The following is a 42,341-nucleotide window of genomic DNA, read 5'->3' as shown; positions in this document are numbered from 1 at the left end:
TCAGGGAGGCGGGGCTGTCCCTCCCGGAATCGTCCAAATAGGTGTTGCCAATCCATCGCCGGGTTCGGCGGGGCGTGGGGGATCGCCCGCTCCGGGGCCGAGGGCCCGCGGGCCGAGGCCGCCGGGGAGGCCGCGGCCGCCTCCACCGCGCCCCCGCCGGCGCTCGTCGAGGCCGAGAACAGGCAGGTCAGGTTCCTGGCCGCCCGGATATCGGAGGCCCTCGACGAGGCCGGGGCCCTCGAGGCCGAGACGGCGGCGCTGCTCGAGGGCGACGAGACCTACGTGTGCCTGCTCACCGTGCCCGGCATCGGCCCGAGGACCGCGGCGCAGCTCGCGGTGTCGGTCGACATCGGGAGGTTCCCGGACCACGACCACCTGGCCTCGTACTGCGGCATAGCCCCGAGGGTGAGGAGCTCCGGCACGTCGGTGAGGTCGGTCAGGGCGTCCAGGCGCGGCGACGCGAGGCTCAAGTCCCTGCTGATCTTCTCGTGCAACAGCCTGGTGAGGTCCTCGGGGCGCTACGGCGAGTACTACCGGGCCTGCAGGGCGCGGGGCATGGGGCACGGGCGGGCGCTCAAGGCCGTCGCGAGGAAGCGGCTCAGGGCGATATACGCCGTGATGCGCGACCGGGTGCCCTACCGGGAGTAGCCCCGACGGTTGACAAAACTATAGGAACACCCAACGACTACATAAAGCGCCCTCAAGCGGATGTGCTTGAGGGCGCCTCTTGCTTGACTAGCTTTCGATGTAGTCCTTCAGCTTGCTCGAGCGGCTCGGGTGGCGGAGCTTGGCCAGGGTCTTGGACTCGATCTGGCGGATACGCTCGCGCGTGACGCCAAACTCGCGACCGACTTCCTCGAGCGTGCGGGGATGTCCGTCAACGAGACCAAAGCGCAGCTCGATAACCTTGCGCTCACGATCGGCAAGCGAATCGAGCACCTGGGTGAGCTGCTCCTGCAGCATGGAGAAGCTGGCGGCATCGGGCGGAACGATAGCCTGGGAGTCCTCGATGAAGTCGCCCAGCTGGGAATCCTCTTCCTCACCGATCGGGGTCTCGAGCGACACAGGCTCCTGCGAAATCTTCTGGATCTCGCGGACGCGGTCGGCGCTCATGTCCATCTCAGCACCGATCTCCTCAGGAGTCGGGTCGCGACCCAGATCCTGGAGGAGCTGGCGTTGCACGCGGACGAGCTTGTTGATGGTCTCGACCATGTGCACGGGAATACGGATGGTACGGGCCTGGTCGGCAATAGCGCGCGTAATGGCCTGACGGATCCACCACGTGGCGTACGTGGAGAACTTAAAGCCCTTCTGGTAGTCGAACTTCTCGACGGCGCGGATCAGACCGAGGTTGCCCTCCTGAATCAGATCCAGGAACAGCATGCCACGGCCGACATAGCGCTTGGCGATGGAGACGACCAGACGCAGGTTTGCGCTGATGAGCGCCTGCTTGGCCTCAAGACCAACATTCTCAATACGCGTAAGTCGACGCATCTCGGAGCGTGTGAGTTCAATCTCGCCTGCATCGGCAGCCTCGAGCTTCTCGGTAGCCTCGAGACCGGCCTCAATCTTCATGGCCAGATCGACCTCTTCAGATGCGGTCAGCAGGTCGACCTTACCGATCTCCTTGAGGTACATACGAACCGGGTCGCCGGTCAGCATCACCGTGGAGGCATCGATGCCGCGCACGCGCGAACGCGAACGGGACGTGCGCACGGTGCGCTTCTTCTTGCTCTTGGAAGAGCCCATCTCGGCATCGGCCTGGCGGGCCATCTTAAGCTCGTGATCGTCAAGCGAGCCGGAATCGTGCTTGTCATCATCGAAATCGTCGGTATCGTTATCGTCATCGTCGACGTCCATCGGGGCGTCGTCGTTTCCGCTCGCGGAGATAATCTGGATGCCGCTGTTGCGCAGCGCGGAATACACCGCGTTGAGCTGCTCATCAGTAACATCGATATCCTTCAGGGCGACCTGAATCTCGTCCTCGGTTACCGAAGTCCTGTTTGAGCCGTTGCCCATGAGCTTTGCAACGTAGGATTCCAGCCCAGTACCCGTGCTCTCAGTCTTTTTTGGCACAGATTCTCCCTTCGTAGTCCACAGGACTCAATACTTTAGCACACACGTAGACCTCTATACCCAAAATAAAGACATGATATAGGCGAGAATACGCTGGTTGACCACAACATCTAGGCCTGATCGGCACCTGCGGTCTCCAAACCGATCAAACGGAACGGGTCGGCCACGCCACCGATCGACTTTTGGAGCTCGCGCTGGCGCTGTGAATCTTGCACCGCCTGCATCGTCAGCACGCGACGAGCCTCATCGTCGAGTGAACGGTCCTGACGCAACTTGGCCTGCGCGGCTCGCATGCGACGTTTGATGGTGTAGAGCTCGAGCGTATCGAGCATAAAGACGATGTTCGTCTCGGTCGGGTGCTTGCTCGTCGCCGAGATGCGCCCGGCGCTGACAAGCGACGCCGCCTCGGGACACACCGCCCGCGCCGCATCCATACATGCCGCAGGATCGGTTCCCGGCGGCGTTGCCAGCACGGCCCACGCAATGGACTCGTGACGCGGGTCAACCCACTCGATAGAACAAATGCGATCGGCATACGTGCGGAACAGATCGGGGTAGCTCGTGAGCATCGTCAGCAGCTCGCGCTCCCCCGCCAGGGATTTCCGCTCCAGATCGGTCAAAACGATCGGCATCGACGGAGCTGCCGCCACGCTTGAGCTATCGGCAACGGGCGCAGCGCTTTCCATCCCCGCTGGCACATCGATTGGCGGCAGATCCTCGTCGACCTCCACCGGCGCGGCCCCATAGGCATCAAGCGGAACGTAGTCGTACGGGTCCTCCTCGACCGGTGCGGACACCGGCGGCGTCGCACCCGCGGCCCAGGCACCGCGAGACGTCCCCTGCGAACCAGACGCCCGACCGCCCGCGATGCCCGCGCGCTCAGCTTGCGCGCGTTGACGCTCGTAGTTCTGCTCACGCCGGCGCTCGGCATCCTCACGCTTGGCGACATCGCGAAACACGCGGCCCGAACTCGCGCGCACGGTCTCCAGGTCCAAACCCAACAGGTCGGCAATCTGGATAAAGTACGTGTCGATCATATAGCTGTCACGCAGCGGATAGATGAGCGTCAGCGCATCCTCGAGCGCCTTGGCACGACCGCCCGGTGTGGTAATGTCGCTCGACTCCTGCAGCGAACGGTAGACAAAGTCCATGAGGGGCTCGGCGGCATCGATGCGCGCCTGCAGCGCCTCGCCGCCATGCGCCGTGATGAACTCCATGGGGTCGTTGCCATCGGGCAGCACCACGCAGCGAAGATCCATCGAATCCTGCTCGATAAACTGAATCGCGCGGCGAGCGGCCTTTTGACCGGCGGCGTCGCCATCGAACATATATACAATGCGCTTGGCAAAACGGGTGAGCGTCTTAACGTGATGTTCCGTCAGCGCTGTGCCCAGCGTGGCGACGACGTTTTTGATCCCTGCCTCCCAGCAGGCGATGCAGTCGGTATAGCCCTCCACCACGATGGCGGTATCCTGCGCGACGATAAACTCCTTGGCCCAGTTAAAGCCATAGAGGTTTCGCTTTTTATGAAACACACTCGTCTCGGCCGTGTTGAGGTACTTGGGCTGACCATCGCCCATGATGCGCCCGCCAAAGGCGATATTGTGACCCTGCTCATCAAAGATGGGAAACATCACGCGGTCGTAAAAACGGTCGGCAAGCTGTCCACGTCCACGGCTCACGGCCACGTTGGCGTCGATCATCTCCTGCGGGGTAAAGCCCGCCTGCGACAGATGCGACACCAGCGCGTTGCGACCCGGCGCAAAGCCCAGGCAGTAGCGGCGACAGACATCTCCGCCCATGCCACGACTGGCAAAGTACTCGCGCGGACGGCTGTCCTTACCGCGCATAAGCATGGTGTGGTAGAACTGAGCCGTCTCGGCGCACAGGTCATAGATGCGGGCACGCTTGGTGCCGCGATCGCGCTGCGCACCGGTATCGTGCAGCTCAATGCCGGCACGGTCGGCCAAATAGCGGATCGACTCGGGAAAGCTCAGGTTCTCGCGCTTCATGATATAGGTGAAGACGTCGCCGCCCTCGCCGCAGCCAAAACAGTGCCACACCTGCGTAGCAGGGATAATGTGAAACGATGGGGTCTTTTCGCCATGAAACGGGCAGCAGCCCCAAAACTCATGGCCGCGGGGCTTGAGCTCAACCGTTTCCTGCACGATGGCAACCAAGTCCGACGCCGCGCGTACCTGATCTTTTTCCTCATCGCTAATCACGGATGCTCACCCCCTGCTCACCCAAGTTATGACGAATATCGTCGATATTACCCTCGACGGTCGCGATAAGCTCGTCCAGCGAATCGAACACGCGAGACGGACGCAGCCAGCGCGTAAACGCCAACGACACGGAGGCGCCATACAAGTCGCCCGCATAGCCAATCAAGTTGGCCTCGAGATGCGCCGAGGCGGCATCATCGGCATAGGTCGGCGGCAGGCCGACGTTAACGGCAGCAGGCCATACGGTATCGTCGACCAGCACCAGACCCTCATAGACGCCATCGGCAGGCACTTGGATGCCGTCGGGCACCTGGATGTTTGCCGTGGGAAAGCCCATATCGGAGCCCTCGTGACGGCCAGCCGCCACAACGCCGCGCAGCATATAGGGACGGCCGAGAAGCTCGGCAGCCAGCTCCACATGACCCTGACCCAGCTCATGGCGGATGCGCGTGGCGCAGATGGTCTGCCCGTTAACGCAGAGCAGGTCGTGACCGTAAACGTCAACCCCACGCTCAGTGCCCCAGGCGCGCATCTCGGCAACGCCCGAAGCGCCGCCGCAGCCGAGCCTAAAGTCGCTGCCTACACGAATGGAGCGAATATCGACAACGCGCGACAACAGCGCCAGAAACCCGACATGGTCGAGTGCCGCCACGGCGGGCGTAAAGGGAACGGCCACCACCGCATCGACCCCGGTTTGAGCCAGGGCATGCAGGCGGTCGGCCGTCGTCATCAATTTTTGGGCGGGCGACGGACTCACCACGACGTCCGGATCAGGATCGAAGGTGACCACGACCGCTTTGCTGCCGTGATCATGTGCATCGCGAATAACCGCTTCGATCAGCTCTTGGTGCCCACGATGCACGCCATCAAACACGCCAATAGCGATCGACGCGGCACCCAAGAACTCGCACCCATCAAAAGCATCGGCAGAAACGATACGGGCCTCATCCAACTCACCCGCGAAAAAGATACGCGCGAGCTCGTGGGGCGTCAGCATCATCGAACACCGCCGATCGCCTGCGGAAAAACGTGCTCCATCACAAAGCGGCCGCCCTCGATACGAGCAAGCGCCTTCAATCCCCCATCGAGTACGAGCGCGAACGGCGCCTTCGCCGTATCGAAGTCCGCAAGCGCGCGTTCAACGGGAACGCGGCGGCCACAAAGCAGGTCGTCTGCAAGATTACCCGGCAAATCGACACGCGTGGCACCTAGGGCGGCGATGGGATCCAGAGCGAAACCGGCAGCGGTCTCGGCAGAGAGCTCCTCTACCGCATGACAGGCGCCAATGGAAACCACGCCGGAGGCCGTACGGCGCAGCGCGGAAATATGTGCAGCACAATCGCAGGCACGACCCAGATCGCGAGCGAGCGCGCGAATGTAGGTGCCTTTGCTTACCGAAAACGCCACGGTCCAGACGCACGTATCGCCCTCGCCGCCCACGGCGATCAGGTCGGCGGCATAGACCTCGACGGGGCGCGGAGGTAGGTCCACCGCATTGCCCTCGCGAGCAGACTTGTAGGCGCGAACGCTATTGACCGAGATAGCAGAAAACGCCGGCGGCACCTGCATCTGCGGACCCAGCATGGCGACCAAGCGCTCACGCGCATAGGCAGGATCGCGGAGCTCGTCGGCAACAGCCACCGTGCGGACCGCCTCGCCCTCCGCATCATCGGTATTGGTCTCGACGCCAAACGAGATATCGGCAACGTAGCTTTTGGTATCAAGCGTAAGCATGCCCAGCAGACGTGTGGCCTGACCCACGCCCACCACCATGACGCCCGATGCCATGGGGTCGAGCGTTCCGGCATGACCGACGCGCCGCTCATGGAGGGCGCGTCGGCATTGCGAAACCACGTCGTGGGACGTGCAGCCCACCGGCTTATCGACGGCGAGCAGCATATTCAATTGAGAAGGCGTACGACGAGCCATGTACCATCCAAAATGTTAGAGCTCGACGGTCACCGAAGCGGGATCCTCCCCCACCAGCTCGGCCAGCATGGGAAGTGCCACGGCGAGCGTCTCGCGAATCGTTCCGTTGTTGGAAAAGCCGGCGGCGGCATGATGCCCGCCACCGCCAAAGTTGGCAGCGATCTCGGACACATCGAGGTCACCCTTGGAGCGCAGGTTGCCGCGCACCTTGGTATCGCCGTCGATGCCCTTTAAGAACAGGCAGACCTCGACGCCCATCACCGAACGCACCACATCGACCAGACCGTCACATTCATCCGAGGTGACGCCGCAGGCCTCAAGGTCGCTCTGGAAGGCATAGCTATACGCCACGCGCCCGTGCGCGACCGTCTTGATACGGCCCATGACAATGGACTTGAGGTGCAAAAACTCGACGCGCATGCTCTGATAGACCTCGAGTGCGACACGAGCCGGATTGGCGCCATGCGCCACCAGGCGCGAAGCAGCATGGAACGCGGCAGCATCGGCGTTCTGGTACTGGAAACGACCGGTGTCGGTCACCAAGCCACACAGCAGGCAGGTCGCAACGCCATCACGTGCGACAATGCCGCAATTGTCCAAAAAGCGGTCGATGATCATGGCGCAGGCTGCGGCGCCGACGCACCTCAGGCTCAGCTCGGCAAATTCCTCGCGCGCCGGATGGTGATCGAAGCACACCACATGCGACGAGCGGCGGAGCACCTCGGCTGAGTTGTTCAGACGCTCGACGACCGGCACGTCCACCGAGATGAACAGGTCCGGATTGCCGGTATACGCAGATGCCGGCACCAGACGGTCGGCACCCTCCATAAAGCGGTAGATGCGCGGAACCGGGTCATCGTCTGCCAGCAGCAGGGCAATGTCCTTGTTGGGGAAAAACTTCATAAGCGATAAGCCCAGACCCAGCACGGAGCCCAGGGCGTCACCATCGGGAGACGTATGTCCCGAAATCGCAATGGAGGACGCATCCTCGATGAGCTCGAGGATGCGTCGCTGAATATCTGCAGACTCGCACGATGCGAGGTCGGCGGAATTACTCATCTAAAGCTGCCTCCTGGGCGGCATCCGCTATGGGATAGCCGTCCTCGTCCTTTTCGATCGCAAGCGTGGCGGGAACGTTTTCCAGCGCACGCGTGATGCGCTCGGCCTCATCGGTCGAGCGATCGATGCGAAAATCGAGCTCGGGCGTGACGCGCCAATCGAGCGAGCGGGCCAACAGGCTACGAATGCGGCCCTTGGCGCTGGCGAGCGCCTCCATGACCTCATCGTAGCGGCTCGCGTCGCACGACACGTACACGCGCGCGAACGAACGGTCCACCGCGACCTCGACCGCGGTCAGAGTGACCAGGTCGAGACGCGGATCGGAAACCTCAAAGAGCAGGATATAACCGAGCTTCTCGCGAAGCTGCTCGCCCAAACGGCGGGTTGCCTGCGTTTGCTTCATAGCGCTACCCCCTACTCGGTACGGGCAACCTGGTCAATGCGGTAGCCCTCAATGGTGTCGCCAGGCTTGATGTCCTGGAAGTTCTCCAGGCCAATACCGCCCTCGGAGCCGCTCTTGAGGCTCTTGGCCTCGTCCTTGTAGTGGCGCATCGAGGCGATCTTGCCGTTGAAGACCACGATGCCGTCGCGCACCAGGCGTACGGAATCGGTCGCGGCGATCTCGCCCTCTTCGACGCGGACACCGGCGGCGATACCGACCTTGGGCACCTTGAAGGTGTCCAGAACGGTCGCAGTACCCGTGGAGACCTCGACCTCGGTGGGCTTGAGCATACCGATGCGGGCAGCGTCGAGGTCCTCGAGGCACTTGTAGATGACGTCGTAGCAACGGATCTCGACGCCCTCGCGCTCGGCAGCGGAGCGGGCCTTGCCGTCGGGACGGACGCCAAAGCCGATGATGATGGCGTTGGAGGCGTCGGCCAGGACGACGTCGGTCTCGTTGATGGCACCAACGGCGGAGTGGATCGTGTTGATGCGCACCTCAGACTGATCCATCTTGTCAAGAGAGTCCTGAAGGGCCTCGATGGAGCCCTGGACGTCGGCCTTGATGATCAGGTTGAGCTCCTTGACCTCGGCGTCGGCGATGGTCTCGAAGAGGTTCTCGAGCGTGACGTGCTTCACGCGGCTCTGCTCCTCGATACGGGCCTTGAGCGAACGCTCATCGGCCAGGGCGCGAGCCTCGCGCTCGTCCTCGAACACACGGAACTCGTCGCCGGCGTTGGGCACGGACTGCAGGCCCAGGATCTCGACGGCGTCGGAGGGGCCGGCCTCGGTGACGGCGTTGCCCTTGGGATCGAGCATGGCGCGGACGCGGCCGTAGGTAAGACCGGCGACCAGCGTATCGCCCACGTGCAGGGTACCGCGGGTCACGAGCACCGTGGCAACCGAGCCGCGGCCCTTGTCGAGCTTGGCCTCGAGGACGTTACCGGAGGCAAAGGTGTCGGGGTTGGCCTTGAGTTCGAGAACGTCGGCCTGGAGCAGCACGGTCTCGAGCAGGTCGTCGATACCGATCTTCTGCTTGGCCGAGATGTTGACGAACATGTTCTGTCCGCCCCACTCCTCGGGGATGATGCCGTACTCGGTGAGCTCCTGGCGCACGCGGTCGGGGTTGGCGCCCGGCTTATCGATCTTGTTGACGGCGACGACGATGGGTACGCCGGCGGCCTTGGCGTGGTTGATCGACTCGATGGTCTGAGGCATGACGCCGTCGTCGGCAGCAACGATCAGGATGACGATGTCGGTCACCTTGGCGCCACGGGCACGCATGGCCGTAAAGGTAGCGTGACCCGGGGTATCGATGAAGGTGATCTTGCGGTCGTTGATCATGACCTGCGAAGCGCCGATGGCCTGCGTAATGCCGCCCGCCTCGCCGGCAGCAACGCCGGTGTGACGGATGGCGTCGAGCAGCGACGTCTTGCCGTGGTCGACGTGACCCATGACGGTGACGACCGGGGCGCGCGGCTTAAGGTCGGCGGGATCGTCGTAGAACGAGAAGGTGTTCTCCTCCTCGGGGGTGATGATCTTGATCTGACGGCCCAGGTCGTCGGCAACGAGCTCGACGAGGTCGTCGGACATGGACTGCGTCATCGTAAGCGGCGTGCCCAGCAGGAACAGGCGCTTGATGATGTCGTTGGCCGGAACGTCGAGCGCCTCGGCGAGCTCCTGGACGGTAACTCCCTGGGAGACCTTGATGGCGTCGAGCTCCTCGGGGTTCACGCCCTGGGCCAGCGCCTCCTCAATCTTGCGCTCCTCCTGAGCCTTAGCAGCCTCGCGCTCGCGCTTCTCCTTGCGCTTCTTGCGGCGACCGGTGGACTCGCGAGAGGCCTCCTCGACGGCGGCGCGGGCCTCCTCGAGCACCTTCTCGCGGCTGTACTCCTCGGCCTCACGAGCCATGCGGCTGTAGTGGTCCTCATCGTTGCCGTGACCGCCCTTGCGCTTCTTGCCCTTACCCTGCTTATCGGGGTTGGGGAAGTCCATGCCGGCAGCGACGTTGTTGCTGGCGTTGGTGCGATGGCTGTGCGGACGGCTCTCGGAGGCATTGCGATCGGAGTTGTTGTCGGAGGCGTTGCGATCGTTACGACGGCCACCGCGACGGTCGTTGTTGCCGCTACGACGGTTGCCGCGCTCAGAGGCGCGCTCGGCCTTGGCCTTCTCCTCGGCGTCCTTCTTCTCCTTGAGCACGGTCTCCTGTGCGGCGATCTGGTCGAGCAGCGAGCGGAAGCGCGAACCGGAGTCGGAAGCGGGGACGGCGCGGCGCTGGGCCTCGCGGGCAGCCTCCTCCTTCTCGCGGGCAAGGCGCTCCTGCTCAGCCTTCTTCTTGGCCTCGGCCTCGGCACGGGCGGCCTCCTCGGCAGCCTGGGCGGCGGCGAACTGGCGGCGCTCCTCCTCGCGTGCCTTCTCGGCGGCGATGCGCTCACGCTCGGCCTCGGCAGCGCGCGCTGCCTCCTCGGCGGCGGCTGCCTCCTCCTCGGCCTGCTTGACGGCCTCGACTTCCTTGGCGCGGGCCTCGATCACCGAGGCGAGCTGCTTGCGGACCATGGCGACGTAAGCGTCCTCCAGGGCGGAGGAAGCGGACTTAGCGGGAATCTTCATTTCGGCAAGATGACCCATCAGTTCCTTGGAGGTCATGCCGAACTCTTTGGCCAGGGTGGACACACGGACTTTTGCCATATGACTTCACCTACCCTTTCTGGCACCTTGGGTGCCTAGAGACTGAACGAGCGTGGAAGACGCGCCGGGACCCGCCCGGCGCGAACGCGCGCTAGATCAGGTCCTCCGCATCATCGAAGGCGTCGGTGTCGTGGACACCGCAGAAACGGGAGCCGGGACGAGCCTGGTTGCGGCACTGGATACCGTCCTCGGACACGTACTCGCAGCGGCGGACGTCCTCGTCCTCCTCGTCACCGATCAGGTCGGCGGCGGGCTCCTCGTGAACGGGAACGTTCTTGAGGATGTCGGCGGCAAGCGTCTCGGACTTGATGTCGATGTGCCAGCCGGTCAGGCGCGCGGCGAGGCGGGCGTTCTGGCCCTCCTTGCCGATGGCGAGGGACAGCTGGTCGTCGGGCACGATGACGCCGGCGTAGGCCTTCTCCTCGTCGATGAGGACGCGGGTGACCTTAGCGGGCGAAAGGGCGTTGGCAACGTAGACGGCAGGATCGGCATCCCACAGGATGACGTCGACGCGCTCGCCACGGAGCTCGCCCACGACAGCGCGAACACGGCTGCCCTTGGGGCCGACGCAGGCGCCCACGGGATCCAGACGGTCGTCGAGCGAGTGGACGGCGACCTTGGAGCGCTGGCCGGGCTCGCGGGCGATCGACTTGATCTGGACGGTGCCCTCATAGATCTCGGGCACCTCCTGCTCAAACAGACGACGCATGAGCTCGGGGTGGGTACGGGAGATGACAATCGGCGGACGGCTGTGCTCGCCACGAACCGGCTGCAGGTTGGAGTTGGGGTCGCGAACGTCGATGATCACGGCCTTGATGTGCTGGTTGTGCAGGTAGCGCTCGCCCATCGGACGCTCGTTGCGCTCGTTCTCGTAACGGCGCTGGTCGAAGTGCGGCAGCTCGGCCTCGACGCCCTCGCGGATCTTGACAATCGTGAAGTCGGGTGTGGACTGCAGCACGGTACCGCTGATGAGGTCACCGATGCGGCCGGAGAACTCCTCGTAGATCTGCTCGCGGGCGGAGTTGCGCACGATGGCGTTGATCTCGGCCTTGGCGTGCTGGGCAGCGATGCGGCTCGTGTTCTTGGGGGTGACGTCAATCTCCTCGAACTCGGTGAAGTTGCCCTCCTCGTCCATGGAATCGTCGATCGGCTCCAAGCGGTAGACGTAGATCTTGCCGGTGGTGCGGTCGATGGTCACCTTGGCGCCCCACTCAAGATGCAGGATCTCGGCATAGCTCTTGGCGAGCGACTGCTCCAGGCGGTCGATCAGGTAGAGCTGGTCGATGTGCTTCTCCTGGCAAAGCTCCATCAGGGCGGACATCATGTCGGATGCTGCCATCTTACTTTCCTTCCTTCGCGGGCTTGAAGTCGTAGGTGGGCTTCAACTTGCACTTTTTAACATCAGAGAAATCGAGGGTAACGGACTCGCCGCCCTCGAGCTCGAGGGTCACGTTCGTCTCGGTGGCGGCGGCAATCTTACCGGCGTACTTGCGACGGCCCTCGGTAGCGGTGGAGGTGAGCTCGCAGTTCTCGCCCACAAAGCGGGTAAAGTCGCACGGGCGGCGCAGCGGGCGCGCCATACCCGGGCTCGACACCTCGAGCGTATAGCTCGAAGAGATGGGGTCGAGCTCCTCAATCACATCGCCGACCCACTTGGTGTTGGCCGTGACGTCGTTGAGCGAAAGGCTCTGACCCTCGGCACCCTCGATACGCACGCGCACGCAGGGGGCCTTGGTGGCACCCACGAGCTCGACGTCGACGATGTCGACATCGTGCTGGGGAGCGACGGCCTCGAGCGCGTCGATGATCGCCTGCTCGGTCTTGGTCTTGACCATTGCGGCACCTCCATCCATACAAAAAAGAAGCGGGGCCGAAACCCCACTTCTTTCAATTACAACTTCATTTGCAAGCAAACTATACCAATAGCTGCGGAAACGTGCAAGCACAGTACGAATCTGCAGGTCAGCGTGCGCACAGCTTCTCCACAAGAATAGGACAATTGACCGAAGACACCATGGCAGGTACATGCAAAACGAGGGACGGCCCAAACGGACCGTCCCTCGTTTATTGCATGTCAGCTTTGCGCGCAGCGCTTACTTGACCACCAGGTTGACCAGCTTGCCGGGCACGCAGATGGCCTTGACGACCGTCTTGCCCTCGAGCCACTTGGCGACGGCGGCCTCGGCGGCAGCCTGCATCTCCTCGTTGGAGGCATCGCGGGCAACGTCGACGCGGCCGCGGACCTTGCCGAGCACCTGGACCACGATCTGCACCGTGTCCTCAACGGACTCGGCCAGGTCGAACTCGGGCCAGGCGGCGGTGTAGGCGTTGCCCTCGCAGCCGAGGGCCTCGTGCCACAGCTCGTCGGCCCAGAACGGGCAGATGGGGGCAAGGACGCTCACGATATCCTTAGCCACGCCGTAGCACAGCGCCTTGTCGCGGGCGGTACCCTCGGTGGCGTTGAGGTAGGCGCTCGCCGCGTTGACGAGCTCCATGACGGCCGAGATCGCGGTGTTGAACTGGCCGCGATCGAAGTCCTCGGTGCACTTGGCGATGGTGCGGTGACGCTCGCGATAGAGCTTCATCGCAACCTCGTCGAGCGCGGACTTGTCGAAGGCCACGTTGGCGTCACCGGACTGGACGAGCTGCCAAACGATACGCCAGGCGCGCTTGATGAAGCGGTTGGCGCCCTCAACGGCCTTGGGATCCCAGTCGAAGTCCTTCTCGGGCGGAGCGATAAACAGGATCGCCAAACGCATGGTGTCGGCGCCGTAGGGCTCGATGACCGAGCTCGGGGGCACGACATTGCCCTTGGACTTGGACATGGTGTCGCCGTTCTCGTCCTTGACCATGCCCTGGCACAGCAGGTTGGTGAAGGGCTCGTCCACGCTCAGCAGGCCCAGGTCGCGCAGCGCCTTGGTAAAGAAGCGACTGTAGAGCAGGTGCAGAATGGCGTGCTCGATGCCGCCAATGTAGTTATCGACGGGCATCCAACGGTCGGCGGCCTCTCGGGAGAAGGGCAGCTTGGTGTTGTGCGGATCGGTATAGCGCAGGTAATACCAGCTGGAGCAGGTGAAGGTGTCCATGGTATCGGTCTCACGCTTGGCCGGGCGGCCGCACACCGGGCAGGTGGTCTCGTAGAACTCCTTGCACTCGGCAAGGGTCTCGCCGGCGCCCAGGTCAAGGTTCTCGGGCAGCGTCACCGGCAGCTGATCCTCGGGCACGGGCACGATGCCGCAGTGCTCGCAGTGGATGGCCGGGATGGGGTTGCCCCAATAGCGCTGGCGGCTGATGAGCCAGTCGCGCAGACGAAACTCGACCTTGCGACGACCACAGCCCATGGCCTCGAGGTCGGCCACGATTGCAGCCTCGCCCTCGGAGTGCTTACCACCGCGCATGCCGGTGTACTTGCCGGACTGGACGAGGGTGCCCTCGGCAGCGTGAGCGCAATCCCAGTCGACGGTCTCGGCATGGAAGGTATCGATGGTCTCGCCGCTGGCCTCGACGGCAGCGCGATCGTCATCGTCTAGGATGATCGGCACGATCGGCAGGTCGTACTTACGGGCAAACTCAAAGTCGCGCTGGTCGCCACAGGGAACGGCCATGACGGCACCGGTACCGTAGTCGGCGACGACATAATCGGCAACCCACACGGGGACCTTCTCGCCGTTGACGGGGTTTACCACATAGCGGCCCGTAAAGGCACCGTGCTTCTCGAGGGTGCCCTGGGCACGCTCGACGGCAGAGATATGCTTGGAGTCCTCGACGATCTTGGTGACGGCCTCCTCGTACTCCGTGCCCTCGACGAGCTCATGCAGGCCGGCGTACTCGGGAGCCAGGACAAAGAAGGAGACGCCAAAAAGGGTGTCGGCACGCGTGGTAAAGACGGTGATCTTGCCCTCATCGCCCTCGATGGGCTCGCCATCCTGGTCGCACAGGGTAAAGTCGACCTCGGCGCCCTCGGAGCGACCGATCCAGTTGGCCTGCATCTGCTTAACGCGCTCGGGCCAGCCGGGGAGCTTCTCCAGGTCGTCGAGCAGCTCCTGAGAGTACTCGGTAATCTTGTAGTACCACTGCTCAAGGTCGCGCTTCTCAGGCTCGGTGCCGCAGCGCCAGCACTTGCCCTCGGTAACCTGCTCGTTAGCCAGAACGGTCTTGCAGGTGGGGCACCAGTTGACCGGGTTCTTCTTGCGGTAGACCAGGCCCTTTTCCCACATCTTCTCAAAGATCCACTGGCCCCAGCGGTAATAATCGGGGCTGCAGGTCTTGACCATGCGATCCAGATCGTAGGAGAAGCCCATGCGCTTCATCGTGGCGAGCGCCTGGTCCATGTTCTTATACGTCCAGGCGGCAGCCTGCGTGTTGTGCTTGATGGCGGCGTTCTCGGCAGGCAGGCCAAAGGCGTCAAAGCCGATGGGATGCAGCACGTCATAGCCGCGCATGCGGGCCTGACGGGCCATGGCATCGCCGATGGTATAGTTGCGCGCGTGGCCCATGTGCAGGTCGCCCGACGGATACGGGAACATCTCGAGCACGTACTTCTTGGGCTTGCTGTCGTCGGTGTCGACAGCAAAGAGGTTGGAGTCCTCCCAGGCCTTCATCCACCGGGACTCGATGGCCTGCGCGTCGTAAACAGGAATCTCGTCCTTATGATCTGTGCAATCGCACATATCAGCTCCTTTGTTATCTCGGTTGGGGCGGGGCGTTCTTACCTTTGCTCGCTGCTGCGGACAGTCCTGCTCGCACGAAGAGCACATTAAGTGCTCTTCGGCTCGTGCGGAACTTGCAGCGAGCAAAGGTAAGAACGCCCCGCCACATCGTTAACTCGCATGATGATAGCAAATACAACAAGCGAGATGCCTGCGACTTGCAGGCATCTCGCTTTATCTAAATAACGTGGTTGGGAATCAACCTTTGTCTGAAACTCGTTCTAGCACGAACGGGTTTTCCAGGTGCCGCAGATTGCCGTGAAAGAGGAGCGTCGCGTACTTTGGTACGCGAGCGACGGTTTGAACGGCAAGGTGCGGTGCTTGGGAAAGCCGCTTAGCGGTAGCTGACGCTTTGCTGGGAGTCCTTCACGACAACGTCGTGGGCGCCGCCTTCGACGATGGAGGTGGAGCTGACCAGCGTTAGGCGTGCCTTTTCCTGGAGCTCGGGGATCGAGAGGGCGCCGCAGTTGCACATCGTGGACTTAACCTTGTAGAGCGTGCCGCCCACGCCGTCCTTGAGGGATCCGGCGTACGGGACGTAGGAGTCGACGCCCTCGACGAAGCTGAGCTTCGCGGCGCCGCCCAGGTCGTAGCGCTGCCAATTGCGAGCACGCGCAGAACCCTCGCCCCAGTACTCCTTCATGTACTGGCCGTTGACGTTGACGCGCTCAGTCGGGCTCTCGTCAAAGCGGGCGAAGTAACGGCCCAGCATCATAAAGTCGGCACCCATGGCAAGGGCAAGCGTCATGTGGTAGTCGTAGACGATACCGCCGTCGGAGCACACGGGCACGTAGACGCCGGTCTCCTCGTAGTACTCGTCACGGGCGCGGCAGACGTCGATCAGCGCGGTGGCCTGGCCACGACCGATGCCCTTGGTCTCGCGGGTGATGCAGATGGAACCACCGCCGATACCGACCTTGATGAAGTCGGCACCGCAGTCGGCCAGGAAGCGGAAGCCCTCGGCGTCGACAACGTTACCGGCACCGACCTTGACGTCCTCGCCGTAGTTGGCGCGGATCCACTCGATGGTGCGCTTCTGCCACTCGCTGAAGCCCTCGGAGGAGTCGATGCACAGGACATCGGCACCGGCCTCGATGAGCAGCGGCACGCGCTCGGCATAGTCGCGGGTGTTGATACCGGCGCCGACCATGTAGCGCTTGTCGTTATCGAGCAGCTCGTTGGGGTTAGTCTTGTGACTGTCGTAGTCCTTGCGGAACACAATGCCCATGAGGTGATCGTTATCGTCGACGATGGGCAGGGCGTTGAGCTTGTTGTCCCAGATAACGTCGTTGGCAACCTTGAGGCTGATGTTCTTGTCACCCACGATGAGCTGCTCACGCGGGGTCATGAACTCGGAGACCTTCGTCTGGTGGTCATCGCGGCTGGGGCGATAGTCACGGCTGGTGACGATGCCCAGGAGCTTACCCTTGGGAGTGCCGTCGTCGGTGACCGGCATAGTGGAGTGACCGGTCTTCTCCTTGAGCTCGATGACCTGCTCCATGGTCATGTCGGGGGTCAGCGTGGAATCGGACTGAACGAAACCGGCCTTGTGATCCTTGACGGCCTTGACCATAGCGGCCTCGGACTCGGCGCTCTGGGAACCGTAAATGAAGGACAGGCCACCCTCGGTAGCGAGCGCGACACCCATATCGACGCCCGAGACGGACTGCATGATGGCGGAAACCATGGGGATGTTCAGGGTGATTGCCGGCTTCTCACCGCGCTTAAAGCGGGTTAGCGGCGTCTTAAGAGAGACGTTGTTGGGGATGCACTGCGAGGACGAGTAACCAGGGACCAGCAGATACTCCGAAAACGTGTGGGACTCACCGGGAAAGAACGTAGCCATGTTTCTCCTTTTTCCATGCGACCGGTCGGCTGCAGGCCTCGTAGGACCCAGCCCAACCTTGGGCGCCCAATACTGGGGAAGTATCTTAACGCACTTTGACTGCTACAATGCATGATTTAAGAAGAGCACACGAGGGTTTGACGCAGGCTTTGCGTTTGCCCAGCAAACACTTTAGCGGGGAGACGTGGAGCGTATGGAGTACAAGACGACGGCAAAGTTGGTCATTCAAGCGTGCGACAAAGATCTGCCGGGCGTGTTTGGACACGGCTGCGTCTTGCTGCTGCAGGGTATCGCCCGCGAGCACTCGCTCAACCGCGCCGCCAAGAGCATGGGCATGGCGTATTCCAAGGCCTGGCGCATCGTGAACGAGGCCGAAGGTCAGCTGGGCTGCAAACTCATCGAGCGCGACGGCGCCCGCGGATCCACCCTCACCCCCGCCGGCGAGCGAGCCATAGCGGTCTACGAGGAGCTGCGGGCCGACGTCAACAACGTCATCGCCACCAAAGCAAGCGACCTCATCGCAAGCATTAAAGAGTAGCTAGTTTACGAAGGGCATTGTCTAGGGCGGACGCTACAACCAGGGGGTTGTCGGTGCCGGCGAAGAGGCGGATGGTGCCCCCCTGCTTGCTGCGTGGAGCCGAAAGGCGCGTTGTTGCGCCGCCTGCGGGCGATGTGCGAAACTCCCCAGGCAAAGCATCGAACAGCTCGCCCGCGCTACGTTCGATAAGATCGAACTCTACTGCCGGGCCAAAGCCGTGCTCGAGAATTCCCGTTGCAGCCACATGGTCGGGATGCGAGGTCAGCCCGGGATAGCGCACGTTGCGCACCATCTCGTTCGCGGCCAAATATTCAGCCAGCGCACGGGCGCGATCGAAATGTGCCTGCATGCGGGTGTCGAGCGTGTCGAGCCCGTGCTCTAGAACCTCGGCCTCATCGGAGGACAAGTCGAGCGCGGCCAATCCGCACCACTCGAGCAGCGCATGCGCGCACTCGGCCGCAGCGTCCACGCGATGGCGCTTGAGCTGCGAGCGCGCGACCGAAGCGGCAACGAGCTTGCGTGGAGCCTCACCGGCACACACACGGTCGAGCGCCTCAAGGGACAGCACAGCACCCAGCCGCAGCGGATCGCAGCCAAAGACGTCAGCCACGGTGTTGTCCACAACCAGCAGCGCATGGGCCTCACGCGCCGCCCGACCCAGCGCACGCAGATCGGGCACACGCAGGCCAAAGCCACCGATTGAGTTCACAAACCACCACAGGTGCGGTCCCTCAGCATCAAACGAAGCATCAAATCCCTCGGACGCAGCAGAAAACGCTGCAGCCGATGGCTCCCCCACCAGCACAACATCGCGGCCATCAAAGCCACGAGCAAACGCATCGGCAAAGTCGTCCGCAAAGGCCACCAGGCGGTCACCGGGACGCACGATTCCCAGCAGCGACAGCGCCGCCGGTACATGCGAGGCCGCAACAAGACGCGCCTCACGCGCGCCGGCTCTCAAAGCCCAGGTATCTTCTAGCTGCTGTACGCCCATACGGTACCGTCCCTTCAGAAACAAAAACCCACGATACGGATGTTCCCCGCATCGTGGGCAACGGCTGCAGTATAGCGCCGATATGCGACGAATCGCCTAGATGTTGAGCGCGTGGTAGGTCACGCTCGCACCCGGAGCATCAACGGACACGCCATAGGTCTCGGGATAGATGCGCGTCGAAAACACGAGCGCGCCATCGTTCACAAACACCTCGACCGACGAGACATCGCCAACAATGCGCACGTTACGAACCTCGTTGACGGGCTCCCAGCGCACGGTACGACCGCAGCCGGCAGAAGCGCGACCCTCATCGGTAAATCGCATCTCAAAGCGCGAGGGCAGTTCGCCCTCGGCGGGAATAAACGCCAGCTTAAGCTCGCTATCAACGGTCGCGGTAAACGCGCCGTCGACACCGTCGGCAACAACGTCAAAGCAGGTATCGCCTGCAACCTCCAACGAGCCCTCCCCCACACGCACCGAGGCATAATGGTGCTCGATCTCGCGAGCCGGTTGTTGCAGCACCACGCCGCCGTCACCGGCCGTAAGCTCGCGCGGCACCGTCATGCAGTGCTGCCAGCCCGCCACCAGAGTCGGTGCGTTGTCATAGGTCGGCTCATCGGGCATGCCCATCCAGCCGATCAGAATGTGGCGACCATCCTCGGACGTAAACTCCTGCGGCGCGTAGAAATCAAAGCCGGCATCCCACAGGCGGAACTCGCCCAGCTCATAAGCGTCATTGCCACCCGTAATGTCGCCCGTTACAGGCATGTAGCCCGCTGCATACACATTGCCGCGGTCCCAACGACCGCCCTCAAGACCCTGGGGAGAGAAGGACAGCCACTTCGCCGGTACACCGCCATCCGGCTCAAGCTCAAGGTATCCCGGGCACTCCCACATAAAGCCAAAGCGCTCGGGCGTAGACACACGACTCTCGAGCTCCCAACTCAGCATATCGGCCGAGCCATACACCAGGATCTCGCCCACATCGCGCCCGGCACCCTCGCCGTGCATGGCGCAAAATCGACTATCGACATGCGGCCCATCCACGCGACGACGCGCGCCCAGCACCATGTGGTAACGCCCGTCATCATCGCGCCACACCTTGGGGTCACGCACGTGGCAGGTCAAATCCTCGGGATAATCATCGGACGCCAGCACCACGCGCTTTTGGCTGAACTCCCGACCGGCAAGGCCATCAACGCTCTCGACATAAACAGTATCGGCGCGACGGCCGGTATTGACGTAGTCGTACGTGCCGTCCGCATCGGAAAGCTTAACGTTGCCCGTATAGAGCACGCGAATGCAGCCGTCCTCGGCAAGCGCGGAGCCTGAATACACGCCATGGCAATCGAACGGCTCGTCGGGCAGCAGCGGGGCGCCAACATATTCCCAGTTCATAAGGTCGCGGCTTGTGGCATGGCCCCACATCTTTACGCCACCGTTCACATCAAACGGGGCATACTGGAAGTACGCGTGAAACACGCCGCCCGCTTGGCAAAGACCGTTGGGGTCGTTGAGCCAGCCCGCCGGCGGCATAATATGGAAGCGCTGGCCATACGCGCCATGGCCGCACTCAGAGGCGGCAGCGTCAACAGCGGCAACCAGCTTTGCAAGGTCGCGGCCAAGTGCATTAGACATATCAAAGTCCTAACGGATCGAAAGTAACAAGGCGCCAGAGATCGACACCGGATACGGGAAACGCCCGCGAGCATACAACCCGCGGGCACCCTTCAATCAAAAGCTCTTAGGCCTGCTCGGAAGCCTTGGGCTCGTCCTTGTACAGGACAAACGAGACGCCAAAGGAAACCAGCGCGGCGACCGCAAACATGATCGCGTACTGCACGGGCTGGGCCAGGCACAGCAGGATACCGAAGATACCCGTAACGCCCGTACCGGAAGCGGCGAGCGAGGTGAGCGCGCAGACCAGGGCGCCGCAGCCGCCGCCGATGCAGCCAGCGATGAAGGGCTTAAAGAAGCGCAGGTTCACACCAAAGATGGCAGGCTCGGTAATACCCATGAAGGCGGACAGAGCCGAAGGAAGCGCTAGGCCCTTGATCTTGGCATCGTGGGTCTTAAAGGCAACTGCAAGCGCGGCGCCGCCCTGGGCGATGTTGGCGGCACTGGCAATGGGCAGCCAATAGGTCACGCCGTACTGGGCAAGCTGGCCCAGGTCGATGGCGGTGTACATCTGGTGAATACCGGTGACGACCGTGGGGGCATAGAACAGGCCGACGATAAAGGAACCGATGCCAAAGGGCAGGGTGAGCAGAGCCTGGATCAGACCGAGGACGGCATTCTCGGCCCACACAAAGACGGGACCGACGGCGATAAGCGTCACGAGCACGGTCACGAACACGGAGACAAGCGGGGTTACAAAGAGGTCGAACATCTCGGGAACGATCTTGTGCAGACGCTTCTCGAGGAAGGCAAGGATCGCGCAAGCGATGACGATGGGGATGACGTGGCCCTGATAGCCAACCCACTCAAAGCTGTACACGCCGGGGATGACGGTGACCATGGTCTGCACGCCCTCGGAGGCGACCGTGTAGGCGCTCTGCAGCGAGGAGTTGATGAACGCGCCGCCGACGACGGCGCCCAGGTACGGATTAGCGCCGAAAGCCTTGGCCGCGGAGTAGCCAATCAGGATCTGCAGGATGCCAAAGGACGTACCCGAGACCAGGTCGGCAATCTTGTAGATAAAGTTATTGGTGTCGAGCGCGATAAAGCCGTTGGAGGCCATAAAGTTGAGGGCGCTCATAATGCCCAGCAGCAGACCCGAAGCCACGATGGCGGGGATGATGGGGACAAAGACGTCGCCGAGCACCTTAATGGCACGCATAAAGATGTTCTGCTGCTGTGCCGCGGCCTCCTTGGCCTCGGCCTTGGTGGCAGCCTCGACTCCGCTGAGCGCAATGAACTCTTCGTAGACCTTGTTGACGGTGCCGGTGCCAAAAATAATCTGGAGCTGGCCCTGAGCCTCAAAGACGCCCTTGGCGCCGTCGATATTCTCGAGGGCCTCCTTGTTAACCTTCGCGTTATCGGCAATCACCAGGCGCAAACGCGTGGCGCAATGCGCGGCAGAGACGACGTTGTCGGCGCCACCGATATTGTCGAGCACCTCTTGGGCTGATTTGCGGTAGTCCATGACTTCCCCTTCCTCCAACGGGCGCACGTGCACCCGGCCATCTTTGACACTTACACTGTAATCGATTTCAGTTTCATATGTGTGTAATCGTTTTCATAGTAGGGTGAACGGTACGAAATAGCCGGCGAATGGTAGTTTTGAGACAAAAACTGGGGACTCAAAGGCAGGCAGACGCGTCCAAGGCCTAGACATTCATGAGCTGATGCCCAAGTTTGAGCGTCTTGAGACCGCTCTCCCCTTCCTCGCCATCGAGCGTATTGAGCAACATATTGGTCGCCTCGACGCCACTGGTCAGGTAGCCATAATGCACGGTGGGAATGCCGCCCGTCAGCGCGCGCAAAAACGCGTTGTCGCCAAAACCACTCACGCGGTGTATACCCTCGCCCATGCCGCGAACCTCATCGATGGCACGCAGCGCGCCCGCCGCCATGGTATCGGTCGCGCAGGCGATAAACGAAACATCGGGAGCGACGGAAAGCAGCTCACGCGCCGCACCATAGCCTGAGTCGAGCGTAAACGAGCCCAGGCGAATCAAGGCGGCATCGAGCGGGTTGCCCGCGGCGCGCAAGCCGGCCTCAAAACCTCGACGACGGTCGAAACCGGCCGCGCGGTCCTCATCCGTAACTCCGATGTAGGCAATCTTGCCATCCAAGCGACCCGCAAGCGCATGGCCCAGCTCAAAGGCAGCCTCGTAATCGTCGTGATAGACACATGCCGCGCCCTCGACATGTTGGCCGATCAACACAATGGGCACGCGGCACGACTCAATCGCGCGACGGTGCTCGTCGGTGATCATGGTTGCCACCAGCACAATGCCATCGACCGGGTGGTTTTGGAATAAATCGAGGTATTCGAGCTCACGATCGGCCGCGTTGTCGGTGTTGGCAAGGAGCATCTGGTAGCCACGACGACCGAGCACCTGGCCAATACCGGCGGTAATGCGGCTCACGGATTCGGAGTTGATCTTAGGTACGATGACGCCAATGAGCTTGGTGGAACCGGTGCGCAGCGCGCGAGCCTGACTGGACCGCACGTATCCGGTCAGCTCGATTGCATGCTTAATGCGCTCGGCCTTGTCCGCCGAGATATATCCACCGTTGAGGTAGCGCGAGACGGCGGCGCTCGAAACGCCCGCCAGCTCGGCCACATCTTTCATCTTTACCACGAGCACCCCTGTCATTGAAATCGCTTTCACCATGATACCCATGCGGAGCGACATGCGTGTCGCAAGACAGGACGTCACGGTCAATTTAGCTGTCGTAGCACGGGCATCGCAGGGCTTCAACTAAAAACTTCGAAATATAAGTGCCGAATCAGTTAAACTGCCGATTCGGCACCCCGTTACATTTGCACACAGTGGCATGCAAAATCCAACTCGAAAACAACTAACTCACTTTGGAAAGACGTATCGCTGTCCACTGCCAATTCCGAAGGAAGAATTGCCGGCAGCGTCAAAGCCCCCATGGGCGAAAGTCCAGTAACGACCATCAGATATCTCTTAGCGTGACCATACGCCATGGAAATCGCATTGGAGAGAAAAAACGGTGCCTCATTCGAATAACCGGAAATGACCTGAGGAATGATTTTGATACCCAACGCAAGCTCAAACTTTGTGACCGTTTTCAGCGTCATGTTGGGCTGAGAATTCAACAATTTCGAAAGCGACTGAAGACTCACGCCCATACGTTTTGTCAGCTCGCTTTTACTCAAGCCCGAGCGCTGCATCTCGCGATGAACAATATACTCAATATCTAGTGCTTGCTCATAGGCACGGGTATCGCTCGTTTCCGTTTCCGCGTAAAAGTCTAGATTTGCATACTCTCCCTTGCGATTTCCCTTCTCAACTTTAGGAAACCCAAGTCGATAAGCACGCAGACGAAAATAGATGCTGTTCTTTTCCAGGTAAGCTCTGGCATCGTCTTCGCTCATCAGCAAGAAATGGACACCTCTCGATTTGAGACGGTCAATCTGCTCGGACGCCGTAAGCCACGGCTTTGTATTAGCGGCGGCCATTAGATCTCCGTTCGCGCTGATTGGCTCGAGATACTATGTAAGAGCGTTTAACTGGGCGAATCACCTAGATATGACTGTTACGCCGAATACTCTTCAATAAAGCCTCTCTTCATAGGCGTAATGAAGAAAGGCGGCCATCCGGAAAACAACCGCCTTTCTGTAGGACGCAGGCCCGTAGGTTGGTTGCGTCAATACCGCTAGATTCGCCCTAGTCTCCTATAGGGTCCCAAAAGGTCAATCCAGTTAAAAACGGCAGGCAGCCCAAAACAACATCTTTCATGAATCTCCAGACCTATCGAGCCCGATCGAACTCGGCTATCCAACCAGATACGGCCCGATTACATCGAAAATTTCGCCCACCTTAGTTGCAGGGTTTTGCGCAGATGGCTTAATGTTACCCAGTTCCCTATGGTACGCGACGAGGCGCCCAGCACGCTCCAATGCTTCGCCTCGCCTATCATCCACTGCCCCAAACATCCCGTCCAGGTTCTTGCGGTACTCGATGCCCAAGTTCTTCGACATCTCCTGCGCGAGGGCATGCTGGCAGTCGGACGCGGACATATGCGCGGTCGTGTAGCGAAAGTGCAAAAGCGGCCACAGCTCGAAGCAGGGGTTCGACCACAACGCATGGAAGGTCCTCGAACCATCGGAGAGCTCGTCACATTTGCGCTTCATCGCATCAAAGTCGGACGCAGGAAAGTCATCCTTGTCATACACGAGCCACACGTGATCGAACGTCTCGGGCGCATAGCGACAGTGTTCGACGGCGAAGTCAAGCAGGTCAAGCGTGTGTCTGCCGGTCCCCTTAACGACAATGGCAACCTTGCGCTCGTTCGCCGCGCCCAACGCCGCACGCACGCCCTCAAAGTAGCGAGGCTCGGTCTCCTTGCCCTCGCTCACTACAAGATGACGCGTCATCTGAACCATGCGCGAGCGGCCCTCTCGCTTGCCGCTACGCCAGCCCTTCGACTTCTTCACCACCATGCTAATCCCACTCCTCGATGCGGGTGAGGTACGGATCGGCGCCGTAGCGACCGGACAGGTATTGCTTGTCGAAAGCCGCGTTCTTGCTTACCAGATTACCGTTTGCCTCGTGGATATCGGCGAGAGACCACAGTTGGCTCGCCTCCCCCTCGCCGCGTGCAGCGAACCATATCTCGTCACGGCGGAACACATCGTTTCGCATGGTTGACACATCCTGGGACGAGAAGATGAGCTGCGCGCCACTCTTATTGACCTCAGGATCCTTAAACAGCAGAATCACATAGCGAAGAAGCTTCGGGTGCAGTTTGGCGTCGAGCTCGTCTACCACAACGGTGCCACCACGCTCAAGCGCTGTCATCAGATACGCAGCCAACCCCATGAGCTTCTGGGTACCGGCAGATTCCTCGGATAAACGCAGCTCGTACGCCTTGCCCCTCACCTTGTGCCTCACGAAGACGCGCTGGCCGCGCCACTCCGGCGCCCTCTCCACTCTGAAGCCATCAATACGCACATCAACGGCGCGCAAAAAACGCGTGACCTCGCGCGAGTCGCCCTCGTCGAGCATTTGCTCGAGCATCCGCTCAAGGTAGGAACTGTTGTAGTTGAGAAACACAGCGTCGAGAAACCAGCTGGCCGCCTCCTGGACCACCGGCGCATCGAAGTTGATGCAAAGGAACGATAGGTACGGCAGGCTCGGGTTGAACCTCGCAGCCGTCACAAGCTTACGCAGTGTGGGGCCGAGTTCAACCTTTGTATCCTCGCGCTCGAACAGCATCGCCGTACGCGACGCTCCCAATTTACGCCGCCACAGCCCTTCGGACACGATCTCATCGGCGTGTACAGACAGAACATAGCGGTACTCATGCTCGCCCGCGCGGTAATAGAGCTCGAACTCGGTGGGCTCGGCAGCAGACACGTCATCAAATTCAAACGCCGAACAACGGGCTATCAAAGGGCGATCACCCGCTGGCGCATCAGCGCTGGCAGACAGCAATCTAATTGGTCTGGCCACCGCCGAACGAACGTAATCAAGAGCCTCGAGCAGGTTAGACTTACCACCAGCGTTGGGCCCGTACACCGCAGCCACCGGAAGGAAACTCTGCCCGTCGGAGCACTCGATGAGGGAACGCTCAAACTCCTTCATCGGCGTCGCCTGCATGGAAAGCTCAGCCTCGTCGCGATAGGACCGATAGTTCTTAAAGGTGAACTGACAAAGCATGGTACTCAACATTCCTTTCATTATTTTGAAAAGATATATCAGAGTTTTTCTTTGATTATAGACTTTAAGTAGTCTAAATCAAGTGCTTGCTACACCAATGACAGCAGGCGCAAGGTGCCAAACCGCCCATACTCGACCATCCCATTGCCGAAATGGCGTTTAGCTAACACGTCACACATTACATGCATGAAAAAAGGGCAACACTCTCTTACAGAAAGCGTCACCCTTAAAGCTCCCAAAGAGCTTTAATATTGCGCTATATACTATACACCTTAATGAAGTGAAGCAGAAAAGAGGCCCCAACTCGTACTGCATCGCCCTAGCGGTTGACGAGTGCCAACGCATAAAAGCACTCTACATACCCGCGCCCGCAGCGACCCGAAAGACGGCATCGCACTCCACGAGGACACATTAGTCAAGCGTCTCATACACAAATTCGCAAACAACTATACTACCAATATTCGAAGCAGCCCTTATCAAGACGTTATCGGGAGTCATCTTTAAAGATACCTCAAACTAATCGAGGCTTATGAGTCCCCAGAACCCCTACCGTTTCCGGGCTCTATCCCAATTTCTCATGTAGATCCTTTATGGTCTGAGCTTCATTTAAAAAGACCTGATCAATTTCAGCGTTGAGGTCATTGACGTAATCCTCAGCGACCTTTTTATAAGTGACATTCTTAACCGAGGAGTCAATCTTTAATTTCAGGCTGAATCTTTGCTTGAGCTGCTCATCCAACAGCCAGCGAAATAACTTGCGTAGAGAGGTCTGGTCGCTTTTCGCAAAGTCGATGTCCAACTCTTCCGGAGCGTCTTCAAAGTGAAGGACCTCATTGCCCTCCGAGTTCATACGCAACGTAACCGTAATCACGTGTTGGTCGGCACCGGCGTTCAGAACGATTCCGTTAGTTAAGTTTTCCATAAACAATCTCCCTGTCGGTAAATGCATATTCCCCGCCCTCAAGAGTGTCCATACTCACTTGTGTCCACACCTTAGGCGGTTTGACCTCAGCAATATCCCTAAGCTCATCGCAAAAGGGATTACCCACGTAGGTACGATAGCAACCGCCATCGTATTCGCGATAAATCGATTGCCAGGGCAAAGTACGAACAGCAATGTTGGCATTATGGGTGGACACTATGACAATTTTATTTGCTTTCGCCAGCTGGTTGATTCTATCTACGATAACCTCGTTGATAAATTCATTGCCCATACTTGCCTCAGGCTCATCGAGGATATAAATGGAGGCATCATCGTCGAACAGGGCATGGGCAAGAACAATCATCGCCCTCTCCCCGTTAGAGGGCTCATAGCTCGAATCTCCCCCACAAGACACATAGGAGGTAACGCCCAGACAGTCCTTAAGCGAGGCAATTCCCATCTCATCTGTCATCTTGTTAACCTCGGCTATTTTCGAGGCCAATGCCCCACACGGAGTTTTGGCGGTATCCGATGCATTGCCGATTGCCGCAACCAACGATTTTAGATTCTTGGCCTTCACCTTATCGCGAAGATAAGAGACCTTCGTTCCCTGCGACGGATTTATTAAGTATTTTCGATGTTGTACAACGTCGCCCTTTTCAGCCAGACGTCCGAGTACCACTTTTTCCTCATAAGGCTCGTTTTGAAAAGAATCGGAAATCGAATTCAAAATGGATCTCGCCTTTTTGTAGCTTAAGGCAAAAGCCGAAAACCCGGTTCCGGAAGGCTTTGTAGGACTCCCCGTTCGCGCAGTGATGTAACTTTTCATTTTCTTGACTGTAAAACACTCGAGATGAAGTGCGTAGGCGTCAACGAAACCGGATCGCACATAGGATTGCGCGTTCATACATACTCTCAGAACAGCAGATCTAAGTTCACTGAATTCGTTAGAACTCAAGCAAGCCTCAACAATCTTGTTGTTAAGAATATTATTAGCGCTAGATATCAATGTCTTATAGTCATCGATAAGACATCTCATCGCGTCAAGGTCCGGTTCTACAGGTGCAGAAGCCAAGGCAAATCCGAAGCGAGCCGTGTCCTTTTTCTCGACACTGTATTCTTCCCAGCTGATGTAATTGCTAAAAGGAGTTACTGCCGGTTCATTCCACGCTCTGATGCCAGCGAATTTATCACTCGCGTCGTCGACGCCGAGTTTAACAAAGTCCTCCTCTTTGGGATTCACGTTCACCATTTGTTTATACTTGTCATTGTTTTCTGACGCGTAATACGAAGAGACATCGGTCCACCCCTTCGCCCGAAAATGATTCTCTATCTTTTTTAGAAGCGCCGTCTTCCCCGTGCCTTTGGCGCCAAAGACGATGGTGACGTCGTTGTAGACGGGGAAGGTAAGCTTCGCATCGTCATCGAACAAAGTGATTTCAACCTGCTCTGACGTTTTCTTGTCCATAATGGATTTGAGAACTTCAGGTGTCTTTCTAAGCAGGAGCAGAAACTGGCTGAAGCTCTTGACCTCAAGTTTAATCTCAGGAAGGGAGCACTCACAATACTTGCTCCAGTCTTTGACGTCCGAGCCAATCAGGCAATCGACCCCATCGGCATACATGATGCCAGCGCGCTTAAGGTTTGAAGGCTCGAAAAAGAACGGGGTTTCTACTGGAAAACTCGCTTTCAGTGCTTGATTATCGGCGTAAGGCAGTGCCTTATCTTTATAAGACTTGCCCTTGAAGGGACGGTAATGAGATATCACGATGAAATCGAACCCTTGTCCGACAAATGCGCCGGCAAGCTTATCCCAATCAAGAACAAAATCATCAGGATGTGTGCATTGAACCAGGCCATTACAGACATCAGAAAACTGCTTCGCATGCACGGGGTCAGCAATAACGATTACATGGCCGACAACCCTAGACTTGCCTCGAATATCAAGCTCTATGCCCGGCCAGAGATCGATTCCCTTGGCTGACGCTTCAGCTACGCATTGCTTGAATATTGAAAGGTCGAAGAGGTTATGGTTTGTAATGGCGGCGATACCAACCTGGTTGCCTGCTAAGGCCTCAGCCAAGCTGGCCGGGTCAATATCGCGCCCTCCATCGCCCGATTTCGCCTTGATGGTATGGCAATGCAAATCAATCTTCATACCAGATTCCTCTCATACGATAGTGTCGAGAAAGTTGATGTAAGCCCGATTCGAAGCGAGTCGGTCCGCATCCCAAACCTGAATATCATTAGATATCCTATGCCGCCCCTATTTCACCTGCAAGCTCGAAGATGGCCCCAATCATCCGTCCTGTCCCAATCCACTTTGCACCCACACCGGAAGTTCGAACTTGACGCTGAGCAAATCCTTGATAACCGTACCGTTCGACATCGCGGCGAGGCCCTAACACTCCGCACCACTTCCAACACGCGTCTGAAGAACGTAGCCCCGCTGAGGTTGCGCAGGACAGCCTCAACTGTGAGCTCGCCCCCAATTTCGTTATTAGCTGGCAGCAGCCGACACTCCCCTGCCCGGAAACAGCCCCCCCCCCGGAACGCTCCACAGACATGCACCCCAGACGCCGAGGGCGATCACAGCCCCCGGGCAACACCAGCGACCCGCACCACTCCCGCACGAAGATCCCACCAGTCGGCCTTACCTTGGCGGCAAACAACCCGGGCGCACAAAGCGACCCAGGGCACCTCCACCCAAGAAAGGATCTTCTATGCTCAAAGACGGCATCGCATACCTACTCAAGTTTGCACCCAAGGAAGCATACATCGACGACCTAATAAACGGTCGCCTCTACATGAACGCGGCCGGCTACTATCATGGCCTGCCTGGCGAACAGGGCGATCCGCTCGAAGCTTCCATGGCTCCCGGGGTGCGCCTCTACAGATATACTTCCCTGCCCATCTACTGCATGTATACGGTCCGCGAGAACGATATCGTCGACAACGCCGTGAAAATCCCGAAACGCATGATCCAGGAGTTCGGATGCGAGGACGGATGGATCGGCATTGTGCAGTACGACAGCTTCGCGCGCCTCGCCGACAGACACACCACCGACGACGGAAGCATCTACGCCCACGGTCCCATCTCCTACGGCGTTCCCGGGCCAAAACTGATACGCGAGATCTTTGAGGGCATCCCGCACAATCTCGTTATCAAAACACCCAAGTACGCATATCAGAAGGAGTATCGAATCATCGGGTCGCGACCGGTCGAATGTCGCCTTTTACCAGACGAGAATCACCTAGGCTGCAAAATTGAAAAATACGACCACGCAGAACTTGACCTAGGCAGCAGCCTTGCGGACTTTTCCTGGAAGGTCTCGGTGGCGAGTCTCGAAGAAGCGCGAGACGGCCTTATGCTGGATTTGCCGCATCAGGCATAGTCAACCCAACGCGATTCACAACGTCACCGGGCAACCAACCATCCCTCCCCTCCCCAACATCCCCCAGAAAGTTCGCTGATGTTGACTGGGGTTCCCGTAAAATAATCCCCAATAAAATATGTGCGGAGTGCAGGCCTGGAGCTGCCTTCGGACCCTATTGACTGCTCACCGAGAGGCTCCGCTATGAAACGACCCCTTTACTACCTGCTCTGCGCGATCGCGTGCACGTCCATGGTCGGCGCGACGATGCCCATGGCAGCCATCGCGGAGGCAATTCAGCCCCAAGAGACCACCGAGCAGCAGGCGCAAGCCGACGCCACGAGCAGCGGCACAGACAAGGCTGAAGACGGCACCAACACAAATGCGACAGCAGATTCCGCAGAGGACAGCACCGCAACATCTACCGGCACCAGCCAGACCGACCCCGCGGACGCCAACACCACAGACACCGCCACCCCCGGCACCGCCGCCGCAACCGGCGCGGCCACCACAGCCCCCACCCCATCCCTCCGAGCCCGCACCAACCCCACGCCCGCCGCAATCTCCACCACGTCACAAACCACCTACGCCCACTCCGCCACGGCAACCCAAAACGGCTTCACCTTCACCGTCTCGTGGAACGACGCCCCCGCGGGCACCGCGACGATCTTCCACGTAACCCAGGCCAACGGCTCGTCCCAGGCCAAGGCGCGCATGGACGTGCCCACCTATTGGGACGGCGGCAGCCAGGAAAGCGTCTGCGACCCGTCGCGCCCGGCATGGGCCAGCTACTGCAGCCTGGGCACCGCGGGCCACGACTTTACCTTTGACTTCACGGCATCGGGCACCTACCGCATCTACTTCTACTTCATGGACAACGACAGAAACGACCCCCAAAACGACAAGGGGATCTACTACCTGCGCACCACGGCGGAGGTGACCGTAAACGACGCCGCCCGCCCCAGCGTCACGCAGATCGTCAACAGCGCCGTGGCCCAGTGCAGGCAACAGACAAACGGCTCGGAATACGACATGGCGCTGTGGCTCCACGACTGGACGCTCGACCAGCTGGAGTACGACCACAGCCTTAACTGGTGCTCGGCCGAAAGCGGCCTCACGCGCCACCAGGGCACCTGCGAGAGCTACCAGCGCATCTACTCCAAGCTCCTTGACGCCGTGGGCATCGCCAACGGCCGCATCACCGGCAACGGCCACACCTAGAACGCCGTAAAGATCGACGGCAAATGGTGCCAGATGGACCTAACCTGGGACGACACCAGCGACAACTGGTACGGAGATCTGGACCAGAGCCATCTGTACTTTGGCCTGACCGACGAGCTCATGGCAATCGCCCACTCCGACCACACGGCAAACTATCAGAAGGACGGCTACGCCTACCGCTCGACCGACCTGTCCAACAATTACTTTGTGCGAAATGGCAAGGCCGAAGAATGGACAGAGAAGTACGCCGACCGCATTCAGCAGCACCTAGATGCCAAGGAAGAGAGCTTTTCCATTGACGCTGATAACCAGTCGTTCCCGCCGAGCATCTCGGGGATTCAGAGGTGACGCATAATTTCTTTCGCAAATTGACAACCGCATAGCGGAACACGGCCCGCGCCCCGTCATATGGATTCCAGCGGCTAAACAACAAATCATTGACGAAGGGAGCACGGGACGCGTCTGCGATCATCGTACCAACCGACGAGGAGTCGCTGCGCAAGGACATAAAGAATCTGGTGAGGAAGACCGTCGAGGAGACGACCAACGCGCTGCTCGACGAGGAGGCGTCCGAGCTCGTCAGAGCCGAGCGCTACGAGAGGAAGGCGGGCTGGGAGGCCTACCGCAGCGTCCGGTATGCCAGAAAGCTCGCCATTGGAGCCGGGAAGGTCGAAACAAGTGCGTGAGGATGCTCGGTGCGCTCGGGGAGGTGTTCCCCGGGGCCCGCCACCGGCACTGCGCGGTGATTTCTACCGCAACGTGCTGGAAAGGGTTCCCGTGACCAGGCGAAAGGCCGTAGCGCATGTTGAAGGCGATCCACGCGCAGGAAGCGCGCGAGGCATGCGGCAGGAAGGCCGGGGAGGTGGCGGACGAGTTGGAGTCGATACGGCTCGGGGCGGGCACGAGGACGGAGCGCGACGGGTTCGCCGAGACGCTTGCCTACACGGAATTCCCGCCGGAGCACTGGCGCCGGATCAGGACGAACAACGGGATCGAGCGCATCAACCGCGAGACCAGGAGGAGGACGAGGGTCGTCGGGGCCTTCCCGGACGGCAATTCGGCCCTCATGCTAGTGACGGCGAGGCTGAAGTACATTGTGGAGCACGAGTGGGGCAAGAGGAGGTACCTGGACATGTCCAAGCCGGAGGAGATGGACGAGCTGAGGGGAAAGCGAAGGGCTAGAAGAGGACAGGGCCGAGGACGGCTAAATCAATTTGCGAAAGAATCTTGACTGTACCAGGTGACGTTAGAAAACTTTAGCAGCATGTCTAAATCATATTGTCGATATCCTTTCCTTGCCTATGGCAAAGCGTACATGCGGCAACGTCACATAGTCATGGCCGTTCCATAAAGTAAAAGGTTCTGGGGCATTCAAAGCCCCAGAACCTCACCGTCCGACTTCTAGGAAGGGACATTTTTTCTTTTCGACGGCTGGCCGTCGGCGGATTTACATCAATATATCCGGCGCGATTGAAATCATAAATCACATTAAAACAGTGATTAACACTTATTTATTCAACGCACAGGACCACTGCACGAGACCAGATCTAATCAACGCAAAATAATGGGAGGAAAATTTACGTGCAAGGTATACAGGCCATTTCCAATTATTATATGCAAGCTGAGCAACCCCATTACCAACCACGAGCGCCCAGACACCCATGCTAGTAAAGGAAATTAAGACATACGACAATACAAAACCCGCAATAGCCGAAACTATATAAGCCGGAAGATAGGGGATTTCATTTGTACTGATAATGTAATTACAGCACAATGAATGATGGTTCCAAACCGCAAGATAAACAACCAAGGAGAAATAAAGAAGCCCGTCGGGGGAGAAGCCTTTCTTAACTAGGAACAAAACGGGGAAGCCGACAAACCAGACACCGATTGTGCATACAACAATTAAAATCCAATATAGAGACAGACTTTTTTCAATAATTTTTCGTGCAGTCTGAACTTCACCACCAGCATAGGCAGACTGAAACATCGGAATAAAAGATCGAACGTAGGCGCTGGCAAACCCGTAAATTGCACCACCAACTTGAATAATTAACGAATACTGAGAGTTTACCTCCACGCCAAGAAAATAGGAGCAGAGCAGGGAACTCAACTGAGTGGAAGCATAGCAGCAAAGTTGAACAACGCCATCCCTCCACGCCAAATAAGCCACTGAAGTAAACGTTTCTTTTATTTCAGAAATAGAAACACCCGCACAAGCGCTATTTGCTTTTTTCATCGCCTCTGAGTGAACCTCCAGAAAGCGACCGCAAAAAAATCTCAGTACAATGTCATTAAACAGATAACCGATGGCAGCGCCAATAATGCCAAAACCCATAAACAGCAAAAGAGCAGACACCACAAGCTGCCCAATGCGACCATAAGACTTTGCCCTGCTTTCAGCGGAAATATCCCCGAACCCTCTCAGGCAGGTCGTGTAATGAAAAAAGAATAGATTAAAAAACACGTCAAAACAAAAAATTAGCCATGCGGCCCAGCAAGAAATGGGATCAATAGCACTCGAAATTGAAGAAATGTAGGCAGTTCCAACTGTAGCGGTAAGCATCAGGACAACGCAAGAAATTAATGCGTAAACAAGCCGGGATGTTTTAATCAATTTGCCAAGAAGCTCATAGTCTACAGAATCACCAACTTGAGATGAATCGTAGCCGCTCTTGCTAATGCTACGTGCACCGCTAAGACAATAAACAATATTTCTCGCAAAAGTTGGCGTAAAGCCAAATTCAAATAGCAGCGTTAAATTGCCTATTGCAACAAAAGTGTACCAGAGACCAAGTTCAGCGCTAGATAAGTAAGCAAGCAGAAACGGAAGAAGGAGGAAGCTGCTCCCCATTGAAAGAACAGTACTTACATAGTTCCATATAATGTCTGCCTTGGTAGTTTTAATTTTAGCCATTATTTAGCCATCTCCAAAACATCCTTTGATGGCACCCCGGATTGACAAGGCCCCTTATCTGAAAAGGTGGGCAGCGCCATAAGCATAAAGAAATTACATGCTGGATATAACATTCCGCATTCAACAAACCCAATTAAGGAATACAAGACCAAGCCAATGAAAGTCACGTGGGCCGAAATACGCGCTTTATTTATCGCTACGCAATAGAAAGCAACAAACGCGGTAAATGGGATCAAACCGTATTGAATAAGTAATCGACAATAAGCATTATCAAGCATGACTCTTGTTTGGATTAAATAACCGCCCGTTGCAGACGGCAGCGAAACTATGGCCGTTAAGTCATTACCAAAAACAGTCAGAGGGTAGTTTTCAAAATAATAGGCGGAATAAAAAATCCGGTTGGTCATTAAATTATCAAGCTGGACAAGCCATTTATTGGCACCATGGGACCACATAATAGGCAGGGCTATACTAACAATCGCCAGAAATAGCGGTAAAAAACTAAATAGGGACCCATATGGTTTTGAACGGCGACTCCTGAATGAAATATCCGAATACAAGGCCATTACGAAAATGCCAGCTGCAGAAGTTTTTGAATCGGCTACGAAAAAAGCAATTACAAAGCATAAGATACCCACAAGACCGCTTTTGCCTTTCAGCTCAAAAATAGAAGCAGAATAAGCAATAAACAAAAGCTGGCCGAAATTATTAGGATGGGCAAAACCCATCGAATTTCGAACAAAATTGCTACCGCGCGACATTAATACAGAAGGAATAGCACCGATACTATTGAGACCAACAACCATCAATAGCATTAAGACGGAAGATAAAAGAATAGGCCTTGAAATGTAAGATTCAGGGACGTCTTCAGCACAGAGACAAAGCAGAGCCAACCAAATAATCTGAGGAGCTTTATTTGATTTCAGCGACCAGACGCAAATTATAATTAATAGCAACCCAACAAGTACTTTTACATGGGAAGTCTTTTGTAGTAAAAGCTTCAACAGTAGAAACGCTAGGGCACATAACTCAAAAACCAGCGAAAGCGCTGCAAGAGAAATCCCAAACACATTGGCAGCATTTACTGATCCAATATAATATGAAAATGAAAATAAAGCCAAAGCGAAGCTGAACAGTACGGCACCCGCATTTACCCGTTTAATCTCAGTCCAGGATCTTTCAACATTAATCAAACTCAATTAATATACCCCATAAACAAACTTAGTGAAGCCAATTGCAGCCATAACTCGCCTTGCAAGAAGAAGGCGGATCGTAATATGATTCTTCATTTCAGAGATTAAACGGCGTGAATAACGGTGAGAGTCAAAACCTTCCATTAAATAGCTGAAATACGGCTGGCAGACCATATTAGAGACAGGCATATAAAGCTGATTCGATTCCAACCGTGCAAGATTACGAATCAAAGATAAGACTTCCCTGACTGCAGATTGCTTGTAAAGATCGTTCAAATCCGGATTCACGAGACAAAGCTCGTATAGTTTTATCAATAAATTATCGACACCCTCGACAGCCGAGATATCAGTATTTCTCGTTACTGAATCACTATTGTTGACATAGCAATAGACCGCCGAGTCCACTACTTTTACACTTTCAGCCAGACGATAAGCATCTACCATAAACAAAGCGTCTTCACCGAAACGAATGCCATCTTCAAATTTAAGAAAACCATTCCGGAATAATGATTTCTTAAATATCTTTCCCCAAACGCTTCGGAATACAACACCTTTAGTAAAGCTCGAAAACGGAACTTTATTAACATTATCCCAAAATGCAAGGCTAAGAGAGCATGCTGTTTTCCAGTCGATGCTTATAGCCTTGCCCGAATAATCGCCATGCTCATTCAGTAGAGCCCCGATAACCAAGCTACAGCCATCTGAGGATTCAAGCAACAGCCTAACTGCATTTATAGGCAGCATATCGTCAGCATCAACAAATGCCACCCAATCACCGGAGGCCTCATCGATACCCCTATTACGCGCCACGCATACACCACTATTATTTTGACTAATCAGCTTAATCCGGTTGTCGCCCTCAGCAATAGCCATAACTAGCTCAGCGCCACGATCAGTCGACCCATCATCAACAATAATTATTTCAATGTTGCTCACACTCTGACGCTGAAGACTATTTAATGTCTTTTGAATCGTTTTTTCAGCGTTATACATCGGCACAATCACGCTCACGAGAGGATTGTCGACCAAGGAAGATTGACAGCAATTTACCTGCTTGCTTGTTGACGTCATAAACAGACGCCCCCCCCGCAAGCTTATTTGGACGACCCATAGAAATAATTGCGTCAACCCATTCGGCAACATTAAAGGAGCACTTTAAAAATTTATCAGAAATATCAGCCGCATCTGGAACGCCAAATGAACAGACACAAGGTAATCCGTTAAGCTGGGCTTCAATTGCGGCAACACCAAGTCCCTCAAACGTAGATGGAAATACAAAACAGTCAAATGAAGACAGAATGTCTTTAATATCTTTTCTTTCGCCTGCAAACAAGACACTAGATGAGATACCCAGCTTAGCCGCAGATTCCTGAAGACTCTTGCGTAGGGGGCCATCGCCAACAATCATTAATTTACAGTTGGATTTAACTGTTAGCAGTTCCTTCATTATCTTTAAAAGAAAAATATGATTCTTTTGACTAGTCAAACGTCCAACAGTACCAATAAGAAAATCTTTTGACGAAAGGCCGAACTCTTCCCTAATTACTACCCTGCTGACAGGATCGTACTCCATGTCATTAAAATTTAAGGCATTTGGAAGCACCTGAAAATTATCGCCCCAGAAGAATGAACCCGCTTCTTTTGAACACGCAAGCCTAACATTAGAATTACGTAACGCCGCACGGCGATTAAAACGGCTTATAACTTGAGTCGGCAAACCGCCCAAAAAACGAGAACTGTGAGAATGAGCAATGCGGACAGAGACATTCGCCCGTTGAGCTGCTCGCAAGACATCCGCATATAAAAGATGATTAAAGTTACACCAAACCGCCTGGTAACGATTTGGTTCATCTTGAAATAGATGGTCTAGATACTCAAAGCGCTTAATGGGCCTATCAATATCCGGGCAAATGTGGATTTCGGAGTTCATCTCATGAACGAATGCAACATCTGATAAATCAGACGTTGCAAGAAATTCAAACGTAGCATATGAGCTAAGGGCCTTTATATACCTACCAACAACGATTTCGGTTCCACCCAGCCCATTTGAAAGGCCAGATACTAAAACCCTAGGCTTATTGTGGTCTAAGGCAGACGAAACCATTAAAAAGCCTTCCTTCCAAATCTAAGTACCGACAGAACAGAGGAGATGAACCAAGACAGCTTGGGTCCAATTACTGGCGCAAGCTTTTTCCGCATTTCAACACGGAACTTCTTAGCGGGTGACAACCAGGTGCCTGAATAATGGTGAATAGAATATGTATCATCAGTAATTTCAAACTTGCCACTATGACTGTCTAGGGGATCAAAATAAGTAGCAGGGTATGCAGTGAAACCATTTAACTGCTGAAATGAACCATCTCTCTTAAGAGCACAACTCACTTCCAGGTAATCAGTTAGCACCCTCGGAGAGGTATCCATAGAGTTGCGGCCTTTTCGCATCTCAAATCTCATAGATTCATATAATTTTGCGACATCGCTCATGACATGGCTTCCGGCCTCAGAACCCATGATGAGGCCGGGATTCAAGAAGAAATTATTCTTCATGAATCCCGCAAAAGCCTCATTATCTAAAAGCTCGTCCAGAGGCTTCAGGACTTCGACATCTGTATCGAGAAGGATTCCACCCTCTGAATACAGTATTCTGTAGCGCGCATAATCGCTGACAAACGCCCATTTTTTTGAGGCATATGCCTCACGACAAAATTCACATTGATTTATATCGAAATTACTTTCGTCCCATCTACGAATTTCCCAATCAGGCATGATCTTCGACCAAGACTCAATGCATTTTCTTTCAAGTTCAGGAAGCTCACTTCCACCGAACCAGATGTAGTGCAGAACTTTAGGAATCATCAATTCCCTTTCGAACAATAGGCTACTTCTTTATGATTTTTTTAACCAGACGCTTCATCGGGTCATAAATTCCAAGCTTTTCGCATGTATGCCTAGCAAAGCGCTCGGCTTTTACTTTTCCGGAATCGGGGAACCACTTGTTCATAAGCTCCTCACCATCCAGATTCGCCACATCAGCCATGAATTCATCGCGACGCGGATTCAGCTTCACGGACTTAGTAAGTTCACGAACACCTTCTACTGCAGCCTCAACATCAATCTCCTTCATACGGGCATAGCTTGAGGCTCGATCAAGCAATTCTTGTCCCTCATCGCTTTGGATGAGAACTCGAGTGACGCCTCGATTGTCGTCGAACTCTTTCGAGAGTCGATAAACATCGAAGAAATCCCAGCAAGTCAAATCAGTAACGCGATAACGCTTTTTAAACGGGCATTCGTAACAAATGGGTCGATCTGAAAGATCAGCAAAAAAGGCCCTTAGGTAAGGATCTGTTTCGACACCTTCACTGTACAGCCGTTCACCATACAGAGTCTCACCTTCGAGCTCGCACATATTTGAATAGCGATAGCCAAACCGTGATTTATCTCTAAAAAGAACGGTCTCACCTTTTACGCCAACCTTTGCGTCAAGCCATTCGACCTGCCGCGCGAACACAGCGCGAGCGGGGTTCGCGCGGCAGACGAAGTCTGCCACGCGTAAATTTGCCGGCTTGCCGCCCAAAAATCGAAGCAGGCCTTCGCATTGACAAGGGGTACCAATAAAGAGAACTTCACGTCCAGTTTTTAGTTGTTGTTTGACCTCGGGATACGCAGGGCCAACAACGCTCTGAACATATTTACTGTTGCGGAAGCGCCAAAGTTCATCAACGCTTTCCACAGAAAAATGTCCGACCTTAAGTCGCCCAGGGGCTCCTTCGGCTCGCACAAGCTGTTCACCGCGCAAATAACCTGCGCCAAACACAATACCGCCGTTGGCAATCACGGCCTGAGCAAGGGCAGTGAAGGCTCCACCAGAAGTGCTTTCAGCAAGCACCTTTTGATCATTATGCTGGACTAGAAAGGCTCGTTGGGACTTAGGCTCGTCCTTATCAACATTAAGCACTGGGCAAGCCTTTTCGCATAATCCGCAATCAATACACTGGTCAGCATTGACTACGGGGTACTCGCAGCCCTCGGCGTCATATTCCATTGATATGCACTGCTTGGGACATTTTTGAGCACAGGCAGCGCAACCGCAGCATTTACTTTTGTCCGTGATGGAGATCATACTGTTCCCTACAACTCAAGAGCTGATTTAAGCCAATTGGCCGATTCATTCCTATACACATTAAGTCGTTGACGTACTGACACAAAGTCGATTTCATTTGCCATTGCGGCACGGAAAGCATCCTTCGATTCGCAAATACGATCGGAGTTTCCAAGGACACGCAACAATGTATCAATACGTGAGTTCGTAGACTGAGCACCCATATTCTCGTGGCGACGGAACGAGAAGAAGGGCACTTCAAAAATATTTGAGAAAACGCTTCCGTGGAAAGAGTCAGTACAGACATACGAAGCATGGGCAATCAAGTTGACCCACTCAGCCGGACCGGCTTCCCAAGGATAATAATCCGCGTAATCGTCATCAGCCTTAACATACTCATCGGGATGAGCAATGGCGACGATCTTCAAATTATGCTGCTTGGCAAGCTCTTGGGCACATTCACGATTCCATGCATTCTTACCCATGAAATAGCAGAAAACATAGAGCTCGTCAGGAACGTCAATCGAAGAGGAACAAGCAAGGCTTGCCCACTGATCTCTAGCCAGCAGCATCGTAGGGTCGCATACAACAGAGCATCGGACGCCCGTAGCTTTCTCTACCAAATCCGCTCCCGTATCCTCGCGAACAGAAATGGCCGAAAAATCGGAAAGAAAATCTTTTGTTTTACGAAGATATTTTTCAGAAAGGGAAGATACTCCAAAACTAGTGGAATAAGACACCTTGCGGACAGGAGGCCGCACGAAAGATAGTGTAAAGTACCTACCAGCAATGTTAACAGGCAGCCAAAGCTGATCGCTGCCAACAACAACGCTGTCATAGTCAGCCACAAGCGCCCCAAGTTCTTCAAACGAAGCGGCTTGAGGAGTAAAACTAAAATGTGTTGACTCGAAAGATGAAAATGCACTTTTCCTCTTTGCCATTTTCTTTCCAAAGTCAGCATCAAGCTTCTGCTTGATGCGATGCTTTACAAAACCCAGCTTTGCACGATAAAGATCTACATCAAATAGATGCTCAAGATAGTAATCATTGCGTCCTTCAGAAATAGCATGACCCAGGCCACGTTTATCAATAGTATTGACTTCAACTCCCAGTTCCTCAAGGGCACGCTGGGTCGCGTACGCCTGAAGAACGCTGCCAAAGTTGATTTTGTCATGACACGACGCGACTGCGACTCGCTTAGAACATGTAATAGTCAAGCTATCCCCTTAATCAACAGAACCTAAATAGGTCATATAACAATCCAATAACACTCTGGCCGCAGCATTAATTTCAAATACCTGCAAACCGGCATCGTCGCCAGGCGCGAAGACCTCTGTGCTCAACTCAATAAGTCTTTCGGCCCACTTTATACAGGAGCTAGAAAGTGATTCAAATTGCATCATGGATGTAACAGCGGTCTCAGAGGTAACGGCATCAGACGCAAGAATGGGTGTATGCGATGCCTGGCATTCGACTCCGACCATTGGGAGGCCTTCATACAGGCTCGGCAGGCAGAAAACATCAAATGCTCGATATAAAGATGCTGCGTCGCTTCTAGTGCCCAAAAATCGAACAGAATGGCTAATCCCCAGACAATCAGCTTGGTCCTTTATCTGTTCAACCAACGGACCAGAACCAACCAAAACTAAAACAGCATCATTACGAATCTTTAAAACCTGATTGAATATATTAAGCAAATATGAGTGATTCTTCTGCTCTGTAAAACGACCAATGTGCCCAATTAGAAGCTGTCCGTCAGCAACACCAAGCGATCGCCGCGTCCTTAGGCGATCCTCATCATCTGGCGCGAAAACAGACAAGTCGACAGCATTACGCATGACTACAAATTGAGAACTCGATCCAAATAACCATTCACCAGCGAATTTACTACATGCAAAACGGTGAGTCGGATACCGGTTTGATTGCGTTTTCAGCACGGCCTTCAGGGCATTCCTGGCATACTCACCCTTACCACTCGTAGAATGGCTATGGGCGATACGCACGGGGACACCCGCCTTCTTCGCAGCACGAAGAGGAAAGACCGAAAGCGCGTTGATGTGACTATGGACAATCTTCCAGCCCTCTTGCTTAAAGAGACGCTGAAGCTCTCGCTGGTATTCAGCTACATGCTGATAGGGCGGTATCTCAAAGACCCTGCCACCGAGCGATTCGATCTCGTCACGGGGAACAAGCGTCGAATCGGAATCAACAAGAAAGTCAAACTGCACTTTACTGCGATCGATGTGACGATAGTAATTCATAACGACAGCTTCGACGCCGCCGCCAACCATCTTGCCAACAACCTGAGCCACCCTAACCGGTTCAGTCATTTAGCAAGCACCTCCACCGGTAAAGACCTCAACGACCGTGAGGAGAACAATCTTCAAGTCCGTGATGGGGCCGCGCTTGGCGATGTACTCCAAATCACGGCGGACCATCCCGTCGAAGTCGGTGTCGTTGCGATCGGTCACCTGCCACCAGCCGGTGATGCCGGGCTTAACGGACAGTCGCTGCAGGTCGTACTCGGTATATTCCGCCACTTCGTTGGGCAGCGGCGGGCGCGGGCCCACGACGGACATCTGGCCCAGGAACACGTTCAGGAACTGCGGGAACTCGTCGATGGAGTGCTTGCGGATGAACCTGCCGATCTTGGTGACGCGGGGGTCCTCCTTCATCTTGAACATGGCGCTGTTAGCGCTACTGTAAAAACAACCAATTTCGCCATCGCACTTTAGCCGATTCCGCC

At 56.5% G+C, this 42,341-nt stretch carries 34 protein-coding genes and 1 pseudogene; 6 read left to right on the top strand and 29 right to left on the bottom strand.

The window, feature by feature from the left end; all coding sequences use genetic code 11:
- Positions 1 to 648: transposase (locus FGQ61_RS06765; RefSeq protein ID WP_138375017.1), on the top strand; the 648-nt coding region annotated here is incomplete at its 5' end.
- A gap of 87 nt (positions 649 to 735) precedes the next feature.
- On the opposite strand, the gene rpoD is transcribed toward FGQ61_RS06765, so the two are convergent.
- From rpoD to FGQ61_RS06710, 11 genes are all read right to left on the bottom strand, one after another.
- Positions 736 to 2,076 (bottom strand): RNA polymerase sigma factor RpoD, encoded by a 1,341-nt coding sequence (rpoD, locus tag FGQ61_RS06760; protein WP_138375016.1) that lies wholly within the window; start codon positions 2,074 to 2,076, stop codon positions 736 to 738.
- 110 nt (positions 2,077 to 2,186) lie between these two features.
- On the bottom strand, positions 2,187 to 4,301 hold the full coding sequence (gene dnaG, locus FGQ61_RS06755; protein WP_138375015.1) for a DNA primase: 2,115 nt from the start codon (positions 4,299 to 4,301) through the stop codon (positions 2,187 to 2,189).
- The gene (gene ribF / locus FGQ61_RS06750) at positions 4,294 to 5,301 is read right to left on the bottom strand and encodes a riboflavin biosynthesis protein RibF (RefSeq protein WP_229025932.1); all 1,008 of its coding nucleotides are present in this window, start codon (positions 5,299 to 5,301) and stop codon (positions 4,294 to 4,296) included. Before ribF ends, dnaG begins: the two co-directional genes overlap by 8 nt.
- Positions 5,298 to 6,230: a tRNA pseudouridine(55) synthase TruB gene (truB, locus tag FGQ61_RS06745; RefSeq protein WP_138375014.1), complete on the bottom strand. Its 933-nt coding sequence runs from the start codon at positions 6,228 to 6,230 to the stop codon at positions 5,298 to 5,300. Before truB ends, ribF begins: the two co-directional genes overlap by 4 nt.
- A gap of 15 nt (positions 6,231 to 6,245) precedes the next feature.
- Entirely contained in the window at positions 6,246 to 7,289 is a 1,044-nt protein-coding gene (locus tag FGQ61_RS06740) for a DHH family phosphoesterase (protein ID WP_138112367.1), read from the bottom strand.
- Complete coding sequence (gene rbfA / locus FGQ61_RS06735) at positions 7,282 to 7,692, bottom strand: 30S ribosome-binding factor RbfA (RefSeq protein ID WP_117647311.1); 411 nt, start codon at positions 7,690 to 7,692, stop codon at positions 7,282 to 7,284. The genes FGQ61_RS06740 and rbfA overlap by 8 nt, the downstream gene beginning before the upstream one ends.
- A gap of 11 nt (positions 7,693 to 7,703) precedes the next feature.
- Positions 7,704 to 10,418, bottom strand: a complete 2,715-nt coding sequence (infB, locus tag FGQ61_RS06730; protein ID WP_138375013.1) for a translation initiation factor IF-2 — start codon at positions 10,416 to 10,418, stop codon at positions 7,704 to 7,706.
- Between the two features lie 91 nt (positions 10,419 to 10,509).
- Positions 10,510 to 11,757, bottom strand: a complete 1,248-nt coding sequence (nusA, locus tag FGQ61_RS06725) for a transcription termination factor NusA (RefSeq protein ID WP_006234042.1) — start codon at positions 11,755 to 11,757, stop codon at positions 10,510 to 10,512.
- A gap of 1 nt (position 11,758) precedes the next feature.
- On the bottom strand, positions 11,759 to 12,253 hold the full coding sequence (locus tag FGQ61_RS06720) for a ribosome maturation factor RimP (protein ID WP_138112363.1): 495 nt from the start codon (positions 12,251 to 12,253) through the stop codon (positions 11,759 to 11,761).
- Positions 12,254 to 12,511: 258 nt separating this feature from the next.
- A complete protein-coding gene (gene leuS, locus FGQ61_RS06715) occupies positions 12,512 to 15,088 on the bottom strand; it encodes a leucine--tRNA ligase (protein WP_138112361.1) in 2,577 nt (858 codons plus the stop codon).
- Between the two features lie 373 nt (positions 15,089 to 15,461).
- Positions 15,462 to 16,973 (bottom strand): IMP dehydrogenase, encoded by a 1,512-nt coding sequence (locus tag FGQ61_RS06710; RefSeq protein ID WP_006234046.1) that lies wholly within the window; start codon positions 16,971 to 16,973, stop codon positions 15,462 to 15,464.
- A gap of 193 nt (positions 16,974 to 17,166) precedes the next feature.
- Here FGQ61_RS06710 and FGQ61_RS06705 point away from each other — a divergent pair, with 193 nt between their 5' ends.
- On the top strand, positions 17,167 to 17,511 hold the full coding sequence (locus tag FGQ61_RS06705; protein ID WP_138112359.1) for a winged helix-turn-helix domain-containing protein: 345 nt from the start codon (positions 17,167 to 17,169) through the stop codon (positions 17,509 to 17,511).
- Here FGQ61_RS06705 and FGQ61_RS06700 read toward each other — a convergent pair.
- The 9 genes from FGQ61_RS06700 to FGQ61_RS06660 form a co-directional block, all read right to left on the bottom strand.
- On the bottom strand, positions 17,501 to 18,505 hold the full coding sequence (locus FGQ61_RS06700) for a PLP-dependent transferase (protein ID WP_138375012.1): 1,005 nt from the start codon (positions 18,503 to 18,505) through the stop codon (positions 17,501 to 17,503). The genes FGQ61_RS06705 and FGQ61_RS06700 overlap by 11 nt on opposite strands.
- 96 nt (positions 18,506 to 18,601) lie before the next feature.
- Entirely contained in the window at positions 18,602 to 20,143 is a 1,542-nt protein-coding gene (locus FGQ61_RS06695) for a glycoside hydrolase family 32 protein (protein WP_138375011.1), read from the bottom strand.
- A gap of 106 nt (positions 20,144 to 20,249) precedes the next feature.
- Positions 20,250 to 21,650 carry a PTS transporter subunit EIIC gene (locus FGQ61_RS06690; RefSeq protein WP_138375010.1) on the bottom strand — a complete coding sequence of 467 codons (1,401 nt, stop codon included), beginning with the start codon at positions 21,648 to 21,650 and terminating at the stop codon, positions 20,250 to 20,252.
- Positions 21,651 to 21,834: 184 nt separating this feature from the next.
- Complete coding sequence (locus FGQ61_RS06685; RefSeq protein WP_229025934.1) at positions 21,835 to 22,806, bottom strand: LacI family DNA-binding transcriptional regulator; 972 nt, start codon at positions 22,804 to 22,806, stop codon at positions 21,835 to 21,837.
- Positions 22,807 to 22,991: 185 nt separating this feature from the next.
- On the bottom strand, positions 22,992 to 23,663 hold the full coding sequence (locus FGQ61_RS06680; RefSeq protein ID WP_138375008.1) for a helix-turn-helix domain-containing protein: 672 nt from the start codon (positions 23,661 to 23,663) through the stop codon (positions 22,992 to 22,994).
- Between the two features lie 315 nt (positions 23,664 to 23,978).
- Positions 23,979 to 24,647: an RloB family protein gene (locus FGQ61_RS06675; protein WP_138375007.1), complete on the bottom strand. Its 669-nt coding sequence runs from the start codon at positions 24,645 to 24,647 to the stop codon at positions 23,979 to 23,981.
- 1 nt (position 24,648) lies between these two features.
- On the bottom strand, positions 24,649 to 25,866 hold the full coding sequence (locus FGQ61_RS06670) for an AAA family ATPase (protein WP_171021537.1): 1,218 nt from the start codon (positions 25,864 to 25,866) through the stop codon (positions 24,649 to 24,651).
- Between the two features lie 562 nt (positions 25,867 to 26,428).
- The gene (locus FGQ61_RS06665; RefSeq protein ID WP_138375005.1) at positions 26,429 to 26,788 is read right to left on the bottom strand and encodes a hypothetical protein; all 360 of its coding nucleotides are present in this window, start codon (positions 26,786 to 26,788) and stop codon (positions 26,429 to 26,431) included.
- Complete coding sequence (locus tag FGQ61_RS06660) at positions 26,772 to 28,946, bottom strand: hypothetical protein (protein ID WP_138375004.1); 2,175 nt, start codon at positions 28,944 to 28,946, stop codon at positions 26,772 to 26,774. The genes FGQ61_RS06665 and FGQ61_RS06660 overlap by 17 nt, the downstream gene beginning before the upstream one ends.
- Positions 28,947 to 29,511: 565 nt before the next feature.
- On the opposite strand from FGQ61_RS06660, the gene FGQ61_RS06655 reads away from it, so the two are divergent.
- The 4 genes and pseudogenes from FGQ61_RS06655 (at position 29,512) to FGQ61_RS09805 (ending at position 32,614) form a co-directional block, all read left to right on the top strand.
- Positions 29,512 to 30,183: a hypothetical protein gene (locus FGQ61_RS06655; protein WP_138375003.1), complete on the top strand. Its 672-nt coding sequence runs from the start codon at positions 29,512 to 29,514 to the stop codon at positions 30,181 to 30,183.
- A 183-nt stretch (positions 30,184 to 30,366) separates the two neighbouring features.
- Positions 30,367 to 31,383 (top strand): hypothetical protein, encoded by a 1,017-nt coding sequence (locus FGQ61_RS06650; RefSeq protein ID WP_138375002.1) that lies wholly within the window; start codon positions 30,367 to 30,369, stop codon positions 31,381 to 31,383.
- Between the two features lie 33 nt (positions 31,384 to 31,416).
- Positions 31,417 to 31,731: a hypothetical protein gene (locus FGQ61_RS06645; protein ID WP_138375001.1), complete on the top strand. Its 315-nt coding sequence runs from the start codon at positions 31,417 to 31,419 to the stop codon at positions 31,729 to 31,731.
- 89 nt (positions 31,732 to 31,820) lie between these two features.
- A pseudogene (locus FGQ61_RS09805) lies at positions 31,821 to 32,614 on the top strand (transposase).
- A gap of 276 nt (positions 32,615 to 32,890) precedes the next feature.
- Here the strand turns inward: FGQ61_RS09805 and wzx are convergent.
- The 9 genes from wzx to FGQ61_RS06595 are packed head-to-tail and all read right to left on the bottom strand — an operon-like array spanning position 32,891 to position 42,279.
- Positions 32,891 to 34,300 carry an O-unit flippase-like protein gene (gene wzx / locus FGQ61_RS06635; protein WP_138375000.1) on the bottom strand — a complete coding sequence of 470 codons (1,410 nt, stop codon included), beginning with the start codon at positions 34,298 to 34,300 and terminating at the stop codon, positions 32,891 to 32,893.
- Entirely contained in the window at positions 34,300 to 35,499 is a 1,200-nt protein-coding gene (locus FGQ61_RS06630) for a hypothetical protein (RefSeq protein ID WP_138374999.1), read from the bottom strand. The genes wzx and FGQ61_RS06630 overlap by 1 nt, the downstream gene beginning before the upstream one ends.
- Positions 35,500 to 36,504 (bottom strand): glycosyltransferase family 2 protein, encoded by a 1,005-nt coding sequence (locus tag FGQ61_RS06625; RefSeq protein WP_171021536.1) that lies wholly within the window; start codon positions 36,502 to 36,504, stop codon positions 35,500 to 35,502.
- Entirely contained in the window at positions 36,479 to 37,597 is a 1,119-nt protein-coding gene (locus FGQ61_RS06620; RefSeq protein WP_138374997.1) for a glycosyltransferase, read from the bottom strand. Before FGQ61_RS06620 ends, FGQ61_RS06625 begins: the two co-directional genes overlap by 26 nt.
- The gene (locus FGQ61_RS06615) at positions 37,597 to 38,349 is read right to left on the bottom strand and encodes a glycosyltransferase family 32 protein (RefSeq protein ID WP_138374996.1); all 753 of its coding nucleotides are present in this window, start codon (positions 38,347 to 38,349) and stop codon (positions 37,597 to 37,599) included. Before FGQ61_RS06615 ends, FGQ61_RS06620 begins: the two co-directional genes overlap by 1 nt.
- Before the next feature lie 22 nt (positions 38,350 to 38,371).
- Complete coding sequence (locus FGQ61_RS06610; protein ID WP_138374995.1) at positions 38,372 to 39,616, bottom strand: Coenzyme F420 hydrogenase/dehydrogenase, beta subunit C-terminal domain; 1,245 nt, start codon at positions 39,614 to 39,616, stop codon at positions 38,372 to 38,374.
- A gap of 8 nt (positions 39,617 to 39,624) precedes the next feature.
- Positions 39,625 to 40,812: a polysaccharide pyruvyl transferase family protein gene (locus FGQ61_RS06605; protein ID WP_138374994.1), complete on the bottom strand. Its 1,188-nt coding sequence runs from the start codon at positions 40,810 to 40,812 to the stop codon at positions 39,625 to 39,627.
- A 9-nt stretch (positions 40,813 to 40,821) separates the two neighbouring features.
- Positions 40,822 to 41,925, bottom strand: coding sequence for a glycosyltransferase family 1 protein (locus tag FGQ61_RS06600; protein ID WP_138374993.1), 1,104 nt, complete (start codon positions 41,923 to 41,925; stop codon positions 40,822 to 40,824).
- Positions 41,926 to 42,279, bottom strand: coding sequence for a sugar transferase (locus FGQ61_RS06595; protein ID WP_229025931.1), 354 nt, complete (start codon positions 42,277 to 42,279; stop codon positions 41,926 to 41,928). It lies immediately after the preceding gene.
- Between the last annotated feature and the right edge of the window lie 62 nt (positions 42,280 to 42,341).

Origin of the sequence: Collinsella aerofaciens, from assembly GCF_005844325.1 — a bacterium.
Taxonomy (GTDB): Bacteria; Actinomycetota; Coriobacteriia; order Coriobacteriales; family Coriobacteriaceae; genus Collinsella; species Collinsella aerofaciens_G.
This window is presented reverse-complemented; position numbering and strand designations above follow the sequence as displayed.

Bases quoted from the DNA above. Each gene is read 5' to 3' on its own strand.
- FGQ61_RS06660 (WP_138375004.1), bottom strand. From the start codon at position 28,946: ATGAAGATTGATTTGCATTGCCATACCATCAAGGCGAAATCGGGCGAT.
- FGQ61_RS06705 (WP_138112359.1), top strand. From the start codon at position 17,167: ATGGAGTACAAGACGACGGCAAAGTTGGTCATTCAAGCGTGCGACAAA.
- FGQ61_RS06620 (WP_138374997.1), bottom strand. From the start codon at position 37,597: ATGGTTTCGTCTGCCTTAGACCACAATAAGCCTAGGGTTTTAGTATCT.
- FGQ61_RS06665 (WP_138375005.1), bottom strand. From the start codon at position 26,788: ATGGAAAACTTAACTAACGGAATCGTTCTGAACGCCGGTGCCGACCAA.
- rbfA (WP_117647311.1), bottom strand. From the start codon at position 7,692: ATGAAGCAAACGCAGGCAACCCGCCGTTTGGGCGAGCAGCTTCGCGAG.
- leuS (WP_138112361.1), bottom strand. From the start codon at position 15,088: ATGTGCGATTGCACAGATCATAAGGACGAGATTCCTGTTTACGACGCG.
- FGQ61_RS06690 (WP_138375010.1), bottom strand. From the start codon at position 21,650: ATGGACTACCGCAAATCAGCCCAAGAGGTGCTCGACAATATCGGTGGC.
- FGQ61_RS06700 (WP_138375012.1), bottom strand. From the start codon at position 18,505: ATGGGCGTACAGCAGCTAGAAGATACCTGGGCTTTGAGAGCCGGCGCG.
- nusA (WP_006234042.1), bottom strand. From the start codon at position 11,757: ATGGCAGCATCCGACATGATGTCCGCCCTGATGGAGCTTTGCCAGGAG.
- FGQ61_RS06740 (WP_138112367.1), bottom strand. From the start codon at position 7,289: ATGAGTAATTCCGCCGACCTCGCATCGTGCGAGTCTGCAGATATTCAG.
- ribF (WP_229025932.1), bottom strand. From the start codon at position 5,301: ATGATGCTGACGCCCCACGAGCTCGCGCGTATCTTTTTCGCGGGTGAG.
- infB (WP_138375013.1), bottom strand. From the start codon at position 10,418: ATGGCAAAAGTCCGTGTGTCCACCCTGGCCAAAGAGTTCGGCATGACC.
- wzx (WP_138375000.1), bottom strand. From the start codon at position 34,300: ATGGCTAAAATTAAAACTACCAAGGCAGACATTATATGGAACTATGTA.
- FGQ61_RS06720 (WP_138112363.1), bottom strand. From the start codon at position 12,253: ATGGTCAAGACCAAGACCGAGCAGGCGATCATCGACGCGCTCGAGGCC.
- FGQ61_RS06595 (WP_229025931.1), bottom strand. From the start codon at position 42,279: ATGTTCAAGATGAAGGAGGACCCCCGCGTCACCAAGATCGGCAGGTTC.
- FGQ61_RS06610 (WP_138374995.1), bottom strand. From the start codon at position 39,616: ATGATCTCCATCACGGACAAAAGTAAATGCTGCGGTTGCGCTGCCTGT.
- FGQ61_RS06645 (WP_138375001.1), top strand. From the start codon at position 31,417: ATGGACCTAACCTGGGACGACACCAGCGACAACTGGTACGGAGATCTG.
- FGQ61_RS06615 (WP_138374996.1), bottom strand. From the start codon at position 38,349: ATGATTCCTAAAGTTCTGCACTACATCTGGTTCGGTGGAAGTGAGCTT.
- FGQ61_RS06710 (WP_006234046.1), bottom strand. From the start codon at position 16,973: ATGGCTACGTTCTTTCCCGGTGAGTCCCACACGTTTTCGGAGTATCTG.
- FGQ61_RS06655 (WP_138375003.1), top strand. From the start codon at position 29,512: ATGCTCAAAGACGGCATCGCATACCTACTCAAGTTTGCACCCAAGGAA.
- FGQ61_RS06675 (WP_138375007.1), bottom strand. From the start codon at position 24,647: ATGGTGGTGAAGAAGTCGAAGGGCTGGCGTAGCGGCAAGCGAGAGGGC.
- truB (WP_138375014.1), bottom strand. From the start codon at position 6,230: ATGGCTCGTCGTACGCCTTCTCAATTGAATATGCTGCTCGCCGTCGAT.
- FGQ61_RS06680 (WP_138375008.1), bottom strand. From the start codon at position 23,663: ATGGCCGCCGCTAATACAAAGCCGTGGCTTACGGCGTCCGAGCAGATT.
- FGQ61_RS06670 (WP_171021537.1), bottom strand. From the start codon at position 25,866: ATGCTTTGTCAGTTCACCTTTAAGAACTATCGGTCCTATCGCGACGAG.
- FGQ61_RS06695 (WP_138375011.1), bottom strand. From the start codon at position 20,143: ATGTCTAATGCACTTGGCCGCGACCTTGCAAAGCTGGTTGCCGCTGTT.
- FGQ61_RS06685 (WP_229025934.1), bottom strand. From the start codon at position 22,806: ATGAAAGATGTGGCCGAGCTGGCGGGCGTTTCGAGCGCCGCCGTCTCG.
- FGQ61_RS06650 (WP_138375002.1), top strand. From the start codon at position 30,367: ATGAAACGACCCCTTTACTACCTGCTCTGCGCGATCGCGTGCACGTCC.
- FGQ61_RS06600 (WP_138374993.1), bottom strand. From the start codon at position 41,925: ATGACTGAACCGGTTAGGGTGGCTCAGGTTGTTGGCAAGATGGTTGGC.